The following is a 53742-nucleotide window of genomic DNA, read 5'->3' on the forward strand; positions in this document are numbered from 1 at the left end:
ATCTCTTTTCTTTTTAAAAGTCTATTTGTTATTTTAATTTATGGAAATAGTATAATATTAAACATGCAAAGAAATCTTAAAAGAGGTTTTTTAAGAAAGATCTACATTTAGTTGCGCTCTAGACTGAATGTGATGTATAGAAAAAGAACAGAGGGTTGGAGGATCGCTCTTTATGTTGAAGGCATAAAGGGAGGAAAGTCCGGGCTCCACGGGAAAAGAATGCTGGATAACACCCAGCGAGGGAAACCTTAGGGAAAGTGCAACAGAAAGTATACCGCCATTTTTTTGGTAAGGGTGAAACGGCGTGGTAAGAGCACACCGCTTTTTTGGTAACAAAAAAGGCACGGCAAACCCCATTCGGAGCAAGACCAAATAGGAGCAACATGTTTTTTGAGTCCTCTCAAAAAACAGATGCTTTCCCGCATCGTTGTTCGGGTCGGTCGCGCGAGGCAAAGGGTAACCTTTGTCCCAGAGGAATGATTCTCATTTAAGTTTTTGCTTAAAAACAAAACCCGGCTTATAGACCCTCTGTTTCTTTTCAAGACTTTTTAGCTCTCATTTTCTTGACAAAATCATAAATTATCATTATCTATTATCTATTATATTAATAGGAGAAGTCAAAAATGCAAGTAGTTGTTCGAAAATGGGGGGATAGCATGGGAATTAGAATACCTATGGACTATTGCCGAAAATTAAATCTCAACCCAAATACAAAGTTAGAAATGTCAATGACAGACCATAAAATTACGATTTCTGTCAAGAAAGGTAAATTAGATGAAATCTTAGAACAAATGACGCCTGATACATTTCATTCTGATTTACTCCAAGGAAATCCTAGAGGAAATGAAGAATGGTAAAATACGTACCTGATCAAGGTGACGTTGTATGGGTAAGCTTTGATCCCCAGGTTGGTCGGGAAATTAAGAAAAAAAGACCCGCATTAGTTCTTTCTCTTAAAAAATACAATAAAATCAGAGGAATGGCGATTATTGTTCCTGTGACAAGCAAGACAAAAAAGTATCCTCTCGAAATATATTTAAAAACCATTAAAATAACTGGGTTTATCTTGCCTGATCAAGTTAAGACCATAGATTGGAATGAACGTGATGTTCAATATATAACTTCTGCATCCAAAAACGTCGTTCAAGAAACACTTGAAAAGCTAAATTTGCTCTTTGGAATTGAATTAGATTAACACACTGAGTGTCCGAAAATTTTTAACTGTATATACCCTTATCTATAGAGTGCGATGCTCGAAAAAACTCTTGTCTTTAGTCCGAATATTGCATGGGCGAATCTGAAGAAGAAAAGAAAGAGACATAACGAGGTCAAAGTAATCTCTCCCGATGGCCAGGTAATTAAAATTTTTGGAGATTATGAGGTGTTGGGAGAAAGATTTGATTGCTTGAGAATTAAATGAGCAAAAGAAGATAGCTCAAATTTTTTGCTTATTCTGTCTAAAGATAATTGTAGACATTAACATTCAGTTTTCTTGAGGTTTTGTATAATCGTGGAAAGAGACTTAATCCCAACGTTGCTCCAAACAATATGTATGTTCTTTTTATAGAAGTTGAGGAAAGTCCGTCAGATTTAACAGCCTACCCTCTCCTGGGAAGGCTCTTTTGACAGAACATAAAATCTTCAAGTGTGGTTAAATAGAACCTTCTGTTTCTTTTCAAGACTTTTTATCTTTGATTTTTTTGAGTTAAGAAGAATTTTTGTCCCAAAACGCTGCCTTATTTTAGGAAATAAAGTACTCTTTTTTAGAAAAATGGTCTTCTGAGTAAGATCATGCTATAATAAAACGTTATTGAAAGAGAAGTTACAAAAGTTTTTAAGATGGATTGACACAGATATTAACAATAATCCTGACAATCGGTGGCCTTAACGGCTGCAGTGCGGCATATATCGAAAGAGGATATGAAACTGGCTCGGGAAGATATGACAAGGCGGGAAGAAGAAGTTTCTAAGAGAGATGCCTTATGGGCTAAGTTTCTTGAAAAGATCCATAATGTGGATAAAAAATTTTATGCGCTTGAGAAGCAAATTTACAAGATTAAATCTGATTGGTCTCAAAAAGCTTAAGAATGGTGTGTAAATTTAACATTAATTTTAATTATGTGCTTGTTTTGAGAAAAATACAAGAGCGGTATATAATTTTGAGACATTTATTTGGGTTTTTAGAAATCTAATTTATTTTTTTCTTTTAAATTTGAGAAGGTTAATTATCAAAGAATCTAGGGAGAGACATTTTAACTTGATTTTTAAGTTTTCCTTCTCTAAAATCCGCCAAGAGAAACAGGCTTTGTTTTTAATCTAGAAGTTTAACCCGTTTGTAACTTGTTTCTTTTTTTCCCATATTTTGATGAAAAGGTTGATGTGCGATGTTCATTCAAACAGAAGAAACACCAAATCCTTTAACATTGAAGTTCCTTCCACAAAAAACAGTTATGGAGCACGGAACACTTGAGTTCACAAGACTTGAAGAGGCATCAAGTTCTCCTTTAGCGGAGAGACTCTTTAACATTGAGGGTGTTGAACGTATTTTATTTGGAAAAGATTTTATTTCCATTACCAAGAAGGCTGATAAAGAATGGTATATTCTAAAGCCTTCTATTTTAGGAACCATTATGGAACACTTTGTCGCTGGAAGGCCCATACTTCAAAGTGAGAAAAAGGAAATAACATCAAAGGCTTCTCTTGAGAATGAAGATGAGATTTCAAAGGAAATTCGTGAAATTATCGATACACGCGTCCGTCCTGCTGTTGCACAAGATGGAGGAGATATTATTTTTGATCGTTTTGAAGAGGGAATTGTTTATGTTCATATGCAAGGAGCCTGTTCAGGATGTCCAAGTTCAACAGTTACACTTAAATCCGGCATTGAGAATATGCTGAAACATTATGTTCCTGAAGTGATTGAGATCCGGGCAATTGAAGAGCCTTTTGCGGCATGAAAGTATAAATTTTAATTGGGTTTATTAAAGACAAGGGTGCTTATGAATAAAGGTATTCGATGGTGTTATTATGCAGTACTGAGTCTTTCTCTTATAGGGCTTTATGCGGCCTCTTTTTATGGCCTTACGCCTTCTCATTTTTGGAATAAGGTTTTAACGCCTTGCCAAAAAACGGCCTCAAACGTATTTTCAGAAAAAATGGGGTCAAAGTATTCTTATCGCTCGGGCCCTTATCAACTTTCACCAAATCTTTATGTCCATTCTGCAAATGAACTTGCTGAGACATTTGAATCCCATGCATTTTCACTTGAATCGGCTCGTTTAGATCACGGTACTGTTCCAAAACTTTACCTTGCACGTCTTCCAAGTGATTTTAAGAAACAACCCCGTAAAAATAGACAGATGACCTTTCTTCAAACAGTTTTACCAATTATTGTTGCTGTGAATCAGGGCATTTTAGAAATGCGGACACAGCTTGAAGGTCTTCATACAAAACAGAAAACAGGAATTCAACTGACTTCTGAAGAGCATCTCTTTCTCTCAAAGCTTTATGATGATTATAATGTTAAGGAAAGAACACTCGAGAAACTTTTGCAAAAAGTCGATATTATCCCTATTTCCTTAACGCTTGCACAGGGCATCCTTGAAAGTGGATGGGGAACATCTTCCCTTGCTCAAAAGGCAAATTCCTTATTTGGGCATACAAATAGTAATAATACAATGAAGCGCTTTCCAACATTGGTGAATACAGTTGAGTATCATGTTCATAATTTAAACAAACATTTTGCATACAAAAAGTTTCGTCAAAAACGTGCAGAGCTTCGAGAAAAAGGACATTTGGATGCGCACTCTTTAGCGGAAGGTTTAAAGCCTTATTCCGAGCGCGGTATGGCCTATGTACGTGATATTCGCAAAATTATGAAACAATATCATCTTTACGAATTTGATCATCATGTATCGCTTGATATAAAAAATCAACAGATCGAAAAAGAAGCTTAAGATCTCAAGACATCATGGATTGTGGTGCTTCTTGATCGGATAAGAGAGGGTAGCTTTGAGCATCGAAGAGTTGATAGTGCCACCATTCTTTTTCATAAAAATCAAATCCTCCCTCGGTCATAAGACCTAACAAAAGAAGCCGATTTTTTTGAGCAAGGGGAGAGATTTGTGTGTTCCTATGAAAAGAAAGCTCTGTAAAATCGTCAAAAGGCGTTCCCATATCGAGCTCTTTGTGTGTATGCGCATCAACAAGAGTTAAATCAACAGCAATGCCGCGTGAATGAGCGGATCCTCTTTTGGGATCTGCAACAAAGGTAGGGTCAGGACAAAATTCCCACAATTTCCATTGAGCTTCGGTGGGCCTAAAAGCATCAAAAATTTTAAGAGAAAATCCGAGATCTTGGGCACGCCTGGCAATGGCATGAATCTTTTCAGCGGCTTTCTCATGAAGAAAACAGAGAGATTTTTTATATACAGGTTTTTTTGTAAAGTTTAAAGGTCCTGAGGTTGCATAAGCAATTTCAAGAATAATCCCCGGAGAATTTTTTTTAATCTCGACAAGCATTGAAAACAATCCTAAAAAAAGAGGGAAGGGAGACGTTTTTAAATGGTTATACTTGCTTATAGTACCATATCTGACATGCTTTCAATAGCTCTTTTTAACCAAAGAGAAAAGAAGCCTTTTGTTGTTTTTCAAGAAAGTGTTTTTAGAGAACATGCAACTGTTTTGATTCCTAGGATTCAAGACTTTTTAAGGAAAGAAAATCTAACATTTGAAGATATAGGAGCTATTGCTGTTTGCTCAGGACCTGGATCCTTTACAGGAGCACGGATCGGTTGCGCGGCTGCACTTGGATTTTCAGCTTTTAAAGAAATTCCACTTTTGGGGATTAATACATTTCAGATGTATGCAAAATATCTTTTTGAAAAGGATGGAGTTCAACATCGTCCTTGTTTAATTCTCTTAAAAAGTGGACATGATGAATTGTGTGTTGCGTCTTTAGATGTAAATTTATTGCCTGTGCCAGGACTTTTTGAAAAACCACAATGTCTTGAAAAAGAAAGTTTTCTCAATCTTATAAAAAAGGATAAAACGCCTTATATCATTGCAGGAGATGCCTTTTTTACCCAAGAAGAAATAAAAGGAATACCTTTAAAATATAACTGTATTTTAGACCAAGACATCATTTTAGCTGAATGGGTCGGGAAAGCAGCAATAACCCTTATGGATCAAAATATTTACCCGCCAATGACCCCTCTTTATGTAAAACCAGCTTATGTCAAAATTCCACAATGACCATTCTTCCTATGATTCAAATTAAGAAAGCTCAAAAAAAAGATATTCCTGATATTGCTCTCTTATGGAAAGATAAACTCCAAGCTTTTTGGACAAAAGAAATGATAGAAACTTCTTTTAAGAAGGAAGGCGTTTATACAGTGATTGCTGTTTGTGCGCATTATCCTGAAGCGTCCCAAAAGAATGTTGGGTTTTTAATGGCTTCCTTAGAAGGAGATGCAGAGCTTTATGCGCTTGTTATAAATAAAGCATATCAAAGACAAGGCATCGGGGAACTCCTTTTAAAAAATCTAATTGATTTTTTAAAAAATAAAAAGATTTTTTCTCTTTTTTTAGAAGTTGCAGAAGATAATGAAAAAGCCCGGACTTTTTATGAAAAACAAGGTTTTAAAAAAATAGGAGAGCGGCTTTCTTATTATTCGAAAAAAATGGGGGGCAAAGACTTGAGGGTCAAAGCCCTTGTTTTAAGAAAAAATTTTTGAAATGATAAAAAATTTAAAACTTAATCTTTGTCTGAATGAAAATATTTAAGGAGTTGTCTCATCTCCTCTTTCAAAGATAATTTTTATCCAAAGAAAGTGCTTGGCTAAGAAATGGTGAAAATCCACATGTATATTTAAGGTTATGATTTCCAGTGAAAGTTCTCTAAAGTCGTTGGAAAAACTAATTTTTCATAAAAGTAATTTGTGAAAAATATTTCCTGAATTTAGCTTCAATTTTGAGAGTCTTGCCTTGAAATTTCTTGTGGATGAGCTTCTTTTTCCGGGATGCTTTTGAGAAAATTTTTCTGAAGATTCCATTTGAGATTGTTTTAAGATATGCTAAACGAGGAAGATGCTTAAAGTATCTTTATATATGGTTAAAAAGGACAAAGAGTTGATGAAACTTCCGATTGGAGAAAGTGACTTTAGAACAATCATTACTGGAAAGTATAACTTTGTTGATAAAACGCTTTTCATTAAAGAGGTTATTGAAGAAGCTGCTAAAGTTATTCTAATCACGCGTCCATGTCGATTTGGAAAGACCCTTAACCTCTCGATGCTTCAGTATTTTTTTGCTTCAGAGGTGAGGGGTATTTCCACAAAAGGACTTTTTGAAGGACTCAAGATCTCTCAAGAAGCTGTCTATGGAGACTATCAAGGCCAAGTGCCTGTGATTTCACTTTCTTTTAAGGATGTGAAAGTAGATAGTTTTGAAAGAGCTTATAAGGAGATCTACTCGCTCGTTGTCAATTTATACGAGAAATTTTATTATCTTCAGACGAGCAATTTTCTTTTAGAAAGTCAAAAAGCTTTTTATCGCCGGATCTTAACAGGGGAAGCAGACGAGACGGATCTTTCAAGGTCTCTTAAAGAACTGACAGAATACCTTTTTGCGCATCATAAAACATCCCCTATTGTCCTCATTGATGAATATGACACACCCATCCATGCTGGATACCTTAACGGGTTTTATGACAAAATTTTCTCTTTCTTTCGGAATTTTCTAAGCGCAGGCCTTAAAGACAATCCGTGTCTTTATAAAGCTGTTCTCACCGGAATTTTGCGCGTTTCGAGGGAGAGTTTGTTCTCAGGTCTTAACCATCTCAAAGTTTATTCTGTTTTGAGCTGCAAATACAGCCCTTATTTTGGGTTTACAGAAGGTGAAGTTGAGGATCTTCTCAAGCAAGCGCACATGGAAGAAAAAGTAAGCGGCGTTAAGGATTGGTATAACGGATATCACATGGCTGATGTTACCGTTTACAATCCTTGGTCAATTATTAACTTTATTCAAGAAGACGGGGTTCTTCAACCTTATTGGGTGAATACTTCGGATAATGAGCTGATTAAATCTCTCCTGACAGGTGCAAGTTTTTCCTTTAAAGATGATTTTGAAGCCCTTCTTCAAGGAAAAAGTATAGAAGAATTTATTGATGAGAATGTGGTGTTTTCTGATTTAAAAAGAAATGATCCAAGCACGATTTGAAGTTTGTTTTTAATGACGGGATATTTAACTGCATGGAAGCATGAGCATACACCCCGTGGGTCACAGTGTAAGCTTTCTATCCCAAATAAGGAAATCAGCTTTTTACTACAACGAATTATTGAAGGGTGGTTTGTCCAAGATTATGGCCTTAAGTGGTATGAGCAGTTCTTAAATTCTCTTTTGCAAGGAGAGATGGAGAAGTTCTCTCTTGAATTAAAGGAACTTATTGACCATACGGTGAGTGTCCATGATACAGGAAGAAGTCCTGAAGCTTTTTATCATGGTCTTATGATTGGTCTCACGGCAAGTCTTCATGGCTCTTCCCTTTATGAAATCCGTTCCAACCGCGAAAGTGGAAAAGGCCGTTATGATTATGCAATTATAGCAAGAGAACCTCAAACGCTGAGCATTCTTATGGAGTTTAAGCAGATTAAAGAAGCAGGAAAAACGCTTTCGGATTCAAAGCTCGAAGATCTTCTTAAACAAACAGCGGAAGAAGCGCTTACCCAAATAACGCAAAAAGATTATTATAAAGAAATTAAACAACGGGGACTTACGCGTCTTTTAAAAATTGGTCTTGCGTTTTCTGGAAAGAAGTTTTGTCTTTTACATGAGGTTTCTGAAGTCTTCTGACACAAAAACAAAAAGCATTAAATAATTAAAAATTATTTATAGAATCTTGTTTAAAGAGCTTCAAAAATGAAGAATCAATATTAAAAATAATTAAGTCCGATGGCTTCTCTTACCTCACGCATGGTCGCTTGAGCCACCGCGCGTGCCTTCTTCGTTCCAGAAAATAAGATTTCTTGAAGATCTTTTGTTTTAAAAGATTCTCTTTTTTCACGAAAAGGTGTGAGAAGATTTTGAAGTGTGTCATTTAAAAGGTTTTTAAGGGTTGTATCCCCAAGCCCTCCCCGTTGGTAATGTGCTTTAAGTGCTTCAAGTTCTTCTTTATCTTTATAAAAGGCATCAAGATAGGTAAAAACGACATTTCCTTCTACTTGGCCGGGATCACTGAGTCGAAGATGCATTGGATCTGTATACATGGCAAAGACTTTTTGTTTAATTGCCTCGGGTGTATCTGACAAAAAAATGGTATTGCCCAAAGATTTACTGGCTTTAGATTTTCCATCAATTCCAACCAGTCTTGAAGTTTGACTTAAAAGAACCTTTGCTTCTTTTAAACAAGTGGTCTTGTAAATACGATTGAATTTTCGAACAATTTCATTGGTTTGTTCAACCATGGGAACTTGGTCTTGTCCAACAGGAACGAGGTCAGCTTTAAAAATGGTGATATCCGCAGCTTGATTAACAGGATAACAAAAAAATCCCGCAGGAATTGAATCTTCATATTTTTTTTGTTGAATTTCAGATTTGACGGTTGGATTGCGTTCAAGCCTACCCAGCGTTACAAGGTTTAAATAGTAAAGTGTAAGTTCTGTAATTTCTGGGATCTGGGATTGAATAAAAAAGGTTGTTTTTTGAGGGTCAAGTCCGATGGAGAGATAATCCCTGGCAACTTCATACACATGTTCAATAATTTTTTGTGGATGTTCAAAATTGTCTGTAAGAGCTTGGACATCGGCAATCATAACAAATTGAGTATACGTGTCTTGAAGAAGAAGCCGATTGAGAAGAGAGCCAACATAGTGACCTAAATGGAGTTTTCCAGTGGGCCGATCTCCTGTTAATATTACCTTTTTCATAAATGATCCTTTGGATGTGTCGAAGCTAGTCTTATTCTTTTTATAAGACGAGGAAAAAGTTCCGTCTAGTCTTTCTCTTAAAAAATATAAATAATTTATCATTTGTGAAAAAAGTACATAAAGAAAAAGATTTTTTCGATTTTAGCTCTTTTTTAATTTAATTGAATGTTGAAAGAAATATATCTTACTTTTCTCATTTTTATTAAGATATTCTGAGAGGTTCGAGAGTTCTTTAAAGAGAAGACGTATATTTCTTTAAAGTGTTGCATATCAGGCATCTTATTTTTTTTGAGAAGAAAAAACATGAAAGGTACTTTCTTCTTTTTGTGATTATTTGTATGATTTAAGAAAAATTGCTCTTTATAAAAACAAAAACAGGGTAATAAATTATAATGGGTCAAAACTCCCAAAAAACGTCGAAAACACCACTGGTAAAAGGATATTTTACAGATATCTTTATTCAAAAACCGACTTATGCAATTGTTTTAAGTCTTTTAATCTTTATTTTAGGGTTGAAAGCGCTCGATTACTTACCTGTTCGGCAATATCCTTTTACGGAAAATGCTGTTATTACGATTACGACCAGTTATGCAGGGGCTGAACCTGAAATCGTTGCAGGGTTTATTACAACAATTCTAGAAAAAGCCATTGCTCAAGCAAATGGTATTGATTATATGACATCAACAAGTACCCAAGGACAAAGCCTTATAAAAGCGGCTTTACGTTTAAATTATGATCCAAGCCGCGCATTGACTGAGATTATAACAAAAGTAAATAGCGTTTTAAATCTTTTACCCCAAGATGCTCAGGCTCCGACTCTTTCTATTTCGATAGGAGATAATTTAGATTCTCTCTATTTAAGCTTTTCTAGTGATCTTCTCAAAAACAATCAAATTACAGATTATTTAAGCCGCGTAGTTGTTCCAAAATTGCAATCTGTAATCAATGTTCAAGTCGCAGAAATTATAGGAAGCAAAGAACTCGCCTTAAGGGTTTGGTTAGATCCTCAGAAGATGGTCAGTTTTGGGATAACGCCAGAAGATGTTTCAATGGCTCTTGCGCAAAATGACTTTATTTCAGCTGTCGGTCGAACAGATGGAAATATGATAACCGTTGGGCTTGGCGCAAATACGGGCCTTACTTCAGTTGAAGGATTTCAAGATCTTGTTTTAAAATCTAAAGATAATGTGGTTATCCGGCTTAAAGACGTGGCGAATGTTGTTTTAGGAGCTGAAGATTATGACACCGAAGTTTCTTTTAATGGAAAGAAAGCTGTTTTTATTGGGGTTAAAGTTGCTCCAAGTGCCAATGTTTTAACCGTTATTAATGACGTTAAAGAAAAATTACCCCAGATTTTTAAAGAGCTGCCTGAAGGCTTAAAAGGGGATATTATGTATGATAAAACAGAATTTATTAAAAGCTCTATTTCAGAAGTTGAGCGCGCTTTAGCAGAAGCCATGATTATTGTTATTGGTGTTATTTTTTTATTTTTAGGAACTTTCCGCTCCGTCATGATTCCTCTTTTAGCAATTCCTCTTTCACTCATAGGAACATTTTTTATTATGCTTCTCTTAGGGTTTACAATAAATCTTTTAACGCTTTTAGCCTTAGTCTTAGCTATTGGGCTTGTGGTTGATGATGCCATCATCGTTGTTGAAAATGTTCATCGTCATATGGAAAAGGGGATGTCCATTGTTGAGGCTTCTTTGTTGGGAGCACAAGAGCTTGCACATCCCATTATAGCCATCACAGTTGTTTTGATTGCTGTTTATGTTCCGATTGCTTTTTTAGAAGGTCTCACGGGGGCATTATTTATGGAATTCGCTTTTACCCTTGTTGCGGCTGTCTTTGTGTCTGCGGTGATCGCTCTAACATTATCTCCTTTAATGTGTTCTCAGCTTTTAAAGCGCCATCAAAAATCAGTTTTATCCTCTTTTATAGATCGTCAGTTTAATCAGATGCAGCAAAAATATGCACATCTTTTAAAAAATGCCCTGCAATATTTGCCTGTTACACTTATTTTTTGTGGGATTATTGTTGCCAGTAATTTTAATCTTTATATCACCTCTAAAAAAGAATTAGCTCCTCAAGAAGATCAAGGATATCTTAAAGTTTTTTTAAGAACGGCTCCAAATGCTAATTTAATGCAGACAAAACTTTATGCTAAAAAGGTTTATGATATTTTGTCAACCATTCCGGAAAAGGATTGTTCTTTTCAAATAAGCGGTATTGATGGTTTAAATACAACTTATTGGTCTGTCGGTTTTATTAATTGGAAAGAAAGAAAACGTACGGCAACGGATATTCAAAACACCCTCCAAAAATCATTGTCTAAAATTGCTGGTGGAGAGGTATCTGTTTACCAACCTCCCTCTCTTCCCGGATTTGGAGGGTATCCTCTTCAGTTTATTATTAAAACAACCGATTCTTTTGAAAAGCTTAATGAAGTAAGCGAAAAATTTCTAGAAAAAGCAAAAGAAACAGGAAAATTTGCTTTTTTGCAGACTGATTTAAAGATTGATACCGAGAAAGTTTTTCTTAAAATTGATCGGGACAAGGCAGCTGTTTTGGGTCTGGCAATGAAGGATATTGGGAATATTTTAGCGCCTGCTTTGAGCAATAGTTATATCAATTATTTTGCATTTATGGACCGCTCTTATCAAGTTATTCCTCAGCTTTCAAGAGAAAATCGTCTTAATCCAAAAGATCTGGAGATGATTTATCTTAAGACACCAACACAAAGTCTTATTCCGCTTTCAACAGTTGTGTCCTTAGAATCTTATGTGGTTCCTCAATGTTTGAATCATTTTCAACAACTCAATGCTGCATCGTTCACGGGCGCTCCTATGCCAGGTGTGACCATTGGAGAAGCGCTTGAAACTTTAAAAGAGATTTCTGAAGAGATGCTTCCCTCGGGATTTGAGATTGATTATGCAGGTCCTTCTCGTCAATATATCCAAGAAAGTTCTTCTCTGGTTATTACTTTTTTCTTTGCTCTTATTATTATTTATTTATCACTGGCCTTTTTATTTGAAAGTTTTCGAGATCCTTTAGTGGTCTTAATAAGTGTTCCTCTTTCAGTTTGTGGTGCTATGATTTTTATTAATCTTGGTGTTGGGGGGGCAAGTCTTAATATTTATACAGAAGTGGGTCTTGTAACGCTCATAGGCCTTATTAGCAAACATGGGATTCTGATTGTTCAATTTGCAAATGATCTGCAAAGAGAAGGGTTTTCAAAAAAAGAATCAATTCTTTCTGCGTCTGAGATAAGATTACGTCCTATTTTGATGACAACTTTTGCTATGGTTCTTGGCGTTTTTCCTCTTTTGTTTGCGCATGGAGCAGGAGCAGAAAGTCGGTTTCAGATTGGTCTCGTGATTGCTTCTGGAATTTCAATTGGAACTTTTTTTACACTTTTTATTGTTCCCGCCATGTATATTGTTCTTGGTGCTGATTTATCAAAAATTAAAAAAAAGCCTTTTTTTAAAAAATAGGATAAGATGTTTTTGACTTGCTTTAGAAACATTTAAAGCAAGGAGCTAAGTTCTAAGAAGAGGAAAATTTATGACCTTTCGGAAAAGAATTTTTGCTTTTGCTATTTGGATATGTCGTTTTAATTTCGGTACCTTTGAAGCGGAAGAATTTAAGAAATTCTTACGAATGGGGTTGATATTTTTTGTTATTATTGGTGTTTATTGGACGCTGCGTCCTTTGAAAGATTCTATCTTTATACAACTTGTGGATAAGATGGACCTTCCCTATGCCAAGACCTTATCAATTATGGCTCTTCTTCCTCTCGTTATGGTTTATACAAAATTCCTAGAGCAACGAACCCGTGAGAAAATGTTTATTCTTTTGGTAACTTTTTATGCGATAGGAATTTTTTGTTTCGCGGCACTCATGTTTATTGCTCAAATTTCCTCAAAAGAGGTGCAGACGCTTTCACCGCTCCCTTTTATCGCAACAAAAATTTTAGGCTATAGTTGGTATTTGTTTGTTGAGAGTTTTGGATCTCTTGTTGTGTCTTTATTTTGGGCCTTCTCAACGGATACAACGGACCCTCTTTCAGCAAAAAAAGGCTTCCCCCTTATTGTTGCTTTAGGACAAATTGGAGGAATTGTTTTTCCATTTGGAATTGGAGGACTCCCTCATCGATTGGGTTTTAAAACGGATACTCTTTCTATAACCCTCTTAGGGTTCTTAACTCTTCTCATTATTCCGCTTATTCATTCTTTTTTAAAGAAAACGCCCCCCCGGCTGCTGGTTTCTTTTCATGAAAAGAATTATAAAAAGGGTCGACCTAAGCATAGTTCCGGTTTTTTAGAAGGACTCAGGCTTATTTTGAAGCATCGATACCTTCTTGGAATCTTTGCCGTAAATTTTACATACGAGTTTATTGTGACCATTATTGATTTTAATTTTAAATTGGCCGCTGCGACAGCATACAGTGGTGTGGCTCTGAGCCATTATTTGAGTTTCTATGGATCAATTGTTAATAGTGTATCTTTATTTTGTTTGATTTTTGGAATTAGCAATATTACGCGATTTTTAGGTGTCGAAAAATCTCTTTTGGTAATGCCTTTAAGTATTGGTGTTGCTTTGATAGGTTTTTTAACAGTTGATACGCTTTCCTTCTTATTTGTTTTAATGGTTGCCTCAAAAGCAATTAATTATTCTTTAAATGGGCCGACCTTAAAACAGCTTTATATTCCAACAACGACGGACGTTCGTTTTAAAGCCCAGGCTTGGATTGAGACTTTTGGTTCAAGATCTTCCAAAGAAGTTGGATCGCTCTTTAATATGACGCTAAGCCCTTTACAAGCCATTTTAGGAAATTTTGCAGGCAGAGCTTCTTATCTTACTCTAACGGGGATTATTGCTGGTCCTTTAGTTTTTCTTTGGTTTCTAACAGCGTTTTATTTAGGAAGAAGTTTTAAAAAAGCGATAGATGGCGAAAAAGTTATTTGTTAGAAACTGTTAATACGTTCGCCGCCTAATGATTGAACTTTGATCATTCTATGATCAAAATTCAATCAGATGTCGCTCTCATGTTTTAAAAGGACACGTTTTTTTAAGAATGTAATCAATATCTTTTATGGTTCCTTTATAACCAAGTTCTCTTAAAGAGGTTACGCCAAAATTTTGAATGCCACAGGGAACGATTGAGTTATAGTGAGATAAATCAGGATCTATATTTAAGGAAATTCCATGAAAGCTTATCCAATGTCGAACACGAATGCCAAGAGCTGCGATTTTTAAAATTTTTTCATCCCGTCCCTTTACCCAAATACCAATAAGTCCTTCTTGACGAAAAGCTTCAATTTTTAGTTCTTTTAACGTGTCGATAATCCACGTTTCAAGAAGATTTACAAATGCTTTTAGATCGGGAAGGGGAGAGAGCGTTTTTAAATCAATCATACAATAGATAATGCGTTGTCCCGGCCCATGATAAGTGATACGTCCGCCGCGTCCTGTTTCATATAGGGGAAAGGGTAAGTCATTTGGAAGCAAGCATAGATCTTCTTGAAAGTTTGAGCTTGTTCCATAAGTATAAAGAGAAGGATGTTCGAGGAGCCAAATACAACCAGGTTTTTTCTTTTTATAGATGTCCTCAACATATTTTTCCATGAAGAAAAGTGCCTCTTCATAAGGAACAAGGCCAGGTGAGATTTTCCAACAAAGTTGAGAAGAGGGAATAAAAGAGGATGTTGTTTTTTTGAAAAGATTAAGCATCTTCTCTCGGAAAAGGTGGAAGCGCGCTCACTTCGACACCTTCTTGATGAAGTTCAATAATTTCATCAAGAGACGTTTGCCCGTAAATATTCCGTTTTTTAGTTTCGCCATAGTGTATACGGCGTGCTTCTTCAGCAAATTGATTCCCAACATCGTCGCAGTTTTTCTTAACAAAGTCTTTTAAATCAAGAAGAGCTTTTCTCACAAGCGCTGAAGGATGGGGAATCTCTTCATTGGAAGGAATCGAAATCTCTGAATCAGGGAGGAGAGACGATTTTTTAATGGTATTAGTCAGATGGATTGCATCTGTAATTTCATTCTTTGAGGCATAGACTTCAGGTAAAAACGAAGAAGGGATATCTCCTTCAAAAGGAAGGGTAGTCGATTCTTCCGTGGCAGACGACGTGGTTTCTTTTTGGAAAGAAAGACGCGGGGACATGGGGGCTTTTGTGATGGATGTTGATGTGCAAAAAGGACAAGAAAGGAGCTTATGCCTTTGCTGATCCTCAAAGGCTTCACTATTGCGAAACCAGCATTCAAAAATATGGTTAATGTCACATTTTAATTTATAGACGATCATGTCCTATCCTAAAGTTATCATAACACAACAGTTTAGTCTAAAGGATTTTTTAGCATAATCCCAGCATTTTTTAATAATTTCTCAAAATTATTCGTTTTTGAAAGGGCCATAAGATCATCATATCCTCCAATGGAAGTTTCTCCGATGAAAATTTGGGGAACTGTCGTTCGCCCTCCTGTTTTCTTAACAAGGTCTTCTCTAAAAGATGTATTTCCTGTGACATCAATTTCAACGAAGGGAAGAGCGTTGCGCGTTAAAAAATCTTTAGCAAACGTACAATAAGGACAATAGGTGGTTGTAAAGATTGTAATCTGGTTTTTTAGGATGAGAGAGTCCATGAAGCACCCTTAATTTTTTAAATTTAAGATAAAGAAGCATAGCATTCTTTTATAAGAATTCAACTTCATAACATGACAAATTTTTAAAAATTAAGAAAAATTTTAAAATTATTTTAAAAGGAAATTTTTTAATTTTGTCAAAATAGAAAGGTTTTTTTAAAGAGTAAGTCCTTAATCCTTATTTGAAAAAAGAGATGCATGAGCGCTTAAAAGTGTGGAAATTTTTAAAGAAGTTCCTAAGTTTATTTGGTCCGGACCAGAGAGGAATGACAGTCTTTGAGAACCGCCTTCCGGTAAAGGCAGCTCTTTAAAAAGAGTATGCATATGACAAATTTCCGCAGGAAGGCTATTTGCAAAAAGCCCTGCCATACGGGCCGTACGTAAAGGAAAATTTGGACTTTCTAAGTGTACGATGGAGTCTTGAGTCAATGGGTTTAAAGAGGCAAAAATGAGCTCTATTTCTCCTTTAAGAGTTGCTTTTAAAGTATCTGTTTCAGAGATTGACATTTTTAAAATATGGAAAGCTAAAAGAAGCCTTGGTGTAAGACTTAAGTTAAGATCACGTCTAAGTCCTTGCGTTTCAAAAACGTTAGCTTCTTTTAACGTTGAAATCATTGTGTCAAAATGGTCATGAAGATCCTTTTTCAAAGAGACCGGCCTATTTTTGAGCATAGCCAAGAATTTTAGTATCTGAAATTGTGTTTTGAGAGAAAAATACGCTTGCCAGAGACTCTTTTCCTCTGGGCTTAGATCAGAAAGTTTGCTGGGTAAAGACGGTGTCCCTTCAAATGAAGCAAGAGCTTCTTCATAATTTTGTTCCTGCATTCCATATCCTGTGCTACGTGTGCATCGATAATTAAGTTTTGCAAGAGTTTCCCATTTGTGTTTCTGGTCTTGAGGAGCTTCTTGAGATGTCATTAGGATGCGTGGTGTTATACCCGAAAAAAACCATTTTACAGGGGCTGTGAGATATGAAAAATAGGCGATGCATTGATTTGTTTCAACACTACGTATTTCTAACGATGCTTTGTCCAACAAAAGATTTCCCTTATGCGTGCGCCAAAATTGAATCGTATCAGCGGATAAGAGAGGGTGTCTTTCTAGATTTTGAATTTGAAGATCATAGGGAATCTGATCTTCCCAACTTTGAGCAAGAGAATTTAAAAATCCCATTTCCATGGGTTGTGTAAATTGATTGAGGCCAAACCATACACGTCCCTCTTTAAAATGCTCCTCTGAAAGAGGCATGTTGGGATGGAGTTCGGGAGCTTCATGATCTTCCTCTTTTAAGAGTCGGATAAGGGATATGATATGACCGTTTTTGTTAATAAAATTATATTGTTTATAAGTAGAGCATGTTGGGCCTTCCTCTTCATGATGCTCAACAAACATAAGGGGAAAATAAGCTGAGACCGGCGAAAAAATAACAAGAATGCTTAGAGAAAAAAAAGGGTTTTGATAGAATTCTTCATACAGATCTACTCAAATGATGAAAGTATTTGCTCTTACAAAAAAATAACACACTCGACAAATTTATCGAAATGTATATGAAAAGAAAAAATTTTTCAAAGAAAAAGATTTTTGTTTCGAGTTTGAATTCTTAAACAATCTTTTTTCATGAAATTTAAAGACGCATGTTTTTAAAAGAATATGCTTTATACTCTCAAAAAAATTATAAAGAGAAAAATATATCTAAGGACCCTTGAAATCTAAAAATTAATACTTATCTCAATTTCATACGATAAAATATTTGACTTTAACTTTTTAAATAATATTTTAAATTCATGGATCATAACATGTCTTTTTATCAATATATTTTGATGTGAGAATAATTTAAAAGGCTGTTCTCCGGGTCTGAAATGTTTTATACATATCAAACCTGGAGAACTTTTAAATTTAATATTTTTAAAATATATATTATTTTTTTATTTTTTTTAAAAGTAAAACTTTTAAAAATTAAAAATAAATAAAATATAAAAAAATTTCATTAAATTTTATTAGAGTAAATATTTTAATTTTTAATTTAACAGCCACAAACTTTTTGGATGCGTAGGATGATGTCTCCTTCTCGAATTTTAGAAAACACTTTTTTAGAAGATAATTTGATAGATTCTCCCTTTTTAGAGAGTCAAGAACGCCAAAATGAATTTTTTAAAACGGCTTCGAAGGATGTTTTTTATGAAGATGTTTCTCATGAAACTCTTTTTTTTGAAGAACAGTCTGATTTATGTGTTCATCATGTTCCTCCTTTTAATATAGAAAAAATTTCAAAGCATGCATATCGGCTTACGATTTTGATGCCAGGTGTGTCACTTGATAATATTCAAAGTAAACAAAAAAAAGATAAGATGATTATTTCTGTGACACCTTCTTCAAATTATTTTAATTTAAATGAAGGCTATGAGCTTATTCATTTTGGGATTTTTGACGTTTTAAAACCCAATTGTCCTTTTGAATTTCAAATTAATTTACCCCAAGGTATTGAGATTACAAAAAAAGCTCTGGAAGAAGGCCTTTTAAAAATAGACCTTCAACGCAAAGCATAAAGAAAAAGTTTCTTTATTTCTCTTTTTTATTTTATAGGGTGGATTTTTCCGATTCTAAAACATCTTTGTTTGGGTTTAGACGGGAAGAGCGTTCACGATAGAATTCATAACGCGCAACAAAAAGTGTGCTTGGAATAATAATTGCAGCGCCAATGACCGTAGAAAGTCCTGGAAATTCTTGAAAAAAAAGAAATCCAAAGAGGATAGAAATAACAAGTTCAAAATAACGAAAAGGGGCTAAAGCAGAAGCGTCCATTGCAGCAAAGGCTTTTAAAAGACAAAAGAGAATTAAATTTCCACCAACACCTAAAATTGCAAGGACACCCAGTTGTTGAAAACTCGGCGTTGTCCATACAAAATATGTGGGAAAAGCGCTAAGAATTGTTGCAACGAAAGCTGAATAAAACAACATGCTGAGCATGCTTTCTTGAATAATAAATTTTTTATTAATAATATCAAGTGTTGCGAACATCAAAGAAGCGGCAACAAGGACAAGAGCAATCGGTTGGAATCCTATTTCTGTTGGATTTAAGACAGCAACAATTCCAAAAAAACCTGCAATTGTGGCAGCGCACCGTTGCCAACCAATTTGTTCCTTAAGGAAGATTCGGGCAAGAACTAAGATAAAGAGGGGAATTGAAAAATTTAAAACAGTAACGGTCGCAATTGGTACAATTGTAAGGCCATAGCACCAAAAGCTAATTCCAACAAACAGAAGGCTTCCGCGTATCACATGAACGAAGGGTCGAGAAGTTCTCCAGGAAGATTTTCCAAAATAGAGCATCACGGGAATTAAGGAAAGTGTTCCAAAGAAGAATCTCCAGAAGGTGATTTCTACACTGGGAAGATTTTGTCCGAGAAACTTCATAATGAGATCATTAGAATTGCTAATGAGAAGACTTAAAATAAACCAAAAAATGCCCTTAAAATAAAGTGTTTTAAAAAAAGAAGGTTGTGTCTGTGGAATAAATGAATCCGTGTTGCTCATACAAAATCACCCCTTTGAAAGGTTAAAAAATTTTATTTCTTTTAAAAAAGTAAAAAGAAATAATCAAGATTCATGAGATAAAGATGAAGAAAACAAAAAGACTAAAGCTTAAAATTATTTAACATAGATTTAGGATCTTTTTGTCGCCATTCTCTTTAGCCGCATTTTTATAGCGTCCGCAATCTGAACAATCAAATCAACGCTTCTTAACAAGAACGTAATCTAGTTTAAAAAAAAATCCAAGAAGAAAATTTCTTTTCAAAGAAAATTATTTAAATTTTAGCATAAAAAATCCTCGGAAAATTCATTCCGAGGACATAAGAGATTTTTTGATAAAAAAACTATCTGCTATGGAGTGCTAGTGAAAATGTGCTGTGCTTAGGAGAGGAAGCTCCCCATGATGGGATATTACGTATTGGACATTTTCTTCTGTAACAGGCATTCCTGCAACTTGAAGAGCCATGGCGGCATCTATGTTTTCTACAGTAGTACCTGAGCTCAAAAGAGAAACAAGGGCATCCCGTACTTGGGTATTTGGCTTGTGATGGATAAAGATTGCGATATTGGCAGCTGTAATAACGTGAGGATTATGTTGTACAAGAGCATATGCAGCTTCCATTTCATCTGGATTGTCAGGATGAATAATGCCAGCTGCGATGGCGGCATGGTGTATTGTAGGATTTTCTTCATTATTTATAGGGCATAGGCTACCCCAACAAACATAACAGTAGAAAAAACGGAGAGAATTACTAATTTTGAAAGATAAGGCTTCATATTAAACTTCAGAAAAAAATAAAAATAAATTTTGAAAGATAAGTCTTCATATCAAAGACCCTTTTTATATTGTTAAAAACACTAAAATTCTAACAAGAACTTTTCTTAATTATTGCAAGAAAATTGAGCCCATAAAAAATTTAAGAAGCAATATTTCTCTCAGGAAGACGTGTTAAAGGAACAAATTGGACAGGCAAAAGAGATTCTTTTACAAATCCTTGGTCTGTTCTCGTGATTTTAATAAGTGTTTGTTGAGAAGCGGATCCAAAAGGCATAAGAAGGCGCCCTTGGGGTTTTAATTGTTGAAGAAGCGGCTGAGGGATGTAATCTGCGGCAGCTGTTACGATGATAACATCAAAGAGACCGGCTTCTGGCCATCCAAAAGCGCCGTCTGCAATTTTTGAATGAATATTGCTATAATGAAGTGTTTTGAAAAGAGCTTGTGCTTTCTTTTGAAGCAGAGGATGAATCTCTATCGTATAAACTTCTCGGCACAGAAGACTTAAAACCGCGGCGTTATATCCAGAGCCTGTACCAATTTCAAGGACGGTGTCTTCCTTGTGAACATTTGCATTTTCGATCATGTAAGCAACAATAAAAGGCTGTGAAATCGTCTGATGACACTCAATGGGAAGAGGAGAATCTTCATAAGCAAGATGGGATTCAGAATTTGCAACAAATAAGTGGCGTGGGATATGGGTTAACGCCTTTAGAAGAGGTTGATTTTTAATGCCATGGTTTTTGAGACGTGCAACCATGTTAAGGCGTCTTTGTTCTTGAATCGGGTCATGCGGCATAATTTCTTTCCCTTAAGTTAAGTTTAAAAAATTAAAAAAGAAGTTTATAGACACTAAAAAAATAGATTGAGTTCTAATATTAATTAAAGTGGAAGATGTGGTCTTACAACAACGACAGCAGAGGTTGTTGTTTTTGTTTGGAGAGGAAGGCAAGTTGTGGGGCTAGGAAGGCGTCTCAAGCAGGAGCAACGTGAAGGTTTTTCAGTAGGGCGATCACAAGACGGAGGAAGTATATCTCCTTCAGCACATTTTCCACCTACAGGAGAAACAACCACAAAGGACGTCTCTGAACAATCGTACGAGGGGTTTATTGCCAAAGCTGAGTAAGAAGTATTTCCTAATATCACAAGGATCAGGGAGAGATTTTTAAGTTGAAGTAACTTCATGATATAGTCTCCTTGAATCTATTATACGAAAAAAAAAGAGTATTAAAGAGATATATTTGAAAAGAATTTGTGCTTACCTCTTATAATTATTTATGACGCTTTTCAGCGTGTCAAGAACTTAATTTAGTATTGTACCAGTTCACGTAAAATAAAGCTCGATAACGACCTGAAGGATTTGATCATATTGGTTAGAATGGGAATATGATACAAAGTATACAAAGGTTACAAATTGTGTTTAACAGCTTTTTCTTGTCTTAATTTGTCAATAGATGTATTTGATGAATGAGACGGTTTAGAAACATATTGAACGTATTCGAATGATTGGTTTAAGGAAATCTATAAGATGTTAAATTATAAAGAGACAGTATTCTTGCCCCAGACTTCTTTTCCCATGAAGGGAAATCTCCCTCTCCTTGAGCCTAAGATATTAGAAATATGGCAAAATGAAAATCTTTATGAAAAAATCCAGGAAAGGTCTTCGGGAAAACCTTCCTACATTCTTCATGATGGTCCTCCTTATGCGAATGGGCATCTTCATATGGGGCATGCTCTTAATAAGATCTTAAAAGATATTATTTTAAAATTTTACCATCTTTATGGATATCGCGTGCCTTTTATCCCAGGATGGGATTGCCATGGTCTTCCTATTGAGTGGAAAATTGAAGAAGAATATCGTAAAAAGGGTCTTTCAAAAGAAGATATTACTGTTGAGGAATTTCGAGCAGAATGCAGAGCCTACGCTCAAAAATGGGTTTACATACAATCTCAAGAAGTTCAACGCTTGGGTGTTTTAGGGGATTGGAAGCATCCTTATATTACAATGGATTTTAAATCTGAAGCTTTGGTGGTTCAAGAAATCTTTACCTTCTTGAAAAAGGGCTTACTTTATAGGGGGGTGCGACCTGTTTTTTGGTCTGTTGTAGAAAAAACGGCTTTAGCAGAGGCTGAGGTAGAGTACCATGATCATGTTTCGCCAAGTATTTATGTAGCGTTTTCTGTTTCAAAATCAAAAAATGATCTCTTTAATCAGAACACCTCTGTTGTTATTTGGACTACAACGCCATGGACATTGCCTGGAAATAGAGCCGTTGCATATGGAGAAGAGATAGACTATGTGCTTTTTGAAGAAGAAAATGGGCAGCGTTATATTATCGGAAAAGATCTTCTTCAAAATTTTCAGGAAAAAACCAATAAGCACGGAAAAGTTCTCAAAACATTTAAAGGACATGATTTAAAAGACGTTTTTGTAAAACATCCCCTTTATAATCTTGGCTATCCTTTCGAGGTCCCTCTCTTGCCAGGTGACCATGTCACAACAGCTCAAGGAACAGGACTTGTGCATATTGCACCCGGTCATGGAGAAGAAGATTTTAATGTGGGCAAGAAATTTGGATTGGAGATTCCAGAAACGGTTGGGGGAGATGGATATTTTTATGCCCATGTTCCTCTTTTTAAGGGAGAGCATGTTTTTAAAGTAAATCCAAAAGTTATTGAAGCCCTTGAGAAAGAACGAGCACTTCTTTATGCAGAAACCCTAAAACATAGTTTTCCCCATTCTTGGAGATCTAAAGCGCCTCTTATTTTTAGGACAACACCTCAATGGTTTATTAGTCTAGATAAAGATGGACTTCGTCAGCGTGCTCTCAATTTGATTGATCATGACGTTCGGTGGATTCCTGCTCTTGGAAAAAACAGAATAAGATCGATGGTTGAAAACAGGCCTGATTGGTGTTTGTCGAGACAACGTACCTGGGGTGTGCCAATTGCCATTTTTACAAATATTCAAACAGGAGAAACCTTAAATGATCCTCGAGTCAATGAGCGTATTTTGTCAGCGATTGAAGCTGAAGGAGGAGACGCTTGGTATAAGGGAGATCCGCGGCGCTTTTTAGAGGGCCTTTATGAAAAGGATCTTTATGAGCCTGTTATGGACTGCGTAGATGTGTGGTTCGATAGTGGATCTTCCCATTCTTATGTCTTGGAACAACGCGAGGGATTGTATAGCCCCGCAGATCTTTATGTTGAAGGGTCTGACCAACATCGTGGATGGTTTCAAAGCTCTCTCCTTGAAGCTTGTGGCACCCGTAACCATGCTCCTTTTAAGACAGTTTTAACCCATGGATTTGTTTTAGATGAAAAGGGATATAAGATGTCGAAATCCTTGGGGAATACAATTCTTCCTCAAAAAATTATTGATGAAATGGGAGCAGATATTTTAAGACTATGGGTTGTGAACTCCGATTATAGTGAAGATCTGAGGGTTGGTGTTGGCATTTTGAAGCATCAACAAGAAATCTATCGAAGGTTCCGAAATACATTACGTTATCTTTTGGGAGCTCTCAAAGGCTTTTCAGATAAAGAGAAAGTAACCTTTGAAGATATGGGGCCTTTAGAACGTTATATCTTACATCGACTTTATGAGCTTGAGGAATTGGCACAGAAAACACGTGAAACTTTTGACTTTCATCGTTTTTATACAGAGCTCCATACCTTTATTTCTTCTGATTTATCAGCCTTTTATTTTGATATCCGAAAAGATGTTCTTTATTGTGATTCACGGATGTCCTTAAAGCGGCGCTCTGTTCGAACCGTGATGGATATTCTTTTTAACAGGCTTTTACTTTGGATTGCTCCTGTCTTGAGTTTTACGGCAGAAGAAGCTTTTAAAAGTCGAAAAGAGACGGAAGAAAGCATCTTTTTAGAAGAAATGCCTAAAATCTCAAAAGAATGGAAAAATAAAAACCTTGGTCTAACTTGGAAAGATCTTAGAAATTTAAGACGGGTTTTAACAGGAGCTCTTGAGCTTGAACGCTCAAAAGGAACATTGGGATCAAGCTTAGAAGCAAATTTAATCATCTATATCGGAAATGAAAGAATTTCCCTTTTTAAAGAGATCGACCTTGCCGAATTTGCTATTGTTTCAGAGGCTTCTCTTGTAGAAGGAGCAATTCCTGAAGATGCTTTTACGTTGCCAGATGTTCCAGGAATTGGCGTCCACGTTCTTTTAAGTGATCATCAAAAATGTGAAAGATGTTGGAAAATGTCTCCTGATGTTGGGACAAGCGAAAATCATCCAAAAATTTGTACACGATGTGCAGAAGCTGTAGAAATTTATTTAAAACAAGAAGATGCTTAAAAAAGAGGAAAAGAGAGCAATAAAATGACAGAGAAAACAGGGATAAACCCTCCTCATAAATACCCAAATGAAGCCCTTATTTGGAGCCTTTTTTTAGGGTCCTTTTTACCAATTCTTATTTTAGATCAATGCATGAAGATAAAAGTTTTAGAGTTGTTAAAAAAAGGCTTTTTTAAAGAACCTATAACGTCCTTTTTTAATATTGTGGAACGTTGGAATAGGGGAATTAGCTTTGGAATGTTGGGAGAGCAAAATCTTTCTCCTTATGTGTTTGTTTTTTTAACAGGAATAATTTGTCTTTTTCTTTTTGTTTGGTTTTTAAAAGAAAAAACGCCTCTTATGGCTGTTTCCTTAGGTCTTATTATAGGAGGAGCTTTGAGCAATGCATATGATCGATTGACAATTGGGGCCGTTTTTGATTTTTTAGAGTTTCATATATCACGCTATTATTGGCCAGCATTTAATTTGGCAGATAGCACAATTGTTTTAGGAGTAGGCTTGCTTTTTCTTAAAAGCCTCATTAAAACAAAACAAGAGTAAAGACCTTTTATGCCACAAATGGATAGGAATTAAAAATGCGTCAATGGTTAATCCTAAGTCTTGCTGCTGCGAGCATTATATTAACAGGATGTGATGATGTGCGAAAGACATTAGGGCTTGAGAGAGATCCCCCTGATGAATTCTCTGTCGTGTCCCGGGCCCCCATTTCTTTGCCTCCAGACTTTAATTCCTTGCCGACACCTCAAACGCCAAAGCATGGTCATGACACAAAGAATTATGTTCTCGGGGCCCCTGATAAACGACCGCAAGAAGAAAGCCCTCAAATCAAAGCTCAGAAAACAATTCTAGGTCACTCTCCTTCTCAAGCTCTTTCTCAAAAAGGAAAACTTACACCTGGTGAGAAAGCTTTCATTGCACATATTGATCAGAGCCTCAAAACGCAAGGTATTACACGGGAATCAATTCCAGATGTTCGTGCAGCCGTTGATCAAGAAACACATTTTCAGACGAATAATGAAAAGACTTGGGTTAAGGAGCTTTTATTCTGGCAAAAAGATGCGGCTCATAAAAAAGAAGCCTTAAATGCTTCTGAAGAATATCAGAAACTTCATGGGACTCTGCCAGGGGAAGATGCTGTTACGCAATAAATTTTTAGTTAAGGCTTGTGTTTTATGATCAATCAAGATATTTCAGGTTTATTTCAAACTGGAAAAGAGCATGTTGGGCTCCATAAAATTGATCTTGAACGTTCCATACTTCAAGTCTCTCGTGTTTCAGAAAAATTGCGCGAAAACATTGTCCAAAATGTTTATCCTTTTCTCACAAGTGTTCAAGAAACGGAAGATGTTAAGCGTTTACTTCCTATCCTTAAACGCTTTTCTGAGAATCTTGAGACGATTATTGTTCTTGGAACGGGAGGATCATCCCTCGGAGGACAGACAGTTACAGCGCTTCGCGATGGAGGAGTGGGCTTTCATTTTGCGCATCCTTCGCTTTATTTTCTTGAAAATGTTGATCCTTATACATTAAATCTTTTGATCAATCATGTGAATCTTGAAAAGACAGGGCTTCTGGTGATTTCAAAATCAGGAACGACCTCAGAAACACTTGCGCAAGTTTTAACCTGTGAAAAACTTTGGGCCCAACAGAATCTTTCTCCTTTTTTTATTAAAAATACACTTGTTGTCACTGAACCTAAATCAAGTCCGCTCAGAAGATTCGCACAATATCTTGGAATTTTATGCTTGGATCATGATCCTAAAGTTGGAGGACGGTTTTCAGTTTTTTCTCTTGTGGGACTTATTCCTTTAATTTGTGCAAATTTGGATCCTCTTAAATTAAGACGCGGTGGTTACCAAGTTCTTGAAAAGTTTTTAACGAAGAGCGTTACTGAATCAACGCCAGCATTAGGGGCAGCCGCACTTTATGCTTTAATGATGGAGCGGGGCATCACACAAACCGTTTTAATGCCTTATGTTGACCGTTTAGCGCCTTTTGGGCTTTGGTTTCGTCAACTTTGGGCAGAAAGCCTTGGAAAAGATGGCATTGGACAAACCCCCATACGCGCGATGGGAACTGTCGATCAACATTCCCAACTTCAGCTTTATTTAGATGGGCCCAAGGATAAGGTCTTTACGCTTCTTGGACTTGAAGGAAAAACAGCTTTTGAGGATAAAGTACTTTTAAGCTCAAAAGATCATGAGCTTGATTATTTAGATGGGATGTCTTTAGGATCTCTTTTAAAAGCTGAAGAGCATGCAACCTTTCAGAGTCTTCTTCAGAAAGGATGCCCGGTGCGGCGCATTTCTTTTAACAGATTGGATGAAGAGGTTTTAGGGGAGCTCTTTATGCATTTTATGCTTGAGACGCTTTTAATGGGAATACTCTTAAAAATAGATCCTTTAACGCAGCCAGCAGTTGAAGAAATAAAGAGGCTGACAAAGGTGTATCTGACAGAAGCCAAGAAGGTTAAATAATTCCTAAAGTTCTCGATGTCGTTTCAAACCAACTTCAGAAAATAAATTTCGTAAATTCTTTTTGAGAAATATAACATTTCTATTGATTTTAAATAGTTTACTTCGTGAACCTCTGAAGTTACTTCATTCAAGTGGTCTAATTTATGTGGATCACATTTTATTTGTACAATTTTCAGTCTTATCTTTGTTTAATTTCTAAGACGAATAAAGTATTAAGGTATTTAGTGAAATCAAAAATGTCATCATTGAATTTAAAAGTTGAATATGCGATGGTCATATTAGGTTTTAAAAAAAGAATTATATGATCGGAAGGGATTTTATTAATGGCATTAAGAGCATTACCAGAGAATCTTATTAATCAAATTGCGGCTGGTGAAGTCGTCGAACGACCCGCTTCTGCGTTAAAAGAGCTCGTCGAAAATTCTTTAGATGCAGGAGCTACGCGTCTTGATGTTCATATTCGGGGAGGGGGGAAAAATCTTCTCTCCGTTCAAGACAACGGAAGCGGCATGACAGCTCAAGAACTTCTGCTTGCTGTCGAGCGCCACACAACTTCAAAATTATCAGATGAAGATCTTTGGAACATTCGAACGTTTGGGTTTCGAGGGGAAGCGCTGCCTTCGATTGGGGCCATAAGTCGTCTTTTCATTTCATCGCGTATTTCAAGTCAAGACATGGGATGGAAGCTGAAAGTGGAAGGCGGGCTTAAATCTGGTGTGGAGCCTGTGTCCCATTCGCTGGGGACACGTGTTGAAGTTCGAGACCTTTTTTACGCAACGCCGGCACGCTTAAAATTTTTAAAAGCAGATGCGACAGAAACGAGTCATGCCCTTGAAATCTTAACGCGTATTGCCATGGCCCATCCTCAAGTTTCTTTCTTCATGAAAGAAGATGAGCGGGATCTTTTATCGGTGTCTTGCGTTTCTGAATCCCTTTTTGCGGAAGAAGATCAATTTTTTCAAAGAATTAGGGACATTATGGGAAAGGAATTTTCTGAAAATGCGTTGCCGCTTTCAATGGAAAGAAATGGAGTGCGGATTTTTGGCTTAATCAGTCTTCCAACGCTTCATAGAGGAGGCGCGAGCCATCAATATTTATTTGTCAATAAAAGACCTGTTAAAGATCGAATGATTCAAGCAGCCGTTCGTGATTCCTATCAAGATTTAATTCCCCATGGGCGTTATCCCATGTATGCGCTTTTTTTAGATGTTCCAAATGATCTTGTGGATGTCAACGTCCATCCTTCAAAAACAGAAGTTCGTTTTCGGGAAGGAGGAATGGTGCGTGGGACACTTACAGGCGCGCTTAAGACGACGCTTGGAGGAGCCTATCATAAAACATCCTCGACCATTTCACAAGAAACGCTGGCCTCTTTTAAAAAACCTTCTTTTCAAAGAGAGGGATTTTCAAGAGATACCTTCTATTCAAAACCTTTCTCACAATCATCTTATTCTCAAAATGCCTTTGATCGGCAACTTTTTGAACCAAGCCCAGCCTCCTATCCTTCTTCTTTAGCTGGAATGGATGTTCCTATGGGCCGGTCTTTTTTGAAAGAAGAAGAGCCTTTTGAAGCGCAACAAGCGGCTCTCACTTATCCCTTAGGAATGGCTGTTGCTCAATTTCATGAAACTTATATCGTGGCACAAACCAATGATGGGATCGTTCTTGTCGATCAACATGCAGCACATGAACGTCTTGTTTATGAAAAATTAAAAAAGCTTTTTTCTGAAGAAAAAATAGAACGTCAAAGTCTTTTGATTCCTGAAGTGGTTGAGTTACAATCTGAAGAAATTTCATGTCTTTTGGAACATCTAAGCGATCTTGAAGCATTTGGACTTATTCTTGAGCCTTTTGGGGGAAATGCTGTTCTTATTCGAGAAGTTCCAGCGCTTTTAGGAGATTTTGATCTGAAGAGTCTTGTAAAGGATCTGGTGGATGAACTTAAAGATCTTGAGAGCCATCATACACTTAAAGAGAGATTACATGAAGTTTGTTCTTCCATAGCATGTCATGGAAGCGTACGGGCTGGGAAGCGTATGAATTTGCTTGAAATGAATGCTCTTTTACGAGATATGGAAAAAACGCCCTTTTCTGGACAATGTAATCATGGAAGACCAACTTATGTGGAATTGAAGCTTAAAGATGTTGAACGGTTGTTTGGACGGTCATAAAGAATCTTTACTTTTAAAGAAGTTGAAAGTCTTGTAAATTAATAAAAGGAAGATGCGCCCTTAAGAAAAAAATAGGACAATTTCATACGTTTTAGTGTGTTAAGATTATGTACAAGTTCGAACACATATGAGATAGCAAGGGGGATGAGTGGAGCCAAAGTGTAGCTCAAACGAATCCCCCTTGCTGATAAGAAAAAAGACCTTCAGGATATGTTAGTTCAACAACAATCCTAGGAGGTCTTTTTATGCAAATTAAGTATCTACACAAGAATGTTTATAAATTATCTAACTATGCTTTGTCTCAGGAAAAATGCGAAGCTCATCGAAAAAAATATGAAGAGCCTGTTAAGAAATGGGAAAAACTTAAAAAACAAGGATGCAATGATCAGATTGCATCTGAGTTCTCCGGAATCTCTCGAGCAACTTATTTTCGTTATAAAGCAATTCTCTCAAAGTTAATGAAAGGCGTTCTTCCTCCATCAAAACGTCCTAAAATGCTTCGAAAGCCTCAATGGGGTGAATCTGAAATGCAGCTTGTTCTAAAATTACGCCGCGAAAATCCCACTTATGGAAAAGCAAAGATCTCTGTCATTCTTAAAAGAGATCATACTCTTATTTCAAAAGATCATAAGAATTTGGTCAGGGATGCTGAGAGAGCATTGACCTTTTAAAGAAAGGCATGGTACCCTAAAAAAATAAAAGAGCTTTAAAAAAAATAAGAACTATTTTAAGGTTTCTGAGTCATCATCTATCATTGGAAAATAATACAAAAAGGAGATTTGAGCATGATTCAAAACATAAAAACATACGTCTTTGTTTTTGGAATGGTACTTTCTGTTATAACTTTAGGTAGTGGAAATGTCTTTGGGGCCCAAACTGATTCCATACATTCAGAACTTGAAGCCGTTGAAACAGAATTAAAAGACCTTGAAGCTGATCTTGAAAATGATGAAGAAGATGAAACCGCTTTTGGAGAAACTCTTCCAAATACATATTCTCTTGATGCAGGCGATGTTGTGGATGAAGGTGTTTAAATTTTAAGGTAATGTGAGGCGCTCGAAAATTCTTATGTATAAAGAAGTGAAGAGAGCGCCGATTTTAAAGAAAATGGAGCTTCGAGGGATCAGAAGCTATCTTTCATCGGCTTTGAGCTGAAGCTCTTGAAAGAATCTTCTTCTTTTAAGAGAAAGGATGTTAAGTTGAACAAAATTTAGGAAGAGAAATTTCTCTTCCTTTTTTTAAATTTAACGAGGGGCAAAGAATCTAAATTGAATTCTTCCCCCTGTTTCTTTTTCAAGCATTTTTTGCATAGATGCATGGCTTTTTTCGCTTCTTGTATAATTACCGACATTAAGACGAACAAGGTTTGGGCTTTTCATAAAAGGAACAAGCTCTTCATAGGCTTGACGACTTGGAATGTCCCAGCTTGCTTTTATTTTATTAATAACAGGCCCACTTGCACCTCCACTGGTTCCTCCTGCAAGGCCGCCACCGGTACTTCCGATTACAATAGGAATAACGGCTAACCCTCCCGTATAAATTGCAGCAGCTGCTCCTAAACCTGCTCCGAGAGTTGTCCCCACGATAGAACGTACAAGTTTATGATTATTACGATTAGGCAGATCGATGGAAAGTTCCCTTAGAGTGGAGGATGTTGCAAGAATGGATGCTAATGTATGAAAAGTATTCTGACCAAAAACATCCTCAATGTGCAAACTTTGGAGAGGGAGTGTTGCAAGTTCTTTGAAAAATGGGATAAGCAATTTTGAGCTTACGTCAGTAAAGCATCTGCTGAAAGTTAAAGATTTATTAAACTGGGCACTTTTAAGGTCCCCTAAAATAAGAGACCTTGTGGGTGCGTTCATAAAGACATCCTGAAAGATAATGTGTTGAAGGTGCATGTAGTTAATAATGGATGGAAAAAAGAAAATATTTTCGTTCGAAAACATTTTTGTGTTTTCAGGGGCTGCAGCTGGGTTGATGAAGAGTCTATAGGGATGTTCAGCGGGGGATGTGGGGAATTCAAAGGGGGAAGGCATTATTGGCTCTGTGTCATTAGATCGTTGTATTTTAACCCATTCAATCCGTTTCCCATCTTTGTCAGTGAAACTAATTTTTGTGAGAGAGCTTAATGTATGGAAAAGAGACAATAAGCTTTCCTTAAATTTTTCATATGGATGCTCGTGCGAACTAAAAAGAACTTCAAAATTGTTATCAGAAAAGTCAATATCCTCAAGATACTCTAAAGAAGACCCCCTCAAACTTTGACACGTATGAACAAAGGACTGAGGTGTTTGAAAGCATCTTGTTGTAAAACCAAGATGTTGGACACCCTTAAATTTATCGCGTAAGGACCGGCAGACCCCTTCCATATCTCTTGCCGAAATCATTCGAAATTCAACGGAACGAGGAGAAGGAATATGATTGTTTATGTAAAGAACACGGAAAATATGATGAAGTGAATCTTGGACATCAGCCATTCCTATAAGCCCTCCTGTGAAATTACGTCGCACAACCTCAAAAGGAATATTTCCTATTTTGCGTTCACCATCAGGTCCTAAAACAGCATAATGAATAATCCCTCTATAAGCTTTGAGATATAAATTTTTTGGGCTTAAAGCCAAAATTTCAAAATCTGTGTCTTCGTGCACAAAATTGAATTGATATTCTGGATTAACAGCATGAGGATCAAGAGCCAAGGAAAGATTAAGAGGATTGAGAATGATATGTTCATCCACAAGTCCTGTAAGGTCAAGAAAAACGCGTTCATAGACAGATCTTAGAGGAGAAGAGATCTCTGTTTCCAAAAAAAGGACAGAAGGTCCAAAAGCTTTCATTTTTTTTATAAAATCATTATAGGATGGACGAGCCTTAACGGATTCTTCTGAAGAAAATGGAAACTTTAAAGAGAAATGCCGAAGATTTGAGCGGCCTCTTAAGACTTCATCTGCAATGTCATAGGGGAATGTTCTAAATTCTGGTAAATATAAAGCTTCAAGGGAAAAAGGCAGAGCACGGAAAGAAGAAGCGTTGCTTTCAGAATAAAAATCATTCGCAGAAAGGTCTAATTTTGTAAGAGGTAGATTTCGGAATTCTGGAAAAAGAAGAGCCGTATTTAAAGGATTGGAAGATTGAAAACATTTTCTTAAAACGAGGGTCTTTAACTGAGGGGTGCTAGATCCCAAGTTAAGATAGGAAAAATTTCCATCCTTTGGAAAAAGAGGAGTGCCTGAAAGATCTAGAGCCTGAAGAGAAGTCATGGGAACAAAATCAAAAAATTCAGGGGGAAGGCCTTGTTCAAAGCAATTTATAACACTCAAACTTTCTAAATGAGCAAGTTCTGGCGTAAGAGTTGCGAGTAACCCTATAAATTCAAGGGGAGCCATTGGAGACTCAGAAGCCTCAACTCCCTCTCTAAAAGGCATGTTCTGAGCTTTGAACTTTCTAATCGAAGAAAGACTCTTATGACCAATCAATCTTCTTAAAAAGGGAAGATTATTGCAATTAACTTCGAAATCTTCGCCATAGAAAGACCTTGTAAAAAGATTCCTTCCTTTTTTTATAATTTGAAGAGAAACGCCCATTATATCTGAATATGTAAGATGCGTAAGCGCGGGATGCTTTCCTATAAAGGCCTCTAACAATGAATTAAAATGAAGAGAAGGGTCTTGATGATCAATCATACTTTCTGGAAAAAAGCTTTGCGTTAAATCAAGATGGGTCATATTTTTTTGGCCCAGCACTTCAAGAAGTCTTTGCAAAAACCCAGCATTAAAGGTGCATCCCATGAACGATAGGGAGGAAAGGGAATCAGAAGATTTTAGAAGGACCAATAAAGAATCTTCCGCTTTTGATGAGAGAGACATATTATTCAGAATGACGGAAGAAATAGGAAAGGGTACTTCTTTAAAATTCTCAAGCCTTTCCATTTCTCTTATCTGGTATGAAACATCTGATGCTGGGATGCTTTCTAAGGAAAATGTTCCAAAACAGAGAGTATGATTATATCTAACGTGAAAAATTTTGTGAGAAACGGCTTTTGCTTCTGTTATAAAAGGTGTCCAGGTATATATTCCCTCTGTTTCTTCTTTTTCAATATAATATCCTTGAGGAGGAATGCTACCTTGAAAATGAGGACGGTGCTGTGGGAAGGTAAGAGGGGAATGCAGAAGTGTTTTTTGAGAGCACAATTCAAGACAGGATCTTAAAAAATCGTCAAAATACTTTTGTGCATTTTTCTCTTGGAATCCCCACTGTTCTTTCCATTGAGCGTTTATCGAAAATTCTCGCTGTTCTGCTTTTTGAACCTCTCCTTCAACATGAGACCCAGGGCTATCGGGCATAAATTGAGAAAATAAACGTTGAGAAGCGTGTGATTGTAAAATAAAGCGTGAAACATGCTGTTCCACGTGTTCAAGAAGCTTTTTTTTCTGGGGGCCTTCTTCGAGAAGGGCGGCAGATTGCTTCAAAGAACTTATTGTTCGATGGAAAGTTTCTTCCTTTTGATGAGAAGAGGCATCCTCGGGATGGATAGAATGAGAAAAATAAAGAAGACCTGGGGATGTATTCTTTCTGGTATTAAAAGAATGAGAAAAAAGAGGCTGCGCTGGAAAAGTAGTATGATCTGGAAGAGGGTGATGAGGATGCGCGGAAGCAGCCGCTGCTGCTTCAGCAAGAAGAGGTTCTTCAGTCTTATTGTCAATGAGTGTCCAGTCCTCTTCCTCTTCTGCAAGGTCATCCTTGGTAAAGGAAAGCGTTGAAGAAGCTTCAATTTTGACCAACTGTTCTTTAAAAGGAGGAGCAAGAAGTGTCAAAACAAAGACGTCAATTTGTTGAGTATGAGAATTAAAAGCATACACATATCTTAAAGGATTGAAAAGCATGTGATGTGTGGATCTTTTTCTTGAAGTAATCTTAAGAAGTTCAGGAAGGAATGTTTTAAAGTGACTTTCGGGTGATGTAATTTTAAAATTAAAAGGAAGTTTGTCTTTAGGAATATTCTCGGTTATGAGAGTTCCTGCAGGGCCTTGAAAGGTAAGTACGAGAGCGTTTTTTTCAGGTTTTAGATAGAGTGTATTTGGGTCATAATCATCATCCTCTTCTTCAGGCATATTTAAAGAGACGTTATATCCAACATGGGGATTTATTCTGCCGACCAGGTCAATTTCAAGAGGTTCATGAGATCCTGGAATAGAAAGGATTGTTCGGAAAGAGAATCTGTTTTGAGAAAAGCGTGCTAAATCTTCATAAGAGCTAAGGGAAGGTGCGTGACCTCTTAAAAAAACTCCTTTTTGAAGAGCGTGAACAGTCTGGACACAAGGGGTGAGGGTTGATTTTACCTTTAATAAAAATGGATCATGACGGAAGAAAGAATTTTCTCTTTCTTCAAGATGAAATCCGGAATTTCTTTGAAGAGAGGCATATTGTTCGCGTGAGATCTTATGGGTCCGAGAGTTTAAAAAATCAAGACCTCTAAAGTTACTTAAAATTGAATCCTCAAAGATTAAATCTGTTGGTCTTTCAGGATGCTTCCACAAAACATTTCCATCATTATCTGTTTCTTGTGTAAAAGAAATACCATTTTGCCGGATGCTCTCAAGAGAATACAAAATGCTGTTGGGAATGGGCGGGGGGTTATGAGGTCCGCTTAAAGGTTCTGAAATAAATATATAATCATCAGTATAAAGGTTCTCACCGGTTTGGGTATTAAGCTTGTTTTTAACCTCTTGGCGTAAAGTTTTTTCATGGGAAAGATTTCGTTGATCTTCATCATCTGGAAGCATCATGGATAATACGGGATGACAAACCAAGTAAAAAAGGCTCAAAATAATAACTTTTTTAAAATGCATCTTTGAACATTCCCTTAATTTTTTTTATTTTTACAATGATATTTTTATTTTTAGAAGAGCGATTGAAGTCAACATTCTACCCACAAAAAGAGAGAAAAGAAAGATAGATTTGGGTTAAAATAATAGTCTCTTTTCATGAAATTTCTTCCCAAAAAGCTTTTTAGAATAAGATTAAATTCTCGGATCTTATAACAACATCGAAAACATTTATGGCCATATGAGGGTTACACAAGCGTCTAATCATCTTCATCGGAAGATTCGATATCAACCGCTTGCCACTCCTCAAGATCATCCTCTTTGTCCTCTCTTCTAAGAAGATCTAAAGGAAGATCTTTTCCTTCCTCAAGAGATCTTGGGAAAACTTCGATTTCCAATGCAGATGCGGGAAGTTTTTCCCCTCTAATTTTTTCAAGTGCATTTTTTGTGGCATTGCATCCTTTTTCACTTCTTTTAACACCATGAATAGAAAGCTTATGCAGATGAGGCCATTTTTGAACAGGTATTATAAAAGATTTTACTGTAAAATCACTGGCTTTATTTCTTTTTGCAAAAGCACGTGCATCACTCGCTTTTGCTGCTGACGCGCCACCTGTTAATCCTCCTGCTACTCCTCCTATAAGGGCACCAGGAGGACCTCCCACGAAAAATCCTATTACAGCACCCGAGGCAGCACCAGTCAAACCACCTGCCGCTCCTCTTTTTTTAGGTGAACTCTTTTTCCGTGGTGCATCAATGGAAAGCTCTTGAAGAGGGAAAGAAGAAAGAACGCCTATAAGATGGTTAAAAGAAGCCTCAGAAATCGGATTTCCTGAAAAATCAAACTGCTTTAAATTTTGCTGAGTTTGCATAAAGTCAAAAAAATCATCTGGCAAATCATTCGTTAAAGCACAGTTATTAAATGAAAGATCATTAAGAGGATGAGATAATTTTTTAAGTGCATCCAGATGCTTTAAAACAGTAGGACATACTATAAAATGTAAAGATGTTAAGAAGAGAGAATTTTGAGCATCTGCTATCATGTCAGGAAGTTGAGAAGGAGAAGTGTCTGGCTTTTCTTCATACTTTAGTCTAAAGCCAAAAGATTTATTTCTGTCTACTTTCGCAACTTCCTTTGGGGTACTTTCAAGGGATGTATCGGATGCTTCTGGTTGAGATGCGGCAGCAGCACTCGGCTTTTTAATATCAGCTCTTCCTAAAGATTTCCATGTCATGGATGAACCTTCTTCTGTCTCTATGATTTCATAAAATCCAGAGGGTAGATCGGTTGGAATCTGAAAATTTAAAGGAGTAATTTCTGAAGATCCTATTTTATATATCATGGTAGGGATTTTTTCTGCAGAATGTTGTGCCCTTAGAACAAGACCACAGATCTGTGTTGATTTTAAACAAGGGCTTTCTCTTTCAACGTAAAAAATATTTGACGGTGTACGCTTTGTTTTTAGGATTTTATAGAGTGCAGGAGAATCCTTTCTGTCCTCAACCGGAACAATTCCAAGGAGCTTGCCTTTTGTTTTACGTTCTTTCAAAAAAGAATCTTCTAAGCGGCAAAAAAAGTGTTCTATAGTGCTGTCTTCTAGAACCCAATTTTGAAGCCAAGTTGGATCATATGTGAAAATTGGATGTCTATATCTAACTCCAAACACATGATCTTTCTCCCAATAAACCCAATCGGGAAGCATGTGAGAGGGATTAGGGGTCTCTTCAGGAACAGTTTTCGAAGCAAGAACGAAATGAGTGCCTCCTAAAAAGGGAGCTTGAGCATGAAAATAAACGGAAGTTTCTTTTGTTGTTGCATTTAAAGCATAAAAAACGCCGATAATTTTAGCCATAAGCGGACTTTGATGACTTGTTTCTATTGTAAGGCTTAAGCGCCTCCCATCGCTTAAAACCCCTGAAAATAGTGTGACATAACGCGTAATTTCGCAAAATCCATGCTCTAGATATTCCTGAAGAGACAAAACCGAGCTGCTTTCAACCCACGTATGTCTTTTAAGATTTGAAACTTCTTTTAAAGGAGATCGAGTGTCTGAGGCGAGTAAGGAAAGTTTAAAATCATCGGCAGGCTCTCTTTCTGAAAAATAATGTCCCGTGTGTGTAATAAGACTTTGAATTATTGACCAAGGATTTTCTTTAATCTGAGCAAGTGCGTGCTGCTCCCATAAATTAATCTTCTTCTCATTTTTTTTAGTGACATCATTCTGCTCGTCCTGTGGAGGTGATTTCCATTCTGATCGGGTTATTTCAAGAAGCTTATAATCAGGGGTCATGTTGGGGCTTTTAGAGACGTATGAACCCGATGTCTTATGATAAGCAATGTGGCTTTCTTGAAAGACATTTCCTCTGTTTTGAGTATTTAATGTCTTCAGAAATCTTCTTTTTTCTCTTTCGTCTTGGGAGGGCTCTCTCTCTTCCTCTGTAGCTGTACCTTCATTGACTGATAGAACAAGGTCTTCTTCTGCGCCTTCAGAAATTGAACGTTCTTGTTTCCTTTGAAGAACGTAAGATCGTATCTCCTCTTCTTCCAACGCTTTAAAAAAAGGAAGCGTAGATACTAATTTATCTTTTTGGAAAACTTCAAACCGATAAGGATTATGAGGATCCTTTTTTTCAATTGGAAAGATGGAACCGTCTTTTCCTCTCCAACGTAAAGAAAGGGTTCTCGGAGAAGCTTGAGCTTCCGCTGCTTCTTCGTGAGAAGCTCTTTTGCGTTCAATTTCACAGCTATAGATCCCAGCATGTATTGTTTCTGGAATCGTACAATTTAGGAAATGAAGCGTTAAGGGCGTCATCATTAAAGCTGCAAAAGAAAAAACCTCTGATGTTTTTTCTTTGCGCACCCAGAGTTGCTGTGTTGAAACGTATCGCACTACATTACCTGACTGAGGACCAGGGTAAGAAAACGAGCTGCTTTCGAGGGATTGAGAATCTAAAATTTGATAAAAGCCGGCTTGGGGAAGATCGATAAGTGTTTCTCCAAGAGAGTGAGCAGGATTTTCTTTTTTGTCGGAGTGAAACTTTTCTGCGAACAAAGTTAATGCGGTCTGTAGTTTTAAATTATGCTCTTGAATATCCGAATATGATGCCCAATTTTTCCACCATGCTCTCTCATAAGAAAAACGCGTATAAACAGCTTTTTTAGGAATAACACCATGTATTTGAGCATTTTTCCAAAAGATCCACTTTGAAAAAGGATTTGGATCGGCTTCAGGAAATAGAAATCCTGAAGAAATATCTACAAATTGCACATCTTGAGAAAAAGGAAAACCGATATGGGCATAAACATAAGTATCTCCATTATGACAATTTCCAATATAAGAGATGCCCATAACCTGGCCTTTAAGAGGAGCTAGAAATTCAGTTTCTAAATCAATCTCTATCTGATGTCCATTGGCGAGCTTTTCTGTGAGAAGAATGTTTTGTTTTTGTGTCAAGCAAACCCCTTTTTCTAAAAAAGACCTTAAAGAAATATCTTTTCTTTCCTTCTCTTTGCTTACAAAATATCTTTTGATTTGACTGAATGAAAAAGAATGCAATGGATTTTCTCTTTGAGGAGAGAGAGAAAGGGAGATTTCAGGAAAATTTAAACAAGAAAGATCAACAACGCTTTTCAATGTTTCTAAAAAGCGTGCGTTCTGTTGCGCTTCTTGTGTTAAAGTAGAACTTTCTGAATCTAATCTTTTTTTCCCTTGAGGAGAGGTTTCAAAGAAACTGATTTGCTTAATCGTGATGCTGGCGGACTGCGACAAAGGTCCTTGAGAATCTTCTTCTGTTGTTCTTCCTGCGCATTCCAGATAAAAGATTTCTCCAAAATGGTGTGTCTCACGGCTTTTTGTCTGAAGAAAAAGAAATAAGTCTTCTAAATTTCCTTTCTTTTCTATGCTTCTTTTTAAGGTAAAAGATGCTGCTGCTGAAGGGTGAGAAGATGGCTCTACTTCTTCTTCCATTGCCTTGCATGGAAAAAAACTTAAAGATGTCATAAATAAGCTTATTATGAGAAAAAGAAAAGGAAATCGTCTAAATGGATTCATTCTTTGAGTCTCTTATTTTATTTATTTAAATGACGAAGAGAAGGATGAGTAGGCTTTTAAATTATTTTAGAAAAGGACCTTCTCTTAAGAGTTAAGAAAGATTTTTTCATATTAAACATTATGATAAGCGATTTGTGTGACATATTTCAAGTGATTATAAGAGGGTGGGAGAGCAATGTTTGAGGAACATCCTAAAGAGTATTTTATCGTTCATACATCACAGGAATAGAGTGATGTTCCCTTTTCTTTCATAAGTTTTGTTTTGAAAAGCATCCCAATCTAGGGAAATTTAATGTTGGGTTGATTTTAATTTGATCTAACCCAAGATTTGTATTGAACTAAGAAAAAAAAAGAGTTACATTTTTTTAAAAGTGTAGAAAGTAAAACAAATTAATTAAGATTGAATTAAGTCAAGAAGAATAACACTTTGATATTTCCACATACAGACTGCAGGTCTTGTTGGAAAATAATTTACGAACACATCTTTGACATCCTATATCTTTCTATTTCTTTTAAAGCGTAATACATCATCTGAGAGAGGCTTGGCACTCAAGGAAAAAAAGCTCAAAAGGAGAATAAACAAAATTATGCTTTTTCTTAAGAAAATTTGCGTTGTCTTTTTAATTGTCTCTTTTGTAAGCAGCTCGCTTAATGCCCATCCTTTGTTAAGGCATTTTGAGGAAGATAGAATACAAAATATCAAACTTTATGAAGGAACTCCGGTTCGAGTTTCAATGCCTTCATATCCAAAGGATATAATTTATATTTCCCAGCAAAGAGCCCGTAGATTTTTAGGTATTGATGAACATGGAGAGCCTCTTTCTCCTCCTGAAAAGATGGAGATTGAAACTCTTTCTTTACAGTCCCCTATTTCTTCTGAGCCATCACCTTCTGGTGCTTCAGAATCCGAAGACATAAAAATTAAGAAAGTTTTTGAGACAAAACTTTTATCAAAGTTAGAGGCTCAAGAGGAGATTCAACAAGCTGTTGTCAGGGAATTTTTAAGATGTTTTGCTTCTCCTCCTTTTGACATATTTTTTATCGACTTTTCAGATCTCATTTTTTGTTCAAAAAGTATCAAAGGTGTATCTTTAGATGCAAATGTTCTTAAATCATCATGGGTTGAAGATAATCAAAGATATCTTACAACGGGTCAAGTATATCGCGTTCGTTGCTTAAGCCCGCGCTTAAAATCTTTTATAATGGGCCCTTCAGGGGATGAAGAAAATGATGTAATAAGACAACCTCAAGGAAAAAGAGGAAATCCTTTTCCTTGGTTAAGACTTTTTTTAGGGGATCGAGACCTCCAGAATGAGGCGCCTCATTCAAAAGATGTAACTCTTCTTGCTTTGATGACGCCTCTTTTAAATCCAAACTTAGCGCTTTATCCTGATGTTGAGGAAGAAAGAGAAAATTCAAATATATTTAATCAACTTTCCCATTTGAGAGATATTTATTTAAATTTTGTTTTGGATCAAGAGCAAGTCAAGGCTTTTCATGAAGCATATCCAGACGATCCTATTTGGCATCTTTTTCTTTCTCCTAGAGCGTTTCAACCAGGAGAGCAAGCAGGATATGACTATCTAAATTTTAAGATGGATGCAAGTACAGTAAAGAAATTTCTTAAGAAAAATCCTAAACAGCCTCTCTTGTGCCTTTTTGCTTCTCCTTTAACTTTTGAAGCTCGAATGCGGTTTTCACTTCTTAAAGGGATGGCTCAAAAAATGTATCAAGTTCAAGGCATCTTAAAAGTATTATTCCCTGAATCTCTTTCTCCGTCCAGAAGCAGGCCTTCTTCACGCGCAAGAGCAGTTTCAACTTATACCACAATTGCACAATTTCTAGACTATGTAAAACCAAAGGATTCAAACACTATAAAAGCTTCTCAATGGGAATCTGCTTCTGAAGTTTATGGACACTTGTTGCAAGATTTTTTTGATGTGGAGAATGCAGAGAGTCTTCAAGACGCAGATATTTTAAATGATCATTTTCACATTTATGCGCAACGTCTTGATGACGGAATCCTTCGTTTTGAATCTAAAGATTCTAAAATAGCTCCTGAGGAATTGCGGCTTAATTCAAAGATGCAGAAATGGATTTATGATCTTTTAAAAAATCCTAAAATTAACTTCAAAAATGCGCTTCACTGGGCGATTTATTTTGGATTTGATGTCAATTATAAACCTTTTCCTCAAGCGTCTTCCCTTTTAATGGAATATACCCAAAGAGATAATGCTCAAGCTGTGGAGCTTCTTCTTGACAGTGGTGCTTTTTGCTTGGAGGAAGATAATAGATCTCCTTTGGATGAGGCCATACGTAGGAGATTTAAAGCTGTTTTTTGTGAGTTGCTAAGAAAAAGTATAGGACGTCCCTTGCGTCCAACTCATTTATGTCATCCTCAAGAGGCCTTGAGATGGTCCCATGACTTACAGTTTCAAGGGGCGCTTGATGTCGATTATGAAGTTGCGTTTAACACCCTATCAGAACAACATGCGTCCTTTGGGTGGGAGAGGCTTTTAGATCAATTTCTCATCCGAAATCACTTCCATGAGGCTTGGAAAGCAGCCGAAGAACAAAAATTAAGAGACGTTCGGAATCGGCTTTCTTCATCTATAGAAGGATGGCAGAGATGGTTAGAAAAAGAGCCTCTCAATGCTGATTTTCTTCGAAGATTCAATTTTGAGTATTTTGTTGAGCTTTTTGGTTTAAAGACAGATGTAAAAATAAAAGAAAGTGTCGATAAAGAAATTCAGAAAACTAAAGGTTCTATGGAAACTCTTAGCCAGCTACAGGAAATTTGTCCTGGTCTTGCAAGTGTGGAAGAATTTTACTTAATCGAAATGATGCGCTGCTTTTTGGAAAAAAGTTTGATGCGTACAATCCCTTTTTTTTATGGAAAAACACTCACCCAAATGCATAACGAGCTTAAAGAATTGGCAATTACCTACATTCTGAGCTTATTAAAGGGCACATTTGAACCTGACAAAATTGTGGTTGTTCCAGGATATTTTGGACATTATAGCCTTCCACCTTATTTCCTAGGCTGGTTGAATGATCCACAATCCTCTCCAAAAGAAGGAGATATCTTTAAAACAAGAGATACTGAGCCCATTAAAATTTATCCTTGTACAAAGACAATGACGAAAGATCAAGCAGCTCATCTTTTCCTTCATCAATTATTTAGAAGTTCTTTTTTTGAGTGTGTAAAGGTAGAAGGTGAGGATGGGCAATCTAAAGCCTTTTCTTTCTTTTATGGGCATGAGACCTTAGAGACGGCAGCTATAGAGTTTGATGAGTATTCCGGCCTTTTAACGGCTCGCATCGGAAATCATGATTATCATGTCTCTCGTCGGTCTTTATCGGAATATTTAATTAGTTTATTGATTTTAATGCCCAACTCTCATGGAGATGGAGATGTTTTAGTTTTCTTAAAAAATGGAGAAGTCAATTTTTCTTTTGGAGGAAGATCACAAGACTTTTTCTCTGTTAATCCTTTGGATTCCCGTACGAATTTTTTACCTCCTGTAAAAGGCAAAAATAGAGCAATTTTAACCTCTCATGCATTTAGCAGTATTGCTGTTGATAAAGAAGTATCTACTTTTTTTAAGCAGCTTGATGTTGATAAAATACTGGTTGATTGGATACGAGAGTTAACAAGAATTCAATCTCAAATGGAAGGGGAAGGCACGCACACGATGCCTTTATCTCATCAGGAGTTAAGTGCTTTTTACCTTAGGCTAAAATGTTTGCAATATGCCTTTAGCCATATAACATCTCCCTTTACACATTGGGATTTGTGTCGGTATATGAATCCTTGGAAAGCTTATAATCTAAATAATTCCCCGAAAAGAAAAAAAACAGGCCCACGGTCTTTAAGATGGGCTCAAGCTTTAGTATCCGCAAATGTTGATAAATCTCTACTGCATCAGGATGAACAAAGAATAAAGGAAAGGGAAGAAGGTCAAGGTGCTGGAAAAGATTTTGAACATCAAGAATGGGAGCCGCTCTTAGAAGAAGATGGGGAAGCAGGTGCGTTAGTAGAACAAGGGGGGGAACAACATTCTCATCCAACAGAAAATACAAGAGAGAGTGCTAAAGGTGTGGCAACAGCAGAAGATTCTGGAAGACATGAAAATGATTTAGAAAATGTTTCCCTAAAATTAACCATCCCTTCTCTTTCTGGTTTGGGGGAAAATGAAAAGTTGCGTCTTGTGTCTGAGAATTTTAAGGCTTGGATGGAAGATGATAAAATAAGATGCTGGTTCGCAGATATGTTTGCGTGTTTTCCAGAAAGAGCGCGGCCAGGAGAAGGAACTTTTCTTCATCAAATGGCTAATTCAAGAGTCTCTCCTATTTTTATGAGCATCCCAGAAAGTGAAGTTCTTCAAAAAAAAGATGTGGAAGCCCTTTGGTTTAGAGGAGTTTCTTTTTTAACCATGAGAAACCAAAAATTTAGTATGCAAAATTCGGATCCGAACACTATTTTGACCAGCATACATGCATTTGTGTCTTTTGTCTCAAATGCTGTCGGGCTTTTTTATCTTGATCTTTTAGGATTTGGGGACTCTCATTTGATGGGACGTGCGCTAAATTTTAACTTTTCAAATTTACATACACTTCTTTTAAATCGTCTCTGTCTTTCAAAGCTTACTATTACAGCTCCTCTTTTATGTGTGCTTTCTTTGGAGGAGTGTATTTATTTGAGCGACTTGAACTTAGACACTCCTCATCTTAAGCATTTAAATTTAAAAGGAGCCAGTGCCTTTTCGGACAAAGGATTAAGTCGTATTATAAATGGGTTAAGTGAGCTTGAAAGTCTTATCCTTGAAGGGACAAAAGTTTCCTTTTTAGAATTTAGAGAAGTCATTCCAGGTGTTTCTCGAGAAATGTTTAATGCTCTGACGAAACGTCTTTCAAGTGAGCACTTAGGAGATTTTCTTGAAGGAAAAGGGGCATTGAGCCATGGTACTTTGTGTGGCACTCAAGATACTTTAAGTCAGGTAGGGCGTGTTGTCGGAAAGACCGTAATAGGTCCTTTAAGAGATATTAGAACAATGGGGCTTTGGGTGAAGCGAACACTGCATCGTTGGAAATCTAAAAGTCCTGGAAATATTACGTCAAAAAGTCTTGATATGAAAGATCTCTTAAAAGCTCCTATTGCGAGTCCAACGGCAACAACAGCTGCTGCAGGAGCTTATTGGGGATACCTACCTTTTGTTGCGGCCCATCCTATTGCATTTGCAGTTACACCTTTTGCTTGGTGGTTGGGAGGAAGCGTGAAAAGTGTTGGGCGTGAAATAGAGGAAGAAAAAAGAAATTCTGAAGCGCTCCTTGGAAAGGCATTAGCCCGTGCTGTCCTGAAAACAGGTAAAACTTCGGTAAATTTCAAAGGTGTAGGTCTTGGTCTTGAGGGACTTATCAGTTTTTGCATGAATGGCGGGATGGATAATCTTGAGGAGATAGATCTTGAAGGTAATGATCTTGAAAATATTGGAGGAGAGTTTTTAAAAGGGATGTTTGCCGATGGAGAACACAAACATCTTAGAATAAAACTTGGCGGAAATAATATAAGGTGGTCGCTTCTTTCGGAAATTGCAAATTTGACAGCGCCTGACATCTTTCCACAGCCTAATGCTCCTGGGTTACAAGAGGTAGAAAGACCTAGCGGAGTGAATCCAGGAAGTCAAGGAATAGATGAAAATTCCCCAGGGAATGATGCGAATCTGTCATCAGCTGCTCTTGGCCCAAAAGAACAAACAAGAGAAAAAGCATTGGATACTGAACATCCAGAAAACGACAAAGCAGAAGCATCAATCGCAGAAGAGGGAGCAATAGGCGCAGCTGCAACTGCTGTTCTTCCGGCAACTCCTTCATCTGTGCCTTCTTCTCCACAGAAATTTTTCGGACTTCATATTAATGGAATTGTAGGTCCCTTTCAGATGCGAGCTCTTTTAAGTGTGCTTGAACATTTAGAAACGAAATTGGGCAAACGTTTAGGAGATTTTTTTCACGTGATAAGTGGAAGTAACGGAGGAGGAGGTCTTGCTGTTGCTTTAGGGCAAAAAATTCCATCAAGCTTCTTATTCAGAAGCGAAAGATCTTCAATTCCTGTTGAACGCCTTAAAACTATTTTTGAAGATATTACTGCTCATTTAATGCCAACCTATAATGTGTCGGGTCAAGATCCTTTTTTTTCTTGGGAAGCGATAGAGTCTGCTTGGGAAAAGCACTTTAAAGAACAACCCTTTGAAACAAGCTGTACTGCAGCCGTAACTCTTGAAAGTGACGGTTCACCACTTGTTTTAGCGCAACCGAGAGCAACGGGGCTTCAAGCCAAGTCTATTGCAACGATGCTAACACGATTTCCATATCCTTATCATGTGGGGGCTGTTTTAGCTCACGGAGATCAAATTTATGAATCAGAAATGATTATTCAGACTTCCCCCTCTCTCGTGGCCCAGAGAATTGAGGAGTGTTTTCCAGATGTCAGAAATAAAGAAATTTTTATCTTTTCGGTAGAAGGAAGTTTTTATGCACAGGATTTAAGAAACATGGAAAGAAATGGTAGGAAAATCATAAAATACGAATTTCATGCAGAAGGTCCACATCATCGAGTTTTAAAATTTTCTTTACCATTGCTTCCTTTAGCAGGGCTTGATGAAACAATACTTTCTTCTCTAGAGAGATACATTTCAGAATGGTTTCGTACAAACGATCTTACACCTTTTACGCAATGAATTTGCTAAACAAGACTTCATAAAATTTAGGGTGGATTTTTAAAAAAATGCCTCTGACAGAGAAAAAATTTGTTTTTTGCTCCTTTTTTAAGATCTAAAAGATACCTATTGAGGTCACTTTTTTCTTTGTCAGGAAAAAAATAATGAATTTAACCTTAAAGAGGATTAATCGGATTGTATGTTTGTTTCAGTTTCCTGAAAAGAGAGATTCTCAGGAACTTCCAGAGACCAAATAACAATCTTTTTCCCGACGCTGTTAGCGGCTGTTAGAAAGGCTTCAATGACTTCTTTATAAGAGTTCTGTACAATAGGAATGCTTTCCTCAAAGGTTTCGGCGCCAAGAATTTCACGGTCTTTAAGGCGCATAATTTTAGCAAAAAGACGGATACGTACCTTTTTGGTTTCTTGAACGAGCAATTCAAAATCTCGAATATCAATGAGAAGAACGTAATCGGCATCGAGCCCATCAAGTGATGTTCCAACGCCTTTGATTTTTCCAGAGTTTTCAAACAGGTTAAGAAGTAATTGTTTAATAAGGTTGGGAAGACGGTCGACCCATCTTGCTCCTGCGATATGGGTGATTTCTGCAGATGATTCTTGAACAATAATGCGATCTGTATTGAGCCTGCTATCACAAGAGGGGTCCTCTATAATGAGTTGCCACTTAACGAAACGCAAAGCTTTTTGTTCTTCTTGAGAAAAAGGAAGCGTTTTAAGATAAAAGAGTTTATATTTTTCAGAGTTTTTAGGAAGGTTTATGCATCCTGATAAAAGAAGAAGAGAAAAACACCCTCCCAACACAGTTGAAATTTTAAAGAAAGCATTTTTTTTAATTAAGGACATATCCATCATCTCCTGTTCCAAATATAAAAGCCCAAGGATCCCTTTCGAGATTGGTGCTGAGGCGGTTAATACTTTCTAAGGTTACACGGAATTCAGACATCACATTTGAAAATTCATAAAGTCCGGATGTTAAGAATGTTTGCAGAGGAATTTTATTGGCATCCAAAAATTCAGTGGATTCTTGAAAGAAATTATGAGCACTTTGTGAAAGAGGGATAAGCTCGGTTTGGAGTGTATGGGCGAGTGTACGGAAAGATTTGGATGTCTCTGAAATCTCCTTAAAGGCCGTATCGGCGTTCTCAAGAAATTGATCTATTGTTTGGGCTTTATTTGCAAAAATTTGAGTAAATGTTTTAAGATTTTCTAAAATGGATGAAAAATTTTGAATGTTATTTGTATTCAAAATTAAATCTAAATCATGTGCAAGCTTATTTAAATTTTTAAGAAGTCTCGGAGCAGCTTCAAAAATTTCTTCAATTTTAGAAGGTTTTGAATGAATAATGGGGTATCCCTCTTTAGATTTGGAAAGAAGTGGGGGACTGTTGGGAGACCCCGCAGTCAGTTGCACAAATGCAATTCCTGTGATCCCTTGCATTTCAAGAGAAGCGACCGTATCTTCTCGAATGGGGGTGCTGGGAAGCAAATTTACGCGAACGCGTATTTGCTCAATATTATGAGGATCTATCGCAATGGATTGAACACTTCCAACAGGAACCCCGCGATAAAGAACCTGAGCTCCAACCTTTAAGCCTGTTACGGACCCTTGGAAGTATATATCATAAAGATTGTCTGTCCCACTAAATTCTTTTTTACCCATCCAAAGGACAAATCCTAAAACGCCAAGAAGGAGGATAAGAACAAAACTTCCAACGGTTAAATAGCGTGCTTGTGTTTCCATTTAAGACCCTTTTCCAAAGATTTTGCGTGCTCGATATCCGTGAAAATAGTCATGAATCCAAGGATCTTCTAATTTTTTAAGCTCTTCAAATGTTCCGCAGAAAAGTTTTTTATGAAGAAGAACCCCTATTCGTGTGCAAACTGATTTTAGAGTATCAAGATCATGTGTAATCATAAAGACAGTAAATTTTAAATGCGTGTGTAATTTTTTAAGGAGTGTGTCAAAAGCCTCAGCTGAAATAGGGTCAAGTCCAGAAGTGGGCTCGTCCAAAAAGAGAATGCTGGGGTCAAGAGCAAGGGCACGCGCAAGGCCAACGCGTTTTGTCATGCCTCCTGAGAGCTCCGAAGGATACTTCAAAGCGGTTTCAAGAGGAAGTCCGACCATTCCAAGTTTTAAAGCAACAATGGAATCTGCAAAAGGAGGGTATATTTTTGCAACTTCTTTTAAAGGAGCAAGGATGTTTTCACGGACGGTTAAAGACGTATAAAGAGCTCCATTCTGAAATAAAACACCACAGGCTTTATCAACATGCTCTTGCTTCTCTTTATTGGATTTATAAATTTCTTTTCCAAGAAGTTTAATTGATCCAGAACGGGGGGGATTAAGGCCTAAAATTGTTCGTAAGAGGACGGACTTTCCAGAACCAGATCCGCCAACAATTCCAATGATTTCTCCTTTAAAGACCTCTAAGTTTAAATTTTCATGGATTAAGGTTGATCCAAAATTTGTCACAAGGTTTTTGATTTCAATAACAGGAGAAGAGGAATGAAGAGAAGGAAAGGATTTTGACATTCTTTAGATCCCTAAATAAGAAAATAGAACTGAAAACCCAGCATCTGCAACAATGACTAAGAAAATGGCTTCAACCACAGACTTGGTGGTATGTTGACCAATACTTTCTGCACTTCCTGAAACCTTAAGGCCTTCAAAGCATCCAACAAGGCCAATGAGGAAAGCAAAAAAAGGAGATTTTATCATGCCGACCCAAAATGTTTTGGGGACGATGGCAAGCTTGAGTTGCTCAATGAATTGAACATAACTTAAATCCATCAATGTATGGGTCATAAAAGCGCCTCCCAAAAGTCCAATAATATCAGAAAAAAAAGTAAGAAGAGGAAGTGCAATCATAAGAGCCATAATCCTAGGAATGACGAGAACATTGACAGGATTGAGTCCCATGGTTTGCATGGCATCAACTTCTTCATTCAAAACCATGGTGCCAATCTGAGCCGTAAAAGCACTTCCCGATCTTCCTGCAACGACGATCGCTGTAATGAGAATTCCAACTTCTCTTAGGATTCCTAAAGCCAAAAGATTGACAGTAAAAATCTCAGCTCCAAAGCGTTTGAGCTGCGTGATTCCCTGATACGCAAGAACAACGCCAATTAAGAAAGAAATTAAGCCAATGATGGGGAGAGCATTCACGCCCACGTCTTGTAAATGCGAACAAAATGATGTGAGTCGAAAGGAAGAACGGGTTTTTAAAGATTGAATGAGCGTGAGGATAACCTGTCCAAAAAAAGAGATCAATTGAAGACTTAAAGAATAAAGATTTAAGGTTGCTTCTCCGAGTTTTGAAATAAAAAAGAAGAATGAAGACTGCTTCTTAGGGGTGTCTAAGGTAAGTGGATAGTGATGAACAAGATTTATAATTTGGAGTATCTCTTTTGCACCGTTCTTAAAGGTTACAAAAAATTTTTGGTCTTCTAAACGTTTTTTTATTAATAGGAGAAATGTGGCGCCGCCTGTATCAATTTTTAAGATTTCTGAAAGATCAATGATGACGTGCCGGCTTTTTCCATTTTTAAGATCAATGTTTTGAAGGGTTTGGTAGGACTTCCCAAGATCCCAGATACACCATTCTCCTTTTGGGATAAGAAAGGTTTGATCTTTAGAATAGGACAAGGAAAGGCTTGGCACGTCTTGACTACCTCCTGGAAGGGTTTTTTATCATATCTCATTAAAGACAAAATCTAACTTGAGAGTTTTTTTATTTTTCATGTTACCCTTTGTTATAGTATAGCAGGATTTGAAATTCTCAAAGAAGATATTTAAAGTATATAAAGGTATATGATTTAATCATACTATGTTCTTAAAGTTCTGTTGGCCACTTTTCTTTCCATGCTTGATACATAAGAATCGGCCATAAAAAATCTCCATTGTCTTTTTTTTTGTTTAGATGATTTATCCAGGCTTCCATAACATGTGTTTGATTAAAATAAGGGCTTAGGTTTTTTGGTTCTAAAAGGGTATGAGCCCAATCCTTTAAAGGTCCTCGCAACCAATGATCAACGGGTGCCCTAAATCCCATTTTAGGACGTTCATAAAGGTTTTTAGGAAGATATTTTGACAAAATCGATCTTAATATTTTTTTACGGGAATTTCCTTGGATTTTTTCAGTTATTGGTATTCTCCAGGCTTGCGATACGATGCGCGGATCTAAAAAAGGGACTCTTACTTCGAGTCCAACTGCCATGCTCGCACGATCAACTTTTGCAAGAATATCATCTGGAAGATAAAATTTTTCATCAAAATAGAGAAACTGTTCGATTGCTGTTCGTGAGGAAAGATTATTTGAAAGAGCTTCCCAGAGAGAAGGGTTTTCATTTATTAAAATATTTTTAGGACAAATATTGATTAAAATATCGTAAATTTCTAAATAATTTTTAGAATGCAAAAGCTCAAGTACTTTAAAAAAAGATTCAGGATATCCCCATTTTTTTAAAATAGGGGGAAGGAGAGAATGAAAAATCCTTTTGACTGTTTTAGGCATCCTATTTAAAAAGTTAATTAAAAAAGAAGGACAAGGAACACAATTTTTCCAACGAAAAAGCTTATTTCCTAGTAAATAACGTTTGTAACCTCCAAAAAGTTCATCTCCTCCATCTCCTGAAAGAACAACTTTTACTTGCTGGCGGGAAAGGGACGAGACAAGATATGTCGGAATTTGGGAGGAATCCCCTAAAGGTTCATCATAAATGTCTGATAATTTAGGGATAACGTCCAATACTTGGCTTGAAGATATATAGTGTTCTGTGTGATCAGTGCCAAGAAAGTTAGAAATCGTTTTTGCATAAGGAGCTTCATTATATAAATTTTCATTAAATCCGATGCAAAAGGTTTTAATAGGATTTGAGCTTACTTCTTTCATTAAAGCAACAATAAGTGTTGAGTCAATTCCTCCTGATAAAAAGGCGCCGATATCCACATCTCCTGATAAATGGTCTTTGACAACCTCTTTTAATAGACCATGAAGATCTTCTTCAGAGGATAGAGATGTGTGATGAGCATTTTCTTTTATGGTGTCTTCAAGCGTCCAATAGGGATGGAAAGCGGGAGGATTATTTTTTTTAAACGTAAGGATGTATCCAGGTAATAATTTAAAAATGTTTTTATAAATGGTGAGGGGAGCAGGGATATAGCCGTAACGTATTAGCTTATCAACTGCTTCCGGATTTGTTTTTTTGCGAACGGCATTATCTTGGAGCAAGGCTTTTAATTCAGAAGCAAACCAAATACCATCTTCTTGATGGGTCCAATAGAGGGGTTTAATTCCTAATCTGTCTTTTCCTAAATAGAGTGTTTCTGTCTGACGATCCCAGAGTGAAAAAGCGAACATACCATTAAGATGATGCAAGGTAAAATCGAGCCCAAAAAGAGAAATACTTTCGAGAATAATTTCAGTGTCTGAATGTCCGTTTAAAATTCCTCCTTTCGTTTTTAAAAGTACTTGTAGAAAAGCTGTATTATAAATTTCGCCATTATAACAAAGGACCCATCGCCCATTTTTGGAAATCATAGGTTGATGTCCAGTTTCAGATAAATCAACAATGCTCAGACGTCGATGTGCAAATCCAATAAAAAGAGTAGGATCATACCATATTCCTTCACCGTCAGGTCCACGATGATCTATACTTTTTGCCATCTTTCTTAATAGTTTTTCAGGATGTGATGTTTTTTTATAGAAATACCAAAAACCAGCGATGCCACACATAAAAAGTTCCTTATTTGGTAAAAAGATTTATATTTTTTATTAAAGAATTTAAATTTTCTAATTTGTCTAAAAATAATTTTTTACAAATGATATCTTGTTTATGAGAGGCTTGGCTTAATTTTAAGGCATTTTTTTTGTAAATTTTATTTAAGATAAGGTCGTTGGCTAACTCTTTTATTTTTTTGGGGGTCAAATTTTCATAAGAGAGGTATTTTCCACATTCATGAGCCTCTATAACATTAGCATGTGCAAGTTGGGCGGTATAAATGGGATTATTTGGAATAACAAGTTGAGGAACCCCTTTTAAATAAGAAGTAAGAGTGGTTCCATATCCAGCATGATGAATAACTAAGTCTGATTTTTCCATAATTAAATCGTTGGGAATATATTTTGTTAAAAAGAAATTTGGTGGAGATGGGTAAAATTCTTCAGGGTTAAGATCCATTGTGGAAATAACAACTGATCCTTCAAAATCCTTTAATCCTTCAAGGATTATCTTTATACGTTCCTTTTGATAAGAATGCGTTCCAAAGGTTACATAAATTAAAGGAGACTTTGAAGGAATTTGACTTAAAATATGGGAGAAATCTGAATTTAGCCCATCATATGTTAAAATTCCTCCAAATACACAGGAACTGTTTAAGCTTTTTTGTTCTTTTTTTGTTAAAGAAGATAAAAGAGGAACGCCTCGAATAATATTGAGATAAGGAGAAAAAAGGTAGTCAGTTATAGCTGTTTTTTCTTCACAAATAAGGCCAAAATGTGAGGCTGCTCTTTGATAACTTTGTATAAGTGTTGTATCTTGCCAACGATTATGAGGGTTTCGATCTTTAAAAAAATACTCCCCGCCATCTGTATAGTAATAAGCATGAGGTAATTTAGAGATTCTTGCTGAGATGGTTGGAGAATAATGATGTTTTGTAATGATCAACTCCGGTTTTATTTTTGCGATTAAATCAAGCTCATATTCAATCGATTTTTTTAAATAGTCGTAGTTACAAGAAAAAATGAAATGAGGCGTTTTTCCGGGGTTATTCGCATTAAAATTTAAGTCATGAAGATCAGAATAATAAGTAAGGTAGGGGGAGGCCATTTTTTCCAAATGATCACGGGATTTATATCCTGTAAGCCAGATAACCTCGTGCCCTTGTGTATGAAGAATGTTTGAAAGAGCAAGTGTATGATTAATAACGCCAAATGCAGGCCCTATGACCACTAATATTTTCATATGTATCGTCCTATATTTTGTATAGAATTAAAAAATTTAAAGAGAAGAGATTAAATTAAAGGGGTTTATGAGCCTTGCTCCTCCATCGATGGGAAGGGTCAGGCCAGTTATCCATTTCGATGCTTGAGATGAAAGAAAAATACAAGCATTTGCAATGTCCTCAGGAAATCCTTCTTTTAAAGGAAAAGTATTTTTTCTTTTGATCCAACCTTTTGGATCTTTTAAACGTTGTCTTTCATTAATAGAAGTTGCAATTGAAGCAGGAGCAATTCCATTTACCCGAATTCCATAAGGTGCTAGATCATATGCAGCACCTTTCGTAAGAGCATCAATCGCTGCCTTGGAGCATTCATAATGTGTTGATCCTGGCGTTATGAATTGAGTACTCATTGAAGATATATTAATAATGCTTCCCCCTTTATTTTTCTTTTTCATAATTTTAGCGGTTTCTTGAATTAAGATAAAAGGTGAAATCAAATTAATGGATTGGGTCTTTTGGAGTGATTCTAAAGAAATGTCCGTAAAATTTAAATGTGGAATTATTATGCCTGCATTATTGATGAGAATATCTATCCCTTTTAAGATTTTATATGTTTCTTGAATTAAGAACAAATTTTGTGTTGGGTCTTCAAGATTTGCTTTAATGGAAAATCCTATACCTCCCGTTTTTTCAATCTCTTCAAGTGTTTTTTGTGCTCCTTCTTCATTGTGATAATATCCAAAAACGACTTTTGCTCCTTCCGTTGCAAGAGCAATAGCAATTTCTTGACCAAGGCCGCTGCTTCCACCTGTGATAAGGGCTTTTTTATGGGTTAATTTCTTCATGATAACTTCTTTATTTCATTATTTAAGTTAAATAGTTTTTATTTTTTTCAGAAAAGACGTAATTTTATATAAGTACTCACGAACCTTTTTTTTAAGAAAAAAATATTTTTTTAAAAATTTATTAAAAGTTTTGATTTTTTTACGTGAATTTTTTTGAAAAGCTCTTTGAAGTGTCTTTTTAATTAAGATAGAAACCTTTGAAGAGGCGCTAGCCTGGCATGTATATAGATTAAGGATATTTTTCTTTCTAAGCGTCATGGTTTTTTCCTTCATAAATGAATCTTAAAAAAATTTATAATGTTAGAATTTATTTCTAGATATTGTGAAAAAAAACTTAAAAAACCTCTTCTCGGGAAATTTACTTAGATTCATAAAAATTAAAATATATCTTAAAAGAAAAAATAAAAAGCATTAACCCCATTTTTTTCTTATTATTAGGTTGTGTCCACTTTTCATCAAGAAGGAAAAAAGAATACTAATGAATTGATTT

39 protein-coding genes, 1 other RNA gene and 1 riboswitch are annotated in these 53742 nt (G+C 36.4%); of the genes, 21 read left to right on the forward strand and 19 right to left on the reverse strand.

The window, feature by feature from the left end; translation table 11 throughout:
• Positions 1-147: 147 nt before the first annotated feature.
• The 6 genes from rnpB (at position 148) to JSS34_01470 (ending at position 3956) form a co-directional block, all read left to right on the forward strand.
• Positions 148-536, forward strand: an RNA gene (gene rnpB / locus JSS34_01445) — RNase P RNA component class A.
• Positions 537-623: 87 nt separating this feature from the next.
• Positions 624-857 carry an AbrB/MazE/SpoVT family DNA-binding domain-containing protein gene (locus JSS34_01450; GenBank protein ID MBS0185011.1) on the forward strand — a complete coding sequence of 78 codons (234 nt, stop codon included), beginning with the start codon at positions 624-626 and terminating at the stop codon, positions 855-857.
• Positions 851-1195 carry a type II toxin-antitoxin system PemK/MazF family toxin gene (locus JSS34_01455; GenBank protein MBS0185012.1) on the forward strand — a complete coding sequence of 115 codons (345 nt, stop codon included), beginning with the start codon at positions 851-853 and terminating at the stop codon, positions 1193-1195. Before JSS34_01450 ends, JSS34_01455 begins: the two co-directional genes overlap by 7 nt.
• 683 nt (positions 1196-1878) lie before the next feature.
• A complete protein-coding gene (locus tag JSS34_01460) occupies positions 1879-2085 on the forward strand; it encodes a hypothetical protein (protein MBS0185013.1) in 207 nt (68 codons plus the stop codon).
• Between the two features lie 299 nt (positions 2086-2384).
• On the forward strand, positions 2385-2957 hold the full coding sequence (locus JSS34_01465; protein MBS0185014.1) for a NifU family protein: 573 nt from the start codon (positions 2385-2387) through the stop codon (positions 2955-2957).
• 42 nt (positions 2958-2999) lie between these two features.
• On the forward strand, positions 3000-3956 hold the full coding sequence (locus tag JSS34_01470) for a glucosaminidase domain-containing protein (GenBank protein MBS0185015.1): 957 nt from the start codon (positions 3000-3002) through the stop codon (positions 3954-3956).
• Positions 3957-3960: 4 nt separating this feature from the next.
• Here JSS34_01470 and ddpX read toward each other — a convergent pair whose 3' ends face one another.
• A complete protein-coding gene (gene ddpX, locus JSS34_01475) occupies positions 3961-4521 on the reverse strand; it encodes a D-alanyl-D-alanine dipeptidase (GenBank protein MBS0185016.1) in 561 nt (186 codons plus the stop codon).
• A 42-nt stretch (positions 4522-4563) separates the two neighbouring features.
• Between ddpX and tsaB the strand changes: the two genes are divergently transcribed.
• The 4 genes from tsaB (at position 4564) to JSS34_01495 (ending at position 7851) form a co-directional block, all read left to right on the forward strand.
• Positions 4564-5253, forward strand: coding sequence for a tRNA (adenosine(37)-N6)-threonylcarbamoyltransferase complex dimerization subunit type 1 TsaB (tsaB, locus tag JSS34_01480; protein MBS0185017.1), 690 nt, complete (start codon positions 4564-4566; stop codon positions 5251-5253).
• Complete coding sequence (locus JSS34_01485; GenBank protein ID MBS0185018.1) at positions 5250-5735, forward strand: GNAT family N-acetyltransferase; 486 nt, start codon at positions 5250-5252, stop codon at positions 5733-5735. Before tsaB ends, JSS34_01485 begins: the two co-directional genes overlap by 4 nt.
• 397 nt (positions 5736-6132) lie before the next feature.
• The gene (locus JSS34_01490; protein ID MBS0185019.1) at positions 6133-7218 is read left to right on the forward strand and encodes an AAA family ATPase; all 1086 of its coding nucleotides are present in this window, start codon (positions 6133-6135) and stop codon (positions 7216-7218) included.
• A gap of 12 nt (positions 7219-7230) precedes the next feature.
• The gene (locus JSS34_01495) at positions 7231-7851 is read left to right on the forward strand and encodes a PD-(D/E)XK nuclease domain-containing protein (protein MBS0185020.1); all 621 of its coding nucleotides are present in this window, start codon (positions 7231-7233) and stop codon (positions 7849-7851) included.
• Positions 7852-7931: 80 nt separating this feature from the next.
• Here JSS34_01495 and trpS read toward each other — a convergent pair whose 3' ends face one another.
• Positions 7932-8924, reverse strand: coding sequence for a tryptophan--tRNA ligase (gene trpS, locus JSS34_01500; protein MBS0185021.1), 993 nt, complete (start codon positions 8922-8924; stop codon positions 7932-7934).
• 392 nt (positions 8925-9316) lie between these two features.
• Here trpS and JSS34_01505 point away from each other — a divergent pair, with 392 nt between their 5' ends.
• Both JSS34_01505 and JSS34_01510 read left to right on the forward strand, forming a co-directional pair.
• Positions 9317-12418 carry an efflux RND transporter permease subunit gene (locus JSS34_01505; protein MBS0185022.1) on the forward strand — a complete coding sequence of 1034 codons (3102 nt, stop codon included), beginning with the start codon at positions 9317-9319 and terminating at the stop codon, positions 12416-12418.
• Positions 12419-12488: 70 nt separating this feature from the next.
• On the forward strand, positions 12489-13895 hold the full coding sequence (locus JSS34_01510) for a hypothetical protein (GenBank protein ID MBS0185023.1): 1407 nt from the start codon (positions 12489-12491) through the stop codon (positions 13893-13895).
• A gap of 75 nt (positions 13896-13970) precedes the next feature.
• On the opposite strand, the gene lipB is transcribed toward JSS34_01510, so the two are convergent.
• The 4 genes from lipB to JSS34_01530 all read right to left on the reverse strand — a co-directional run bounded on the left by lipB (position 13971) and on the right by JSS34_01530 (position 16967).
• Entirely contained in the window at positions 13971-14657 is a 687-nt protein-coding gene (gene lipB / locus JSS34_01515) for a lipoyl(octanoyl) transferase LipB (GenBank protein MBS0185024.1), read from the reverse strand.
• Positions 14650-15237 (reverse strand): DUF1178 family protein, encoded by a 588-nt coding sequence (locus JSS34_01520; protein ID MBS0185025.1) that lies wholly within the window; start codon positions 15235-15237, stop codon positions 14650-14652. Before JSS34_01520 ends, lipB begins: the two co-directional genes overlap by 8 nt.
• Before the next feature lie 32 nt (positions 15238-15269).
• The gene (gene grxC / locus JSS34_01525) at positions 15270-15575 is read right to left on the reverse strand and encodes a glutaredoxin 3 (GenBank protein ID MBS0185026.1); all 306 of its coding nucleotides are present in this window, start codon (positions 15573-15575) and stop codon (positions 15270-15272) included.
• A gap of 171 nt (positions 15576-15746) precedes the next feature.
• The gene (locus JSS34_01530) at positions 15747-16967 is read right to left on the reverse strand and encodes a hypothetical protein (protein ID MBS0185027.1); all 1221 of its coding nucleotides are present in this window, start codon (positions 16965-16967) and stop codon (positions 15747-15749) included.
• 662 nt (positions 16968-17629) lie between these two features.
• Here JSS34_01530 and JSS34_01535 point away from each other — a divergent pair.
• On the forward strand, positions 17630-18121 hold the full coding sequence (locus JSS34_01535) for a hypothetical protein (protein MBS0185028.1): 492 nt from the start codon (positions 17630-17632) through the stop codon (positions 18119-18121).
• Positions 18122-18152: 31 nt separating this feature from the next.
• Here JSS34_01535 and JSS34_01540 read toward each other — a convergent pair whose 3' ends face one another.
• The 4 genes from JSS34_01540 to JSS34_01555 form a co-directional block, all read right to left on the reverse strand.
• A complete protein-coding gene (locus JSS34_01540) occupies positions 18153-19109 on the reverse strand; it encodes a DMT family transporter (protein ID MBS0185029.1) in 957 nt (318 codons plus the stop codon).
• 134 nt (positions 19110-19243) lie between these two features.
• A riboswitch (SAM riboswitch) is annotated at positions 19244-19322 on the reverse strand.
• A gap of 145 nt (positions 19323-19467) precedes the next feature.
• Positions 19468-19728: a hypothetical protein gene (locus JSS34_01545; GenBank protein MBS0185030.1), complete on the reverse strand. Its 261-nt coding sequence runs from the start codon at positions 19726-19728 to the stop codon at positions 19468-19470.
• Positions 19729-20023: 295 nt separating this feature from the next.
• Positions 20024-20680 (reverse strand): protein-L-isoaspartate(D-aspartate) O-methyltransferase, encoded by a 657-nt coding sequence (locus JSS34_01550; GenBank protein ID MBS0185031.1) that lies wholly within the window; start codon positions 20678-20680, stop codon positions 20024-20026.
• Positions 20681-20763: 83 nt separating this feature from the next.
• Complete coding sequence (locus tag JSS34_01555) at positions 20764-21066, reverse strand: hypothetical protein (GenBank protein MBS0185032.1); 303 nt, start codon at positions 21064-21066, stop codon at positions 20764-20766.
• A 343-nt stretch (positions 21067-21409) separates the two neighbouring features.
• Here JSS34_01555 and JSS34_01560 point away from each other — a divergent pair, with 343 nt between their 5' ends.
• From JSS34_01560 to JSS34_01590, 7 genes are all read left to right on the forward strand, one after another.
• Positions 21410-24202 (forward strand): isoleucine--tRNA ligase, encoded by a 2793-nt coding sequence (locus JSS34_01560; protein ID MBS0185033.1) that lies wholly within the window; start codon positions 21410-21412, stop codon positions 24200-24202.
• A 24-nt stretch (positions 24203-24226) separates the two neighbouring features.
• On the forward strand, positions 24227-24742 hold the full coding sequence (gene lspA / locus JSS34_01565) for a signal peptidase II (GenBank protein MBS0185034.1): 516 nt from the start codon (positions 24227-24229) through the stop codon (positions 24740-24742).
• A 35-nt stretch (positions 24743-24777) separates the two neighbouring features.
• On the forward strand, positions 24778-25350 hold the full coding sequence (locus tag JSS34_01570; GenBank protein ID MBS0185035.1) for a DUF3035 domain-containing protein: 573 nt from the start codon (positions 24778-24780) through the stop codon (positions 25348-25350).
• A 24-nt stretch (positions 25351-25374) separates the two neighbouring features.
• Complete coding sequence (locus JSS34_01575) at positions 25375-26679, forward strand: glucose-6-phosphate isomerase (GenBank protein MBS0185036.1); 1305 nt, start codon at positions 25375-25377, stop codon at positions 26677-26679.
• A 323-nt stretch (positions 26680-27002) separates the two neighbouring features.
• A complete protein-coding gene (mutL, locus tag JSS34_01580; protein ID MBS0185037.1) occupies positions 27003-28850 on the forward strand; it encodes a DNA mismatch repair endonuclease MutL in 1848 nt (615 codons plus the stop codon).
• Positions 28851-29095: 245 nt separating this feature from the next.
• Positions 29096-29521, forward strand: a complete 426-nt coding sequence (locus JSS34_01585; protein MBS0185038.1) for a hypothetical protein — start codon at positions 29096-29098, stop codon at positions 29519-29521.
• Positions 29522-29635: 114 nt separating this feature from the next.
• The gene (locus JSS34_01590) at positions 29636-29884 is read left to right on the forward strand and encodes a hypothetical protein (protein MBS0185039.1); all 249 of its coding nucleotides are present in this window, start codon (positions 29636-29638) and stop codon (positions 29882-29884) included.
• 210 nt (positions 29885-30094) lie between these two features.
• On the opposite strand, the gene JSS34_01595 is transcribed toward JSS34_01590, so the two are convergent.
• Positions 30095-34699, reverse strand: a complete 4605-nt coding sequence (locus JSS34_01595) for a hypothetical protein (GenBank protein MBS0185040.1) — start codon at positions 34697-34699, stop codon at positions 30095-30097.
• A 236-nt stretch (positions 34700-34935) separates the two neighbouring features.
• The gene (locus JSS34_01600) at positions 34936-38676 is read right to left on the reverse strand and encodes a hypothetical protein (GenBank protein ID MBS0185041.1); all 3741 of its coding nucleotides are present in this window, start codon (positions 38674-38676) and stop codon (positions 34936-34938) included.
• 638 nt (positions 38677-39314) lie between these two features.
• Between JSS34_01600 and JSS34_01605 the strand changes: the two genes are divergently transcribed.
• Complete coding sequence (locus tag JSS34_01605) at positions 39315-45464, forward strand: hypothetical protein (protein MBS0185042.1); 6150 nt, start codon at positions 39315-39317, stop codon at positions 45462-45464.
• A 165-nt stretch (positions 45465-45629) separates the two neighbouring features.
• Here the strand turns inward: JSS34_01605 and JSS34_01610 are convergent, their stop codons facing one another.
• From JSS34_01610 to JSS34_01640, 7 genes are all read right to left on the reverse strand, one after another.
• On the reverse strand, positions 45630-46307 hold the full coding sequence (locus JSS34_01610; GenBank protein ID MBS0185043.1) for a membrane integrity-associated transporter subunit PqiC: 678 nt from the start codon (positions 46305-46307) through the stop codon (positions 45630-45632).
• A complete protein-coding gene (locus tag JSS34_01615) occupies positions 46294-47205 on the reverse strand; it encodes an MCE family protein (GenBank protein MBS0185044.1) in 912 nt (303 codons plus the stop codon). The genes JSS34_01610 and JSS34_01615 overlap by 14 nt, the downstream gene beginning before the upstream one ends.
• The gene (locus JSS34_01620; protein ID MBS0185045.1) at positions 47206-47997 is read right to left on the reverse strand and encodes an ATP-binding cassette domain-containing protein; all 792 of its coding nucleotides are present in this window, start codon (positions 47995-47997) and stop codon (positions 47206-47208) included. It lies immediately after the preceding gene.
• A 3-nt stretch (positions 47998-48000) separates the two neighbouring features.
• Entirely contained in the window at positions 48001-49125 is a 1125-nt protein-coding gene (locus JSS34_01625; GenBank protein ID MBS0185046.1) for an ABC transporter permease, read from the reverse strand.
• 172 nt (positions 49126-49297) lie between these two features.
• Positions 49298-51199, reverse strand: coding sequence for an asparagine synthase (glutamine-hydrolyzing) (asnB, locus tag JSS34_01630; protein MBS0185047.1), 1902 nt, complete (start codon positions 51197-51199; stop codon positions 49298-49300).
• A 10-nt stretch (positions 51200-51209) separates the two neighbouring features.
• On the reverse strand, positions 51210-52427 hold the full coding sequence (locus JSS34_01635) for a hypothetical protein (protein ID MBS0185048.1): 1218 nt from the start codon (positions 52425-52427) through the stop codon (positions 51210-51212).
• Between the two features lie 36 nt (positions 52428-52463).
• On the reverse strand, positions 52464-53252 hold the full coding sequence (locus tag JSS34_01640; GenBank protein MBS0185049.1) for an SDR family oxidoreductase: 789 nt from the start codon (positions 53250-53252) through the stop codon (positions 52464-52466).
• Between the last annotated feature and the right edge of the window lie 490 nt (positions 53253-53742).

This window comes from Pseudomonadota bacterium, from assembly GCA_018242545.1.
In the GTDB taxonomy this organism is placed as follows: Bacteria; Pseudomonadota; Alphaproteobacteria; order 16-39-46; family 16-39-46; genus 16-39-46.

Excerpts from the sequence above, each read along its gene's own strand:
- JSS34_01450 (MBS0185011.1), top strand. The coding sequence starts at position 624 with ATGCAAGTAGTTGTTCGAAAATGGGGGGATAGCATGGGAATTAGAATA.
- JSS34_01455 (MBS0185012.1), top strand. The coding sequence starts at position 851 with ATGGTAAAATACGTACCTGATCAAGGTGACGTTGTATGGGTAAGCTTT.
- JSS34_01465 (MBS0185014.1), top strand. The coding sequence starts at position 2,385 with ATGTTCATTCAAACAGAAGAAACACCAAATCCTTTAACATTGAAGTTC.
- JSS34_01470 (MBS0185015.1), top strand. The coding sequence starts at position 3,000 with ATGAATAAAGGTATTCGATGGTGTTATTATGCAGTACTGAGTCTTTCT.
- ddpX (MBS0185016.1), bottom strand. The coding sequence starts at position 4,521 with ATGCTTGTCGAGATTAAAAAAAATTCTCCGGGGATTATTCTTGAAATT.
- tsaB (MBS0185017.1), top strand. The coding sequence starts at position 4,564 with ATGGTTATACTTGCTTATAGTACCATATCTGACATGCTTTCAATAGCT.
- JSS34_01485 (MBS0185018.1), top strand. The coding sequence starts at position 5,250 with ATGACCATTCTTCCTATGATTCAAATTAAGAAAGCTCAAAAAAAAGAT.
- JSS34_01490 (MBS0185019.1), top strand. The coding sequence starts at position 6,133 with ATGAAACTTCCGATTGGAGAAAGTGACTTTAGAACAATCATTACTGGA.
- JSS34_01495 (MBS0185020.1), top strand. The coding sequence starts at position 7,231 with ATGACGGGATATTTAACTGCATGGAAGCATGAGCATACACCCCGTGGG.
- trpS (MBS0185021.1), bottom strand. The coding sequence starts at position 8,924 with ATGAAAAAGGTAATATTAACAGGAGATCGGCCCACTGGAAAACTCCAT.
- JSS34_01505 (MBS0185022.1), top strand. The coding sequence starts at position 9,317 with ATGGGTCAAAACTCCCAAAAAACGTCGAAAACACCACTGGTAAAAGGA.
- JSS34_01510 (MBS0185023.1), top strand. The coding sequence starts at position 12,489 with ATGACCTTTCGGAAAAGAATTTTTGCTTTTGCTATTTGGATATGTCGT.
- lipB (MBS0185024.1), bottom strand. The coding sequence starts at position 14,657 with ATGCTTAATCTTTTCAAAAAAACAACATCCTCTTTTATTCCCTCTTCT.
- JSS34_01520 (MBS0185025.1), bottom strand. The coding sequence starts at position 15,237 with ATGATCGTCTATAAATTAAAATGTGACATTAACCATATTTTTGAATGC.
- grxC (MBS0185026.1), bottom strand. The coding sequence starts at position 15,575 with ATGGACTCTCTCATCCTAAAAAACCAGATTACAATCTTTACAACCACC.
- JSS34_01530 (MBS0185027.1), bottom strand. The coding sequence starts at position 16,967 with ATGTTTGTTGAGCATCATGAAGAGGAAGGCCCAACATGCTCTACTTAT.
- JSS34_01535 (MBS0185028.1), top strand. The coding sequence starts at position 17,630 with ATGATGTCTCCTTCTCGAATTTTAGAAAACACTTTTTTAGAAGATAAT.
- JSS34_01540 (MBS0185029.1), bottom strand. The coding sequence starts at position 19,109 with ATGAGCAACACGGATTCATTTATTCCACAGACACAACCTTCTTTTTTT.
- JSS34_01545 (MBS0185030.1), bottom strand. The coding sequence starts at position 19,728 with ATGGAAGCTGCATATGCTCTTGTACAACATAATCCTCACGTTATTACA.
- JSS34_01550 (MBS0185031.1), bottom strand. The coding sequence starts at position 20,680 with ATGCCGCATGACCCGATTCAAGAACAAAGACGCCTTAACATGGTTGCA.
- JSS34_01555 (MBS0185032.1), bottom strand. The coding sequence starts at position 21,066 with ATGAAGTTACTTCAACTTAAAAATCTCTCCCTGATCCTTGTGATATTA.
- JSS34_01560 (MBS0185033.1), top strand. The coding sequence starts at position 21,410 with ATGTTAAATTATAAAGAGACAGTATTCTTGCCCCAGACTTCTTTTCCC.
- lspA (MBS0185034.1), top strand. The coding sequence starts at position 24,227 with ATGACAGAGAAAACAGGGATAAACCCTCCTCATAAATACCCAAATGAA.
- JSS34_01570 (MBS0185035.1), top strand. The coding sequence starts at position 24,778 with ATGCGTCAATGGTTAATCCTAAGTCTTGCTGCTGCGAGCATTATATTA.
- JSS34_01575 (MBS0185036.1), top strand. The coding sequence starts at position 25,375 with ATGATCAATCAAGATATTTCAGGTTTATTTCAAACTGGAAAAGAGCAT.
- mutL (MBS0185037.1), top strand. The coding sequence starts at position 27,003 with ATGGCATTAAGAGCATTACCAGAGAATCTTATTAATCAAATTGCGGCT.
- JSS34_01585 (MBS0185038.1), top strand. The coding sequence starts at position 29,096 with ATGCAAATTAAGTATCTACACAAGAATGTTTATAAATTATCTAACTAT.
- JSS34_01590 (MBS0185039.1), top strand. The coding sequence starts at position 29,636 with ATGATTCAAAACATAAAAACATACGTCTTTGTTTTTGGAATGGTACTT.
- JSS34_01595 (MBS0185040.1), bottom strand. The coding sequence starts at position 34,699 with ATGCATTTTAAAAAAGTTATTATTTTGAGCCTTTTTTACTTGGTTTGT.
- JSS34_01600 (MBS0185041.1), bottom strand. The coding sequence starts at position 38,676 with ATGACATCTTTAAGTTTTTTTCCATGCAAGGCAATGGAAGAAGAAGTA.
- JSS34_01605 (MBS0185042.1), top strand. The coding sequence starts at position 39,315 with ATGCTTTTTCTTAAGAAAATTTGCGTTGTCTTTTTAATTGTCTCTTTT.
- JSS34_01610 (MBS0185043.1), bottom strand. The coding sequence starts at position 46,307 with ATGTCCTTAATTAAAAAAAATGCTTTCTTTAAAATTTCAACTGTGTTG.
- JSS34_01615 (MBS0185044.1), bottom strand. The coding sequence starts at position 47,205 with ATGGAAACACAAGCACGCTATTTAACCGTTGGAAGTTTTGTTCTTATC.
- JSS34_01620 (MBS0185045.1), bottom strand. The coding sequence starts at position 47,997 with ATGTCAAAATCCTTTCCTTCTCTTCATTCCTCTTCTCCTGTTATTGAA.
- asnB (MBS0185047.1), bottom strand. The coding sequence starts at position 51,199 with ATGTGTGGCATCGCTGGTTTTTGGTATTTCTATAAAAAAACATCACAT.
- JSS34_01635 (MBS0185048.1), bottom strand. The coding sequence starts at position 52,427 with ATGAAAATATTAGTGGTCATAGGGCCTGCATTTGGCGTTATTAATCAT.
- JSS34_01640 (MBS0185049.1), bottom strand. The coding sequence starts at position 53,252 with ATGAAGAAATTAACCCATAAAAAAGCCCTTATCACAGGTGGAAGCAGC.